This is a genomic window from Kitasatospora sp. NPDC096140, from assembly GCF_040303045.1.
Classification (GTDB): domain Bacteria; phylum Actinomycetota; class Actinomycetes; order Streptomycetales; family Streptomycetaceae; genus Kitasatospora.
The window spans coordinates 1-54,400 of the sequence record NZ_JBEOUW010000056.1; the positions used below are offsets into that span (position 1 = coordinate 1).

At 72.5% G+C, this 54,400-nt stretch carries 46 protein-coding genes, 2 tRNA genes and 1 pseudogene; 33 read left to right on the forward strand and 16 right to left on the reverse strand.

The genetic code is table 11. The features are described 5' to 3' along the window. Positions 1-100: pseudogene (locus ABT048_RS36705) on the forward strand (IS481 family transposase); the annotation flags it as partial. A 28-nt stretch (positions 101-128) separates the two neighbouring features. Here ABT048_RS36705 and ABT048_RS36710 read toward each other — a convergent pair. Continuing rightward, the gene (locus ABT048_RS36710; RefSeq protein WP_350525956.1) at positions 129-1,073 is read right to left on the reverse strand and encodes a phosphatase PAP2 family protein; all 945 of its coding nucleotides are present in this window, start codon (positions 1,071-1,073) and stop codon (positions 129-131) included. Between the two features lie 423 nt (positions 1,074-1,496). Here ABT048_RS36710 and ABT048_RS36715 point away from each other — a divergent pair, with 423 nt between their 5' ends. Then, positions 1,497-2,468 carry a sigma-70 family RNA polymerase sigma factor gene (locus ABT048_RS36715; protein ID WP_350525957.1) on the forward strand — a complete coding sequence of 324 codons (972 nt, stop codon included), beginning with the start codon at positions 1,497-1,499 and terminating at the stop codon, positions 2,466-2,468. 207 nt (positions 2,469-2,675) lie between these two features. Continuing rightward, a complete protein-coding gene (locus tag ABT048_RS36720) occupies positions 2,676-2,969 on the forward strand; it encodes a hypothetical protein (RefSeq protein ID WP_350525958.1) in 294 nt (97 codons plus the stop codon). Positions 2,970-2,994: 25 nt separating this feature from the next. On the opposite strand, the gene mscL is transcribed toward ABT048_RS36720, so the two are convergent. The 5 genes from mscL to ABT048_RS36745 all read right to left on the reverse strand — a co-directional run bounded on the left by mscL (position 2,995) and on the right by ABT048_RS36745 (position 7,596). Then, complete coding sequence (gene mscL, locus ABT048_RS36725) at positions 2,995-3,414, reverse strand: large conductance mechanosensitive channel protein MscL (protein WP_350525959.1); 420 nt, start codon at positions 3,412-3,414, stop codon at positions 2,995-2,997. 30 nt (positions 3,415-3,444) lie between these two features. Next, positions 3,445-3,717: a hypothetical protein gene (locus tag ABT048_RS36730; protein WP_350525960.1), complete on the reverse strand. Its 273-nt coding sequence runs from the start codon at positions 3,715-3,717 to the stop codon at positions 3,445-3,447. Between the two features lie 280 nt (positions 3,718-3,997). Next, a complete protein-coding gene (locus ABT048_RS36735) occupies positions 3,998-4,294 on the reverse strand; it encodes an FmdB family zinc ribbon protein (protein WP_350525961.1) in 297 nt (98 codons plus the stop codon). A 138-nt stretch (positions 4,295-4,432) separates the two neighbouring features. Next, the gene (locus tag ABT048_RS36740) at positions 4,433-5,794 is read right to left on the reverse strand and encodes an MFS transporter (protein WP_350525962.1); all 1,362 of its coding nucleotides are present in this window, start codon (positions 5,792-5,794) and stop codon (positions 4,433-4,435) included. A gap of 317 nt (positions 5,795-6,111) precedes the next feature. Beyond that, complete coding sequence (locus tag ABT048_RS36745) at positions 6,112-7,596, reverse strand: potassium/proton antiporter (RefSeq protein WP_350525963.1); 1,485 nt, start codon at positions 7,594-7,596, stop codon at positions 6,112-6,114. 241 nt (positions 7,597-7,837) lie between these two features. Here ABT048_RS36745 and ABT048_RS36750 point away from each other — a divergent pair, with 241 nt between their 5' ends. After that, a complete protein-coding gene (locus ABT048_RS36750) occupies positions 7,838-10,555 on the forward strand; it encodes a penicillin acylase family protein (protein WP_350525964.1) in 2,718 nt (905 codons plus the stop codon). A gap of 101 nt (positions 10,556-10,656) precedes the next feature. On the opposite strand, the gene ABT048_RS36755 is transcribed toward ABT048_RS36750, so the two are convergent. Beyond that, positions 10,657-11,232 carry a 5-formyltetrahydrofolate cyclo-ligase gene (locus tag ABT048_RS36755; protein WP_350525965.1) on the reverse strand — a complete coding sequence of 192 codons (576 nt, stop codon included), beginning with the start codon at positions 11,230-11,232 and terminating at the stop codon, positions 10,657-10,659. A 62-nt stretch (positions 11,233-11,294) separates the two neighbouring features. Between ABT048_RS36755 and ABT048_RS36760 the strand changes: the two genes are divergently transcribed. The 10 genes from ABT048_RS36760 to ABT048_RS36805 all read left to right on the forward strand — a co-directional run bounded on the left by ABT048_RS36760 (position 11,295) and on the right by ABT048_RS36805 (position 20,814). After that, a complete protein-coding gene (locus tag ABT048_RS36760) occupies positions 11,295-12,206 on the forward strand; it encodes a GGDEF domain-containing protein (RefSeq protein WP_350525966.1) in 912 nt (303 codons plus the stop codon). A 51-nt stretch (positions 12,207-12,257) separates the two neighbouring features. After that, on the forward strand, positions 12,258-13,178 hold the full coding sequence (galU, locus tag ABT048_RS36765; protein WP_350525967.1) for a UTP--glucose-1-phosphate uridylyltransferase GalU: 921 nt from the start codon (positions 12,258-12,260) through the stop codon (positions 13,176-13,178). A gap of 22 nt (positions 13,179-13,200) precedes the next feature. Next, the gene (glp, locus tag ABT048_RS36770) at positions 13,201-14,538 is read left to right on the forward strand and encodes a molybdotransferase-like divisome protein Glp (RefSeq protein WP_350525968.1); all 1,338 of its coding nucleotides are present in this window, start codon (positions 13,201-13,203) and stop codon (positions 14,536-14,538) included. A gap of 127 nt (positions 14,539-14,665) precedes the next feature. Next, positions 14,666-15,106, forward strand: a complete 441-nt coding sequence (gene moaC, locus ABT048_RS36775) for a cyclic pyranopterin monophosphate synthase MoaC (RefSeq protein WP_350526000.1) — start codon at positions 14,666-14,668, stop codon at positions 15,104-15,106. Next, positions 15,103-15,636 carry a MogA/MoaB family molybdenum cofactor biosynthesis protein gene (locus ABT048_RS36780; protein WP_350525969.1) on the forward strand — a complete coding sequence of 178 codons (534 nt, stop codon included), beginning with the start codon at positions 15,103-15,105 and terminating at the stop codon, positions 15,634-15,636. Before moaC ends, ABT048_RS36780 begins: the two co-directional genes overlap by 4 nt. Continuing rightward, on the forward strand, positions 15,633-16,259 hold the full coding sequence (locus tag ABT048_RS36785) for a GNAT family N-acetyltransferase (RefSeq protein WP_350526001.1): 627 nt from the start codon (positions 15,633-15,635) through the stop codon (positions 16,257-16,259). The genes ABT048_RS36780 and ABT048_RS36785 overlap by 4 nt, the downstream gene beginning before the upstream one ends. 149 nt (positions 16,260-16,408) lie before the next feature. Further along, positions 16,409-17,413, forward strand: a complete 1,005-nt coding sequence (gene sepX, locus ABT048_RS36790; RefSeq protein ID WP_350525970.1) for a divisome protein SepX/GlpR — start codon at positions 16,409-16,411, stop codon at positions 17,411-17,413. An 81-nt stretch (positions 17,414-17,494) separates the two neighbouring features. Next, a tRNA-Ala gene (locus ABT048_RS36795) sits at positions 17,495-17,568 on the forward strand. Positions 17,569-17,811: 243 nt separating this feature from the next. Beyond that, positions 17,812-19,122: a glycosyltransferase 87 family protein gene (locus ABT048_RS36800; protein ID WP_350525971.1), complete on the forward strand. Its 1,311-nt coding sequence runs from the start codon at positions 17,812-17,814 to the stop codon at positions 19,120-19,122. Positions 19,123-19,194: 72 nt separating this feature from the next. After that, a complete protein-coding gene (locus ABT048_RS36805) occupies positions 19,195-20,814 on the forward strand; it encodes a DUF2079 domain-containing protein (protein ID WP_350525972.1) in 1,620 nt (539 codons plus the stop codon). 81 nt (positions 20,815-20,895) lie between these two features. Here the strand turns inward: ABT048_RS36805 and ABT048_RS36810 are convergent, their stop codons facing one another. Then, the gene (locus ABT048_RS36810) at positions 20,896-21,759 is read right to left on the reverse strand and encodes a peptidase (RefSeq protein ID WP_350525973.1); all 864 of its coding nucleotides are present in this window, start codon (positions 21,757-21,759) and stop codon (positions 20,896-20,898) included. Positions 21,760-21,761: 2 nt separating this feature from the next. Then, positions 21,762-23,093: a VWA domain-containing protein gene (locus tag ABT048_RS36815; protein WP_396552462.1), complete on the reverse strand. Its 1,332-nt coding sequence runs from the start codon at positions 23,091-23,093 to the stop codon at positions 21,762-21,764. A 472-nt stretch (positions 23,094-23,565) separates the two neighbouring features. Between ABT048_RS36815 and ABT048_RS36820 the strand changes: the two genes are divergently transcribed. Both ABT048_RS36820 and ABT048_RS36825 read left to right on the forward strand, forming a co-directional pair. Then, positions 23,566-25,056 carry an amino acid permease gene (locus ABT048_RS36820; RefSeq protein WP_350525975.1) on the forward strand — a complete coding sequence of 497 codons (1,491 nt, stop codon included), beginning with the start codon at positions 23,566-23,568 and terminating at the stop codon, positions 25,054-25,056. 128 nt (positions 25,057-25,184) lie between these two features. Then, positions 25,185-26,594: a glycosyltransferase 87 family protein gene (locus tag ABT048_RS36825; RefSeq protein ID WP_350525976.1), complete on the forward strand. Its 1,410-nt coding sequence runs from the start codon at positions 25,185-25,187 to the stop codon at positions 26,592-26,594. Between the two features lie 27 nt (positions 26,595-26,621). Here ABT048_RS36825 and ABT048_RS36830 read toward each other — a convergent pair whose 3' ends face one another. Together ABT048_RS36830 and ABT048_RS36835 are read right to left on the reverse strand one after the other, a co-directional pair. After that, a complete protein-coding gene (locus ABT048_RS36830) occupies positions 26,622-28,382 on the reverse strand; it encodes a penicillin-binding transpeptidase domain-containing protein (protein ID WP_350525977.1) in 1,761 nt (586 codons plus the stop codon). Positions 28,383-28,599: 217 nt separating this feature from the next. Further along, positions 28,600-30,402, reverse strand: coding sequence for a dolichyl-phosphate-mannose--protein mannosyltransferase (locus ABT048_RS36835; RefSeq protein ID WP_350525978.1), 1,803 nt, complete (start codon positions 30,400-30,402; stop codon positions 28,600-28,602). 96 nt (positions 30,403-30,498) lie between these two features. Between ABT048_RS36835 and rsmI the strand changes: the two genes are divergently transcribed. The 7 genes from rsmI to ABT048_RS36870 all read left to right on the forward strand — a co-directional run bounded on the left by rsmI (position 30,499) and on the right by ABT048_RS36870 (position 38,431). Further along, positions 30,499-31,368, forward strand: a complete 870-nt coding sequence (gene rsmI / locus ABT048_RS36840) for a 16S rRNA (cytidine(1402)-2'-O)-methyltransferase (RefSeq protein ID WP_350525979.1) — start codon at positions 30,499-30,501, stop codon at positions 31,366-31,368. A 235-nt stretch (positions 31,369-31,603) separates the two neighbouring features. Next, entirely contained in the window at positions 31,604-32,014 is a 411-nt protein-coding gene (locus ABT048_RS36845; RefSeq protein WP_350525980.1) for a hypothetical protein, read from the forward strand. Between the two features lie 84 nt (positions 32,015-32,098). After that, on the forward strand, positions 32,099-33,721 hold the full coding sequence (gene metG / locus ABT048_RS36850; RefSeq protein ID WP_350525981.1) for a methionine--tRNA ligase: 1,623 nt from the start codon (positions 32,099-32,101) through the stop codon (positions 33,719-33,721). Between the two features lies 1 nt (position 33,722). After that, a complete protein-coding gene (locus ABT048_RS36855) occupies positions 33,723-34,601 on the forward strand; it encodes a TatD family hydrolase (protein WP_350525982.1) in 879 nt (292 codons plus the stop codon). Between the two features lie 63 nt (positions 34,602-34,664). Beyond that, the gene (gene rsmA / locus ABT048_RS36860; RefSeq protein WP_350525983.1) at positions 34,665-35,552 is read left to right on the forward strand and encodes a 16S rRNA (adenine(1518)-N(6)/adenine(1519)-N(6))-dimethyltransferase RsmA; all 888 of its coding nucleotides are present in this window, start codon (positions 34,665-34,667) and stop codon (positions 35,550-35,552) included. Next, positions 35,549-36,469: a 4-(cytidine 5'-diphospho)-2-C-methyl-D-erythritol kinase gene (locus ABT048_RS36865; RefSeq protein ID WP_350525984.1), complete on the forward strand. Its 921-nt coding sequence runs from the start codon at positions 35,549-35,551 to the stop codon at positions 36,467-36,469. Before rsmA ends, ABT048_RS36865 begins: the two co-directional genes overlap by 4 nt. Before the next feature lie 147 nt (positions 36,470-36,616). Beyond that, entirely contained in the window at positions 36,617-38,431 is a 1,815-nt protein-coding gene (locus tag ABT048_RS36870; protein ID WP_350525985.1) for an ABC-F family ATP-binding cassette domain-containing protein, read from the forward strand. A gap of 32 nt (positions 38,432-38,463) precedes the next feature. Here the strand turns inward: ABT048_RS36870 and ABT048_RS36875 are convergent, their stop codons facing one another. Further along, positions 38,464-40,497: an FUSC family protein gene (locus ABT048_RS36875; RefSeq protein ID WP_350525986.1), complete on the reverse strand. Its 2,034-nt coding sequence runs from the start codon at positions 40,495-40,497 to the stop codon at positions 38,464-38,466. A 590-nt stretch (positions 40,498-41,087) separates the two neighbouring features. Between ABT048_RS36875 and ABT048_RS36880 the strand changes: the two genes are divergently transcribed. The 5 genes from ABT048_RS36880 (at position 41,088) to ABT048_RS36900 (ending at position 46,507) form a co-directional block, all read left to right on the forward strand. Then, positions 41,088-41,582, forward strand: coding sequence for a DUF2563 family protein (locus tag ABT048_RS36880; RefSeq protein ID WP_350525987.1), 495 nt, complete (start codon positions 41,088-41,090; stop codon positions 41,580-41,582). 42 nt (positions 41,583-41,624) lie between these two features. Beyond that, on the forward strand, positions 41,625-43,283 hold the full coding sequence (locus tag ABT048_RS36885; RefSeq protein WP_350525988.1) for a WXG100 family type VII secretion target: 1,659 nt from the start codon (positions 41,625-41,627) through the stop codon (positions 43,281-43,283). A 99-nt stretch (positions 43,284-43,382) separates the two neighbouring features. Continuing rightward, positions 43,383-44,759 (forward strand): S8 family serine peptidase, encoded by a 1,377-nt coding sequence (locus tag ABT048_RS36890; protein WP_350525989.1) that lies wholly within the window; start codon positions 43,383-43,385, stop codon positions 44,757-44,759. A gap of 90 nt (positions 44,760-44,849) precedes the next feature. Beyond that, entirely contained in the window at positions 44,850-45,032 is a 183-nt protein-coding gene (locus ABT048_RS36895) for a hypothetical protein (RefSeq protein WP_350525990.1), read from the forward strand. Positions 45,033-45,130: 98 nt separating this feature from the next. Next, entirely contained in the window at positions 45,131-46,507 is a 1,377-nt protein-coding gene (locus tag ABT048_RS36900) for a S8 family serine peptidase (RefSeq protein WP_350525991.1), read from the forward strand. Positions 46,508-46,553: 46 nt separating this feature from the next. Here the strand turns inward: ABT048_RS36900 and ABT048_RS36905 are convergent, their stop codons facing one another. The 3 genes from ABT048_RS36905 to ABT048_RS36915 all read right to left on the reverse strand — a co-directional run bounded on the left by ABT048_RS36905 (position 46,554) and on the right by ABT048_RS36915 (position 49,143). Continuing rightward, positions 46,554-46,961, reverse strand: a complete 408-nt coding sequence (locus ABT048_RS36905) for a hypothetical protein (RefSeq protein ID WP_350525992.1) — start codon at positions 46,959-46,961, stop codon at positions 46,554-46,556. A gap of 86 nt (positions 46,962-47,047) precedes the next feature. Next, the gene (locus ABT048_RS36910; protein WP_350525993.1) at positions 47,048-48,685 is read right to left on the reverse strand and encodes an alpha/beta hydrolase; all 1,638 of its coding nucleotides are present in this window, start codon (positions 48,683-48,685) and stop codon (positions 47,048-47,050) included. Between the two features lie 5 nt (positions 48,686-48,690). Then, positions 48,691-49,143: a hypothetical protein gene (locus ABT048_RS36915; protein WP_350525994.1), complete on the reverse strand. Its 453-nt coding sequence runs from the start codon at positions 49,141-49,143 to the stop codon at positions 48,691-48,693. A 177-nt stretch (positions 49,144-49,320) separates the two neighbouring features. Between ABT048_RS36915 and ABT048_RS36920 the strand changes: the two genes are divergently transcribed. Beyond that, positions 49,321-50,718 (forward strand): MFS transporter, encoded by a 1,398-nt coding sequence (locus ABT048_RS36920; RefSeq protein WP_350525995.1) that lies wholly within the window; start codon positions 49,321-49,323, stop codon positions 50,716-50,718. Positions 50,719-50,781: 63 nt separating this feature from the next. On the opposite strand, the gene ABT048_RS36925 is transcribed toward ABT048_RS36920, so the two are convergent. After that, positions 50,782-51,378 carry a flavodoxin family protein gene (locus ABT048_RS36925; RefSeq protein WP_350525996.1) on the reverse strand — a complete coding sequence of 199 codons (597 nt, stop codon included), beginning with the start codon at positions 51,376-51,378 and terminating at the stop codon, positions 50,782-50,784. A gap of 225 nt (positions 51,379-51,603) precedes the next feature. Between ABT048_RS36925 and ABT048_RS36930 the strand changes: the two genes are divergently transcribed. The 4 genes from ABT048_RS36930 to galE all read left to right on the forward strand — a co-directional run bounded on the left by ABT048_RS36930 (position 51,604) and on the right by galE (position 54,237). Beyond that, on the forward strand, positions 51,604-52,056 hold the full coding sequence (locus ABT048_RS36930) for a winged helix-turn-helix transcriptional regulator (protein ID WP_350525997.1): 453 nt from the start codon (positions 51,604-51,606) through the stop codon (positions 52,054-52,056). 176 nt (positions 52,057-52,232) lie between these two features. Then, positions 52,233-52,305: transfer RNA gene (locus tag ABT048_RS36935), tRNA-Thr, on the forward strand. 162 nt (positions 52,306-52,467) lie between these two features. After that, positions 52,468-53,136: a LuxR C-terminal-related transcriptional regulator gene (locus tag ABT048_RS36940; protein ID WP_350525998.1), complete on the forward strand. Its 669-nt coding sequence runs from the start codon at positions 52,468-52,470 to the stop codon at positions 53,134-53,136. Between the two features lie 138 nt (positions 53,137-53,274). Then, a complete protein-coding gene (gene galE, locus ABT048_RS36945; protein WP_350525999.1) occupies positions 53,275-54,237 on the forward strand; it encodes a UDP-glucose 4-epimerase GalE in 963 nt (320 codons plus the stop codon). Positions 54,238-54,400 lie beyond the last annotated feature (163 nt).

The following is a 54,400-nucleotide window of genomic DNA, read 5'->3' on the forward strand; positions in this document are numbered from 1 at the left end:
CGACTGGCTCCACACCTACAATCACCACCGCGGACACACCGCACTCGCAGGCAAGCCACCCGCCAGCCGCGTTCCCAACCTCACGGGCCAGAACAGCTAGCCGACGGGTCCGAGCCGGTGACGCGGACTCAACTGACGGTCTCGTCGGGGCGGTCGGCCGCGTCCTTCCGGGCCGCACCGCCCCGGCCGCGTCCGCTCGGCGTGCCTTCGCCAGGTACGCCGTTGCCCGGTGCGCCGTCGGCCGGCGGGTCCGGCTCGGGCGTGCCCTCGGCCTGCGGGGCGTCGTCCGGGTGGTCCTCGTCCAGTGGGTCGACGGTCCGGGCCGGTCGGCCGGACGACACGATGACCCGCTGAACCCTGGGCCTGGTGCGCCAGTTGACCCGCCGTACGTCGCGGGCCAGCGCGCCGGGCCGCCAGAGCTCGATCACGGTGGTCACGGCACCCAGCACGATCCCGGCGGCCAGCCAGCCGCCCAGCACGTCGCTGGGCCAGTGCACACCGAGCGCGATCCGGGTCCAGCCGATGGTCAGCACGGTCGCCGCCGCCACCGCGGAGGCGGCGGTCCGGCCCCGGCGGCGGACCCGGTACCAGAGCAGACTGACCAGGACGGCGCAGGTGATCGTCGAGGCCATGGCGTGGCCGGAGGGGAAGGCCGGGCCGCCGGCGTGCGAGACCGGGTCGGAGAAGCCGGGCCGCGCGCGGTCGAAGGCCAGCTTCAGGGCCCACTGGGCGCCCCAGCCGACCAGTGTCTGGGCGGCCACCCAGCCGGCCAGCACCCGCGCGCCGATCAACCAGAGCCAGGCGGCGGCGATTCCGAGGAGTGTACGCATCGTGACGGTGCCGCCGATGTCCGAGAGCGTCTGCACCGAGGCGGTCCAGATCCGGTGTTCCCGGGCGTAGATGTGCAGTTCGTCGGTCCACTCCTGGTCGAAGCGTTCCAGCGGGCGCCAGTGGCCCGTCACCAGGGCCGCCAGGAGACTGAACAGTGCGGCACAGACCAACATGACCGCGGCGTCCCGCAGGAGACTGCGATTACGCGCAGTGGCGGAGGTCGTGCTGTTGGTCAGGTGCATGGCTGACACCTTCCCAGTGTCCTGTGCCGATCGGGAGCTGGAGCGATAGCGATTCGGCATCGTTTGTGCGGAGGTCCTGCGTGCGCCGGGGCGTGGGCGCGGGCGTGCGGGCGGGGGTGCGCGGGAACGCCGGCGGCCGTTCGCGGGTTCAACCAGTAGGCGACCGGCGCGTGAGGGTCGGGTGAAGAAATCGCTCCGTGAACGGTCGCCGGAATGCACGGGTCGTGCCCGAGTGGTCACCGAGCGTCCAAAGCTGGAGTGAAAACCGGCAGGATACTGCATCACCGGGAAGAATCGGAGTGACTTGGGAATGTTGTCCGGAATCTGTTCGTTGGATCGTTACGTGTGAGCCCCGTGGGGCCCGCACTTCTTGCCCTCGGGGCAGGCAGGCAGACCTCGGCAACACCAGCAAAGGGAGCAAGCATGGCCACCCGTGCCGTCGTTCGCGACAGGGCCGACCGGACTCGCGCGGCCCGCCCGACCAACCTTGAGGCCGACCGTGACCTGGTCGGCATGTACCTCGACGAGATCGCCAGGACGCCCCTGCTCGATGCCGCCGAGGAGGTCGAGCTCTCGCTGCGGATCGAGGCCGGGGTGTACGCCCAGCATCTGCTGGACGAGGACGAACTCCCCGACGGCATCACGCGCGAGGAGCTGGAGACGATAGCCGCCGACGCGGAGCGCGCCAAGGACGTCTTCATCCGTTCCAACCTCCGGCTCGTGGTCGCGGTCGCCCGCAGGTACCCGCGCAGCGGCCTCCCCCTGCTCGACCTCATCCAGGAGGGCAACGCGGGCCTGGTGCGCGCCGTCGAGAAGTTCGACTACGCCAAGGGCTTCAAGTTCTCCACGTACGCGACGTGGTGGATCCGGCAGGCGATCACCCGGTCCATCGCCGACCAGTCCCGCACCATCCGGCTGCCCGTGCACCTGGTGGAGGAGCTGGGGCGGATCCGCCGGGTGCAGCGCGAGAAGTCCAAGGAACTGGGGCGCGAGGCCGAGCCGGCCGAGATCGCGGCCGAGTTGGACACCACCGAGGCCCGGATCAAGGACGTGCTGGACTGGGCGCGTGACCCGGTCAGCCTGAACATGTCGGTGGACGACGAGGGCGAGACCCAGTTCGGCGACCTCGTCGAGGACACCGGGGCGACGTCCCCCGAGGACGCCGTGATGGTGATGCTCCGCCGTGAGGAACTGGACGACCTGATCGGGCGGTTGGACGACCGCACGGCCTCGATCATCCGCTCCCGCTACGGGATGGAGGACGGCCGCGAGCGCACCCTCACCGAGGTGGGCAAGCAGCACGGCCTCACCCGTGAGCGGATCCGGCAGATCGAGAAGCACGCGCTGGCCGAGCTGAAGAAGATCGCGGACCACGCGGGCTTCGAAGCGGCCTGACCGGCCCGAGCCCGGCCGGTCGCCCGCGCCCGGCCGTCGGGCCCGCCCTGACCAGCCCGTCCGCCGGCCTGCCGGACGGATCTGCCGCCGCCCGCCCGGGCCCCGGTACGGAGCGCTCCGCACCGGGGCCCGAGTCGTGCCACGGGGCTCTTAGGCTGGAGGGACAGGACGGGCGGCCAGGACGACGCGAACGACGGAGTGGACAGGGTGAGCGAGCAGGGGCAGGAACAGCCGGCGGAGCAGGGCACGGGCGAGGTCCGGGACCAGAGCCGGAACCAGGGCCAGGGCCAGGACCAGAGCGGGAACCAGGACCCGACCCGGGACGGCGAGCCGCAGCAGAAGCCCGCGGCCAAGGCCCGGCTGGTCTTCCGGGACCCGCTGGACCAGCAGTCCCGGGACGACACCGACACCGGCTGGGGCGAGCGCTCCGGGGCGGGGGAGAGCGGTGGGCGGGGGCTGGACTGGTACCTGAGCCAGCGCCCGCCGCACCACGGGGGCTGAGGGGCGGACGGGGAAGGTCTGCGCGTCAGCGCAGGGGCGCGACCAGCGCGTCGCGGATCTCGGTCAGTAGTTGGACCTCCTTGGCTTCGGCCTCCGCCGCGACCTCCCCGGGGGTCTTGCGGCGGGCCGCCATCCGGTTCATGGGCACGATCAGGACGAAGTAGACGACGGCCGCGGTGATCAGGAACTGCAGGGCGGCGCTGAGCACCGATCCCCACAGGATCTGGACCCCGGAGGTGACCTCACCGGTCGGGCTCACCACACAGGGCCCCTTGAGGCAGGAACTGTAGGAGCCCAGGTCCTTCGTTCCGAAGACGCCGATGATCGGGTTGATCACGCCCTTCACGAAGGCGTTGATGATGTTGGTGAAAGCCGCGCCGATGACCACGGCGACGGCGAGTTCGACGACATTTCCGCGCAGCAGGAATTCCTTGAAGCCCTTCATGCCGCCTCGAACGACGAAGTCGTTGCCGGGTTACGGGTGATCTTCCGCAGTCCCGGATTGACAACCCGTCCGGCCCAGCGCGCCCCCGCCGGACGGCGGCAGGCCGGCCCGCGCGGGCCCGAGCGCGAGCGCGGCGGCCACCGCGAGCAGCACCAGCGCGGGCACTCCGGCCCGTCGCCGGACCGCGCTGCGCAGACGGTGCCACCCGCCGCACCCGCGCCGGATCGGCGGGAAGCTGGGCACCTCCTGCCGGGGTGGAACGGCGGGGGCGGGCAGCGGGACGGAGAAGCCCACGGTCGTCATCGACGCACCTCCGGAGGGTCCGGCAGCCGACCCCCGGTGGGCCGGCTGACCACCCACACGATGCGCGCTCGGGCCGGGCCCGGAAAGCCGTTTCCCCAGCCTGTGGACAAACCCGCCCCTGTGGACGACTTCGTGCACCCACACCGGTCGGCCGGGTCCTCCGGAGTTGACGAAAGCGGGCCGAACATATGCGGAAAGGCCCGCCGCCCCCGCGTGGAAGCGGGGTCGACGGGCCTTTCCGAGGACTGCTGTGCGCCGGGATTCCCTCCGGGCGCCCGGGTCAGCTCGCGGCCGGAGCCGGGCTGGAGGGGGCCGAGGAGCCCGTGCCCGACGCGGGGGCCGAGGAGGTCGTCGTCGACGAGGTCGAGGACGACCCGGAACCGACCGAGCTGCTGGAGGAGGAGCGGCTGTCGGTCCGGTAGAAGCCGGACCCCTTGAACACGACACCCACGGCCGAGAAGACCTTGCGAAGCCGTCCCTGGCAGTCGGGGCACGTGGTCAGTGCCTCGTCGGTGAACTTCTGCACCGCCTCCAGGCCGTTGCCGCACTCGGTGCACTGGTACTGGTACGTGGGCACTTGTCTTCCTCCTGGCACTCTCGCCTGATGAGTGCTAACGATGGTCAATGATGCGGCATTCCGCGGGATCAGTCCAGCGACTCCGGTGTGAGATCGGCCCCGCCCCGGCCCGGGATCGGCCGCGAACCACCGCCCCGCTCAGCCCTTGGCCGCGCCCACCAGCTGCGCAGCACCGGCGGACTCCACGGAGCCCGCCGCGGAGCCGGCGACGATCCGGTTCGAAGTCCGCGGCGCCACCAGCAGGTGCCGCAGCGAGAACAGCGCGAGCAGCCCCAGGCCGGCGCCGACCAGCGGCACCAGGAACCCGGTGGACGGCCCGTGCCCGTCGATCAGCCGGCCCGCCACCATCGAGCCGACCGCGAGCCCCAGCCCGATGGCGCCGGTCAGCCAGGTGAAGGCCTCCGTCTTGGCGCCGTCCGCGACCAGCGTCTCGACCAGGGTGTAGCCGCTGATCAGGGTCGGCGCGATGGCCAGGCCGCAGACCAGCCCGGCGACGGTGAGCGCGACCAGGTTCGGCATCGCCCACAGCGTGGAGCAGCCCAGCACCAGCAGCGCGTAGCTGATCAGCATCCGCTTGTGGACGGGCCGCCGCCAGGCGATCACGCCGTAGAGCACGCCGGCCAGCATCGAGCCGCCCGCGAAGATCCCGTACACGGTGCCGCCCGCGTCGTGCTGCCCGACCGAGTCGGCGAAGGCGTTCACCGAGACCTGCATGCCGCCGAACACCGCGCCGACCCCGAGGATGGAGCCGGCGAGCAGCCGCACGCCGGGGGAGGCGATCGCCGAGACGCGCTCGGCGCCGGGCTGCGGCACGATCCGGGCCGGGGCGGTGCGCCGCTGGGCGGCGAAGGCCAGGCCGCCGACGACGGTCAGCGCGGCCTCGGCGACCAGGGCGGTCGCCGGGCTCGCCATGGCGGCGATGCCGGAGGCCAGGATCGGGCCGATCACGAAGGTGAACTCGTCGGTCACCGACTCGAAGGCGAACGCGGTGCTGACCCGGGCCGCCGAGGCGTCGGACGGGCCGTCGGCGGTGAACCGGGCGACCCAGCGGGCCCGGACCATCGCACCGATCTGCGGGACGCTCGCACCGGCCGGGACGGCGGCCAGGAACAGGCTCCAGGCCGGCGCGTGGCCGAGCGCCAGCGCGATCAGTACGCCGACCGAGGCGCCGTGCACCAGGACGGTCGGGACGAGCACCGAGGCCTGGCCGTACCGGTCGGCCAGCCGCCCGGTCTGCGGCCCGACCAGGGCCTGGGCGACGGCGGCGACGGCGGTGACCGTACCGGCGGTGCCGTACGAGCCGTGGGTCTTGGAGACGAGCAGCAGGATGCCCATGCTGAGCATCGCGTACGGCAGTCGCGCGACGAGGGCCGGGGCCAGGAAGGTCCAGGCTCCGGGGGTGCGCAGCAGCTCGCCGTACCCGACGCGGGCGGGGGCCTGGGCTGCGCTGGTGTCCGCGGTGCTGTCCGCGGAGGTATCGACCGTTCGGCGGGCCGTCACGGTCGGTCCTTCCTGCTGCCTGGTAGCGCGGCAGGGCATGGTGTGGCCCCGACGGCGCCGAGAGTCGTCCTCTCGCGCGTCGACCGGGGTAGATACCGGGTCGGCCCGGTGTGGTTGCCGGGGGCCGGACCGCGGCCGCCGAGCGGTCGCGCCAACTCTGCGTCAGGCAGATGCTGGGGGTGGTCTAGCGGTGGTTATACGGCGTGGTCGAACCAGCATACAGTTACGCGCGTAGATCCCGCCAGCCCACCCCGCCCCGAGCACCCCGGAGGGCTCGGAGCGCCCCAAGCACCCCAGGCGCCCAGAGCGCCCCGGGCTCACCGCCCGTTGAGCCACCCCGCGAGCTTGCCGCCCCGGTCGACGGCCCGCAGTCGCCGCTCCGCGGCCTCGCTGACGTCGTCCGTGGTGACCACCAGCAGCTCGTCCCCGCCGCGCAGCACCGTCGCCTTGTCCGGCACGAAGGAGTTGCCCTCGCGCACGACCAGGGTGACCGCCGCGCCCTTGGGCAGCCGCAGCTCGCCGATCTCCACGCCGGACATCCGGGAGGTGGGGGAGAGCGCGACCGACAGCAGGTGCCCGTGCAGCTTCTCCAGCGGGGCGGACTCGATGCCGAGGTCCTGGCCCATCGCGCCCTCGCCGATCCGCAGCCGCTTGGCCACCCACGGCAGGGTCGGCCCCTGGAGCAGGGTGAAGACGACGACGAGGATGAAGACGATGTTGAACACGTCCTCGGCCTGGTGCGCGCCCGACACCACCGGGATGGTGGCCAGCACGATGGGCACCGCCCCGCGCAGCCCGGCCCAGCTCAGCAGCGCCTGCTCGCGGGCCGGCACCTTGAAGGGGGTCAGCGAGACCACCACCGACAGCGGCCGGGCCAGGAAGACCAGCACGCCGCCTATGACGAGCGCGGGCACCACCGCGGACCCCATGGTCGCGGGCGTGCAGAGCAGGCCGAGCAGGACGAACATGCCGATCTGCCCGATCCACGCCAACCCGTCGGCGAAACCGCGGACGGCCGGGCCGTGCGGCAGCTTGGAGTTCCCGAGGATCACCGCGCAGATGTAGACGGCGAGGAAGCCGGAGCCGTGCAGCAGCGCGCCGCCCGCGTAGGCGAGCACGGTGAGCGCCATCACGGCGATCGGGTAGAGGCCCGAGGAGGGCAGCGCGACGTGCTTGATGCCGAAGGCGCCGAGCTTGCCGACGGCGAGGCCGATCGCCGCGCCGATCGCGAGTTCGGCGAGGATCGTGCCGATCAGGACGTACCAGGGGTCCAGCTCGCCGGTGGTGGCGAAGGCCACGACCAGGATGACCACGGGCGCGTCGTTGAAGCCGGACTCGGCCTCCAGCAGACCGGTGAGCCGGTGCGGCAGCGGGACCATCCGCAGGACCGAGAAGACGGCCGCCGCGTCGGTCGAGGAGACTATGGCGCCGAGCAGCAGCGAGGTCCGCCAGTCCAGGCCGACCAGCCAGTGCGCGCCGGCCGCGGTGGCGAACACGCTGATCCCGACGCCGACGGTGGCCAGCACGGTGGCCGCCGGCATCACCGGCTTGATCTCCCGCCAGCTGGTCTTGAGACCGCCCTCGGCCAGGATCACCACGAGTGCCGCGTAACCGATCACCTGGGTGAGCTCGGCGTTGTTGAAGGTGAAGCCGACTCCGTTCTGGCCCAGCGCCACGCCGATCCCCAGATAGATCAGCAGGCTGGGCAGCCCTGATCGGGTGGAGATCCGCACGGCGACCACCGCGAAGAGCAGGATCACGGAGGCTTCGAGGAGGAGCTGGTTCAGGTGGGAGACGTTCACGCAGTGGCACCTCGGGCAGGCAGGGGCGGACGGGGTGTCAGGGTGGTGCTGAGGGGTCGACCCGTTAAGAAGGCGTCAATGCTCCCCTTGCGGATCGTTACGCAGTCTAACATTTTGCCATATCTTTAGCTTGGTCCCCCGTTCACAGTGCTCGGCAGACTCGGCCTAATGTGGTTCCCTGTCACGGCCGCTGGCCCTGGACACGCCCGCCCGCCCCGAAGTCAGGACCGCAAGGACCCAGATGCCCCGCTCGAAGAAGTTCCGGCGCGCCCGTCTGTTCGTGATCGTGCTGGTCGTGCTGCTGGTGGCCGGCGTCGGCTACGGCGGCTACCGCGGGGTCTCCGCGGTCCGCGCGTCCTTCCCGGAGGTGGACGGCAGCGTCAAGGTCGCGGGCCTGACCGCGCCGGTCGACGTCAAGCGGGACGCCAACGGCATCCCGCAGCTGTACGCCGACACTCCCGAGGACCTGTTCCGCGCCCAGGGCTACGTCCAGGCGCAGGACCGCTTCTGGGAGATGGACGTCCGACGCCACATCACCGCCGGCCGGCTCTCCGAGATGTTCGGTGACGGCCAGGTCGACACCGACGCCTTCATCCGCACCATGGGCTGGCGGCAGGTGGCGCAGAAGGAGTTCGACACCAAGCTGTCGCCGGAGACCAAGAAGTACCTGCAGTCCTACTCGGACGGCGTGAACGCCTGGCTCGCCGAGCACCCCGGCGGTGCGAAGGCCTCGCTGGAGTACACCCTGCTCGGCGTCGTCAACAGCGGCTACGAGCCCGAGCAGTGGACCCCGGTCGACTCGGTGGCCTGGCTCAAGGCGATGGCCTGGAACCTCTCCGGGAACCTCCAGGAGGAGGTCGACCGCTCGCTGCTGGCCCAGGACTTCACCCCGGACAAGATCGCCGAGCTGTACCCGGACTACCCGTACACCCGCAACGGCACCATCGTGAAGACCGGCACCGTGGCCGGCGACGCCTACCGCCCGGCCGACGGCTCCGCCCAGCCGGGCACCGGCAACGGCACCGCCACCGCCCAGGGCGAGGCCACCACCAAGGCGATGCTGCAGAGCCTCACCGACCGGATCGACGGGATGCCGCAGCTGCTCGGCCGCCCCGGCCAGGGCATCGGCTCCAACTCCTGGGTGGTCGCCGGCTCCCACACCACCACCGGCAAGCCGCTGCTGGCCAACGACCCGCACCTCGGCCCCGGCCTGCCCTCGGTCTGGTACCAGATGGGCCTGCACTGCCGGACGGCCTCCCCGGCCTGCCAGTTCGACGTCTCCGGCTTCACCTTCGCGGGCATGCCCGGCGTGATAATCGGCCACAACAAGGACGTCGCCTGGGGCTTCACCAACCTCGGCGCCGACGTCACCGACCTCTTCCTGGAGAAGGTCACCGGCCCGGACACCTACCAGGTCGACGGCAAGGACGTGAAGTTCGACCTCCGCAAGGAGACCATCAAGGTCGCCGGCGGCGAGGACCGCACCATCACGGTCCGCACCACCCAGACCGGCGCCCCGCTGATCTCCGACCAGAGCAACGAGCAGCAGAACGTCGGCAAGTACGCCCCCAACGGCACCTCCGCGCCCGACCGCGGCACCGGCGGCTACGGCGTCGCCCTGCAGTGGACGGCGCTCAGCCCCGGCAAGACCATGGACGCCGTCTTCGAGCTGGACAAGGCGAAGAACTGGGACGACTTCCGGGCCGCCGCCAAGGACTTCACCGTCCCCGCGCAGAACCTGATCTACGCCGACGCCAAGAACATCGGCTACCAGGCTCCGGGCACGATCCCGGTCCGCGGCAAGGGCGACGGCACCTACCCCGCGCTGGGCTGGGACTCCGCGTACCAGTGGAAGGACCCGATCCCGTTCAACGCGCTGCCGTGGAGCCTCAACCCCTCCTCCGGCTACATCGTCACCGCCAACCAGGCCGTGGTGGACCCGAGCTACAAGTACAGCCTCACCAAGGACTGGGAGTACGGCACCCGCGCCAAGGAGATCACCGACCAGATCGAGGGCCTGCTCAAGAACAACGGCAAGATCTCGCCGGACGACATGCAGACCCTGCAGCTGGACAACACCAACGTGATGGCCAAGACGCTGGTCCCGCTGCTGCTCAAGCAGCAGATCGACGACCCGTACGTCCGCGAGGCGCAGGACCTGCTGAAGGACTGGAACTACCACCAGGACGCCGACTCGGCCGCCGCCGCCTACTACAACGGCGTCTGGCGCCAGCTGCTCACCCTCGCCTTCGGCCAGAAGTTCCCGGCCGACCTCCGGGCCAAGGACAACTGCCTGCTGGTCCGCCAGCAGGACGACCCCACCAAGCCGGACAGCACCACCAGGATCGTCACCGAGTGCGGCACCCGTGACCCGGCCAAGGCCCAGCCGGACGGCGGCGACCGCTGGACCGAGGTGGTGCGCGACCAGCTGGAGAAGCCCGACAGCTCGTGGTGGACGTACATCGACTCCCAGCACAACGTCCAGAAGGGCCTGGACAACCTGCTCAAGGAAGCGATGAAGAACGCCCGCCAGGAGCTGACCTCGCTGCTCAGCAAGGACGTCTCCACCTGGAGCTGGGGCCGGCTGCACAAGCTGGAGCTCAAGGAGCAGACCCTGGGCACCGACGACTCCTCGATCGCCTCCGGCGTGCTCCACAAGCTGCTCAACCGCGGCCCGTACCGCCTCTCCGGCGGCTCGGCGGCGGTCGACGCGGCCGGCTGGAACGCGGCGGCCGGCTACCAGGTGGACTGGATCCCGTCGATGCGGATGGTGGTCGACCTGAACGACCTCGACGCCTCGCGCTGGATCAACGTCGGCGGCGCCTCCGGCCACGCCTTCCACGAGAACTACAACGACCAGACCGACCTCTGGCTCAAGGGCAAGCTGCTCACCTGGGCCTCCAGCCCGGACGCGGTCGAGAAGGCCACCAAGCACAAGCTGGTGCTCACCACCGGCTGACGCCCGGACGGACACCCGGCGGCCCCGCTCCCACCCCGGAGCGGGGCCGCCGCCGTTTCCCGGGCCCGCAGCCGCTCCCGGCGGGCGAGCCCGTTCCGCCGTCAGCCCAGCCGCCGCACCCCCGACGGCGTGACCGCCAGGTCCACCGGCCGGTCGTGCGGCTCGGCGGGCACCCGCTCCAGCAGCTCGTGCTCGTACAGCAGCACCGCCAGGACCGGCCGTACGCCCGCCCGCCCCAGCCGGGCCAGCACCCGGTCGTAGCTGCCGCCGCCCCGGCCCAGCCGCAGCCCGCCGCGGTCCACCGCCAGTCCCGGCAGCAGCACCACCGAGGCCCGGGTGACCGCCTCCGGCCCGAGCCGGGGACCGACCGGCTCCAGCAGTCCGCGCCCGGCCGGGGCCAGCTCCCCGGGCCCCGCGTACTCGGCCCAGTCCAGGTCGTTGTCGGCCAGCAGCACGGGAAGCAGCACCCGCACCCCGCGCGCCCGCAGCTCGTCCAGCAGCGGCCTGGTGCCCGGCTCGGCGCCGACCGAGACGTACGCGGCCACCGTGGCGCCCGGCCCGGCCAGCTCCCCGGCGTGCCCGGCCAGCGCGAGCGCCGTCGCGGTGCGCTCCTCGGCGGAGAGCCCGCGGCGCCGCGTCAGCAGCCGTGTCCTCAGGTCGCTCTTCTCGTTGTGCACCGGATCCTCCACGTCTCCAGACCGCCGACGCGCAGAGCCTGCCACGCGAAAGGGCGCCCCGATTGTCCACCCCGCTGCTGGTCCAGGCCCTGGCCGCGCTCAGCGTCCCCGCACTGGCCGGCGCCACCGCCCTCGGAGTGCGGGTCCGGCGGGTCCGGGCCGGGGCCGCGGCCGGGACGGAGCGGCTGCGGGAGCGGATCGCCGAGCTGGAGGCCCACTGCGCCGAACTGGAGCGCACCGCGTCCTGCGACCCGCTCACCGGCGTGTGGAACTACCGCCACCTGCAGCTCACCCTGGACCGGGAGATCGAACGGTCCCGGCGCGCCGAGCACACCGACCCGGGCGACGGCCCCCGCCCGCTCGCCGTGCTGATGCTGGCGATCACCGGCTTCGACGCGGTCGTCGCCGAGCACGGCCGCGGCCGGGCCGGCGCGATACTGCGCGACCTCGCCCAGCGCCTCGCGATGGAGATCCGCCGGGCCGACACCCTCGGCCGGTACGGCGGCGAGGAGTTCCTGGTGGTGCTGCCCGACACCGGGGCCGAGGGCGCCGTGCAGGTCGCCGAGCGGCTGGTCTGGTCGGTCCGCCGCCACCTGCTGCTCGACTGGTCCTCCGGGACGCGCGAGTCCCGCCCGGTGCGCGGCAACGGCCTCACCGCCGCCGCGGGCATCGCCGTGCTGCCCGAGGACGGGGCCCACGCCGCCGTCCTGCTGCGCGCGGCCGACACGGCGCTGGCCGAGGCCCGGGCGGCCGGCGGCGACTGCTGGCGGATCTCGCCGCGCCACGGCGACCTGCCCGCCACCGGGCTTCCCCGGCCGGTCGATTCCGGGCCGGAGCACGGTCCGACTGCCGAACGTGACCGTTCGGGAAAGCCGGGTAGTCTGTCGGCCTGTGCCGGAGGGGACCCCCTCGCCCAGCCGGTCCCATCCCATACGCCAGCCTCTGTGGCCGTGCCCCGCGACGTGCTGTCCTAGCCGTCCGACCGCGCTCGGCCGGGCGAAAACGTGCCTGAGTAAGGTAAACGCATGACGACGACCAACTCCCGAGTTCCGGTAACCAAGGCCGTGGTACCCGCGGCCGGACTGGGCACCCGCTTCCTCCCGGCGACCAAGGCCACCCCGAAGGAGATGCTGCCGGTCGTCGACAAGCCGGCGATCCAGTACGTCGTCGAGGAGGCCTCCGCCGCAGGCCTGTCCGACATACTGATGGTCACCGGCCGCAACAAGCGCGCGCTGGAGGACCACTTCGACCGTGCCTACGAGCTGGAGGAGCTCCTCGCGCGCAAGGGCGACCAGCAGCGCCTGGCCCGGGTGCGGGAGTCCGTCGAGCTGGCCAACATGCACTACGTCCGCCAGGGGGACCCGAAGGGCCTCGGCCACGCCGTCTCGGTCGCCGAGCAGCACGTCGCCGGCCAGCCCTTCGCCGTCCTGCTCGGTGACGACCTGATCGACCCGCGCGACCCGCTGCTCTCCCGGATGATCGAGGTCCAGCAGGAGCTCGGCGGCTCGGTCGTCGCCCTCATGGAGGTCGACCCCTCCCAGATCCACCTCTACGGCTGCGCCGCCGTCAAGGCCAACGGCTTCGGCGAGGACGTCTTCCAGGTGACCGACCTGGTCGAGAAGCCCGAGCCGGGCGAGGCCCCCTCGAACTACGCCGTCATCGGCCGCTACGTCCTCGACCCGCTGGTCTTCGACGTGCTGCGCGAGACCCCGCCCGGCCGCGGCGGCGAGATCCAGCTCACCGACGCCCTGCGCGAGCTCACCACCCGCGAGCCCGCCGACGGCGGCCAGGTGCACGGCGTGCTCTTCAAGGGCCGCCGCTACGACACCGGCGACCGCGCCGACTACCTGCGCGCTATCGTCCGTCTGGCCGCCGAGCGCGAGGACCTGGGCCCGGAGTTCCGCTCCTGGCTGCGGGAGTTCGTCGGCTCCGAGATGCAGGACTGACACGACAGAGAGCGAGCCGCCGATGACCGGGTCCACCGAGCACAGCACCACGCCCGCAGCCTGCTGCGACGCCGGAACGGACCCGGCACCGGCGGCCCCCCGCCTCTGGACGGTGGACGAGCACCTCGCCGACGTGCTCGCCGCCGTCGGCCCGCTGCCCGCGATCGAGCTCCGGCTGCTCGACGCCCAGGGCTGCCGGCTCGACGAGGACGTGGTCGCCGCCGGCGACCTGCCGCCCTTCGACAACAGCTCGATGGACGGCTACGCCGTCCGCACCGCCGACACCGAGGGCGCGACCGACGCCTACCCCTCGGTGCTCTCGGTGGTCGGCGACATCGCCGCGGGCGCGGACGAGCTGCCCAGGGTCGGCCCCGGCCAGGCCGCCCGGATCATGACCGGCGCCCCCGTGCCGCCCGGTGCCCGCGCCGTCGCCCCGGTCGAGTGGACCGACGGCGGCACCGGCACCGGCGTGGCCGCCGCCGCGATGACCGCGCCCGTCCCGGACGAGGAGGTCCGCGTCCTGCGCCCGGTCGCCGAGGGCGCGCACATCCGCCGCCGCGGCAGCGACGTCGCCGCGGGATCGAAGGTCCTGGAGGCCGGCACCCGGCTCGGCCCCACCCAGCTCGGCCTGCTCGCCGCGATCGGCCGGGCCACCGTGAAGGTCCGCCCGCGCCCGCGGGTCGTGGTGCTGTCCACCGGCAGCGAGCTGGTCCAGCCCGGCGAGCCGGTCGGCCCCGGGCAGATCGCCGACTCCAACAGCTTCACCCTCACCGCCGCCGCCCAGGAGGCCGGCGCCATCGCTTTCCGGGTCGGCGCCGTCCCGGACGACGCCGACCGGCTGCGCGCCGTCCTGGAGGACCAGCTCGGCCGGGCCGACCTGATCGTCACCAGCGGCGGGGTCAGCGTCGGCGCGTACGACGTGGTCAAGGAGGTCTTCGAGACCTACGGCGGCGTCGACTTCCGGAAGCTGCGGATGCAGCCCGGCAAGCCGCAGGGCTTCGGCCGGATCGGCGACGCGCCCGGGGTGCCGCTGCTCGCCCTGCCCGGCAACCCGGTGAGCGCCTACATCTCCTTCGAGCTGTTCGTCCGCCCGGTCATCCGCACCATGCTCGGCGCCGCCGACGTGCACCGTCCGGTGGTCCGCGCGCTCTGCCCGGCCGCGCTGCGCTCCCCGGCCGGCCGTCGGCAGTTCCTGCGCGGCCGCTACTCGGCGGCGGACGGCACGGTCGAGCCGGTCGGCGGCGCCGAGTCGCACCTGGTCGGCGCGCTGGCCCGGGCCGACTGCCTGATCACCGTCCCCGAGGACGTCACCGACCTGCCCGCCGGCAGCGAGGTCGACGTGGTGCTGCTGGACTCCTGAGCGCCCGGGGAGTCACGGAGTTGTACGGTAGCGCGGTACTTCGACCTGCGCGCCCCTGGAGCCACCCGTGACGACACCTCCCCCCGGCGACCGCCTCACCCACGTCGACGACCAGGGCGCGGCCCGCATGGTCGACGTCTCCGAGAAGGCCACCACCGCGCGCACCGCCGTCGCGGCCGGACGGGTGAGGGTCTCCCCGAAGGTGGTCGAGCTGCTGCGCGGCGAGGGCGTGCCCAAGGGCGACGCCCTCGCGGTGGCCCGGATCGCCGGGATCATGGGCGCCAAGAAGACCCCGGACCTCGTCCCGCTCTGCCACCCGATCGCCGTCTCCGGCGTCAAGGTCGACCTCGCCGTCGCGGACGACGCGGTGGAGATCACCGCCACCGTGAAGACCGCCGACCGCACCGGCGTCGAGATGGAGGCGCTGACCGCCGTCGCGGTGGCCGGGCTGACCGTCATCGACATGGTCAAGGCCGTGGACAAGGGCGCCACCATCGAGTCCGTCCGGGTGCTGAGCAAGACCGGCGGCAAGAGCGGCGACTGGTTCGCGCCGGAGGTGGACGCATGACCGCGTCGGCCGGGAGGGCGCTGGCCGTGACCGTCTCCAACCGGGCCTCGGCCGGTGTCTACGCGGACAAGGGCGGCCCGCTGCTGGTGGCCGGCCTGACCGCGATGGGCTTCACCGCCGACGGCCCCCGGGTCGTCCCGGACGGGGAGCCGGTGGAGGCCGTGCTGCGCGAGGCCGTCGCGGCCGGCTACGACGTCGTGCTGACCACCGGCGGCACCGGCATCTCGCCGATGGACCTCACCCCGGAGATGACCGCCCGGGTGATCGACCGGCAGATCCCCGGCATCGCCGAGGCCATCCGTGCGTACGGCCGGGAGAAGGTGCCCACCTCGGCGCTCTCCCGGGGGCTCGCCGGGCTCGCCGGACGTACCCTGATCGTCAACCTGCCGGGCTCGACCGGCGGCGTCAAGGACGGTCTGGCCGTCCTGGAGCCGCTGCTCGCCCACGCCGTCGACCAGCTCGGCGGTGGGGACCACCCCCGGCCCGACGCCCCGGCCCCCGGGGCTCCAGAATCCAGGAGAGGGCACTGAACGCCGGCTGGCCGGTAGAACTCCACGAGGGGGAGGTCGCGCTGCGCCCGATCCGGGCCCGCGACCAGCGCGACTGGCAGGAGGTGAGCCGCCGCAACCGGGACTGGCTGCGGCGGTGGGAGGCCACCGTGCCGCCCGGCCCGGCCGGCCAGACCGCCGGGCCCCGCCCGACCTACCGGCAGATGGTCCGCTTCCTGCGCGGCGAGGCCTCGGCGGGCCGGATGCTGCCCTTCGTGGTGCTCTACAAGGGCGAGCTGGTCGGTCAGTTGACCGTCGGCGGGATCACCTGGGGCTCGATGTGCTCGGCGAACATCGGCTACTGGGTCGACGAGGCGGTGGCCGGCCGGGGCATCATCCCGGCCGCCGTGGCGCTTTCGGTGAACTACTGCTTCCGCACCCTCGGACTGCACCGGATCGAGGTCTGCATCCGTCCGGAGAACGCCCCGAGCCGGCGCGTGGTGGAAAAGCTCGGCTTCCGCTCGGAGGGAATCCGCCCGCGCTATCTCCACATCGACGGCGATTGGCGCGACCACCTGGTCTACGCGCTGACCGACGAGGAGGTTCCGGAGGGGATGCTGGAGCGCTGGCGCGCGCTCAGTTCCGGACACCGGCCAGGTAATTGAATATATGTTCGAATGAAATATCGATATGGCATCGGCCCGGTGGCGGACCGTCACAAATACCGGCAAAATAGTCGGAGAATCAGCTTGATCACACGACACGCCGGGCCAAATTGCTGCCAGGCCTTCCCGGCGCCCGTACGGTGTGAATCGTGAGCAGTAGCGGCCTTATCTACGCCGTCATCGTAGGGGCCTGGGCCGCCTATCTGGTGCCGATGTGGCTCCGCAGGCAGGACGAACTCAACGAGGCGCGCCCGACGGAACGCTTCAGCACCGCCATCCGCCTGCTGGCCGGGCGTTCGGCGCTGGAGCGGCGGGCAGCCCGGGCCCTGGGCGACGAACCGCGTGACGACGAGCACAGCAACGACGGCCCTCCCGGACGGGACGAGGCCGCCTCCGGCGACCCCGCGGCGCGGGAACCCGAACCACCGGCGGAGCGGGCGGCCGAACGGCCGGCCCCGGCGCCGCAGGTCGGGGTCGAGCGCCGGGCGCGGCTGCTGGCCCGCCGGCGCCGGATGGTCACCGGTCTCTTCCTCTGCTTCGCGCTCGGCGCGGTGGTCGCGGCGGTGGCCGGACTGGCCTTCCTCTGGGTCCCGGCCGTTCCCGCGGCCCTCCTCACCCTGTACATCGGCCACCTGCGCAAGCTGGAGCGCCAGCGGTACGAGGTGAAGCTCGACCGCGTCCGGGCCGCCCAGGCGGCCGAACGGCTGCGCAAGCGCGAGCAGCAGCGCGTCCCGGCCCCGACGGCCGACGCTGCCCCGGCCGAGGCGCCGGCGGGGGCGGAGCCGGCCCCGGCCACGCCCGCCGAGGAGCGCGCCGCGCGCCGACCGCACCTGCGGCTGGCCGCCGACCCGGAGGAGGCCACCGTCTCGGTGCCCTCCGCCTCCGCGGTGGCCGAGGCGACCGAGCACGAGGAGTGGGTCGACGGCATGCGCGAGCGCGGCGCGGCCGGCCCGGACTCCTGGGAGCCGGTGCCCGTCCCGCTGCCGACCTACGTCACCGCGCCGGTCGCTCCCCGGGTCTCCCGGGGCCTCGACCTGTCGGCCCCCGGCACCTGGACGGCGGGCCGCCCCGCCGAGTCCCGCAGCACCCCGCTCTTCGACCAGTACGCGGAGCCGCAGGTCACCGAGTCCCGCCCCCGCGCGGCCAACGAATGACCCCGGCCACCCCCCGGTCGGCGCCGCCACCGGGGGGTGGTCACGGACCACCTCCGAAAGGTGCTAGAGTTTCTTCTCGTTGGGGCTGTGGCGCAGTCCGGTAGCGCACCTCGTTCGCATCGAGGGGGTCAGGGGTTCGAATCCCCTCAGCTCCACCCAACGGATCGGCTCCGGCCGGTCCACCGAATCCCGCCGGGAGGCAACTCCCGGCGGGATTTCGCGTTTTGTGGCGCGGGGGTCGTCACGGGTCGGTCCGACGGCCCGTTGTGGTCGAGATCACAACACCTTCCGGGGGCGGTTTCTGACGCGGTTTGGGCCTCAGAGGGGTCGGTTATGGTGGGTTGGCCCAGACGCTGACGACGGAACGATCTGGTCTATCTCAACGGGGTGCCATCGCGGTGCGCGAGTTCGGTCTGACACGGTGGGCGCGGCAGTCCGGCCCGGACGAATCCGGCGGCACCCCGGAAACCGGAAGATCGAATTCCTGGACCCTCGCGGCGGCCTGCGCGGCCGCCGTGTCACTGGCGGTGTTCGCCTGCTTCCGGCACGCCCACGGGGCCACCATGGTCGACATGCTGGTCTACCGGGCCGAGGGCCAGGCCGTCGTCCGCGGCCAGGACCTGTACGCGATGCGGCTGCCCGGCTGGGACCTGCCGGCCACCTACCCGCCGTTCGCCGCGATGCTCTTCGTGCCGAGCACCTGGTTCGACGTGAGCACCCTGCGCGTGCTGGTGATGCTCCTCAACTACGGGCTGCTCGCCCTGGCGGTGCACCTGTCGCTCAAGCTGGCCGGATGGGCCAGGCACAACCGGCCCGCCGTGGTGATCCTGGCGACCGGCCTGGGCATCTGGCTGGAGCCGGTGTTCACCACCTTCCAGTACGGCCAGGTCAACCTCGGCATCCTCTGCCTGGTGCTGTGGGACCTGACCCGCTCGGACCGCAACCGGTTCAAGGGCGTGGGCATCGGCCTGGCCACCGCCATCAAGATCACCCCGGGCCTGTTCGCGGTCTACCTCTTCCTGACCGGCCGGGTCCGGGCCGCACTGGTCTCGGCCGGCACGTTCGTGGCGGCGGGCCTGATCGGCTGGATCCTGCTGCCCGACGCCTCGTACGGGTTCTGGACCACGTACCTCTGGGACCCGAGCCGCGTCGGCGTGACCGTCCTGGTGGACAACCAGTCGCTGCGCGGAGCCGTCTGCCGGCTGCTCGACGTCAACGACCCGGGCCTGGTCGGCCTGGCCGCCTCCGCGCTGGTCGGCGCCTTCGGACTCGGGGTGGCCGTGCTGGCCGGGCGCTCGGCGCGGGTGCTGCGCCGGGCCGACGCCTGGGGCGGGGTCTGCACCGCGTTCACCGCCCTGCTGGTCTCGCCGATCAGCTGGACCCACCACTGGGTCTGGTGCGTCCCGCTGATCGCCCTGCTGGTGGTCGAGGCCCGGACCAGGGCACGGCAGGTCCTGCTCGGCGTGACCCTCCTCGTGTTCCTCTCCCACGTCATGTGGACGGTGCCGCACCGCTGGGGCCGCGGGGTCGCCTGGTACTGGCAGCTGCCCGGCGCGATCTACCCGCCGATCGGGATCGCCGTCCTGGTCGTCCTCGGGGTGCGGCTGTACCGCGCCCGGCGACAGGCCGTCGATGCCACCGGCGGCGGTGCCTGGGCGCTGCTGGCCGCCAAGCTCGACCGCGATCCCGCGCTGACGAACCGGACCTGACGGACCGGACCCGACCCACCGGGCCCGCCCCACCGGACCCGACGGACCCAGACCGGACGGATCAGACCTGACGTGACCACCCAGACCGCACCCCCGTCGCCGCCCGCCGCCGCGCCCACCGCCCGGAACGCGGCCGCGGCCCTGCTGCACGGCCCGGCCCGGCGCACCGCGCTGCTCACCGCGCTCTGCTTCGCGGTGATGTGCGCCGTCGGACTGCAGGGCTGGACCTCGGTGTCGCTCGGCGGCTTCGACCTCGGCATATTCGACCAGGGCGTGCGCGGCTACGCCCACTTCGGGCTGCCCGTCTCCACGCTGAAGAGCTACCACCACGAGTTCCCGCCCGGCTTCTCGCTGCTGGGCGACCACTTCTCGCCGGTCCTGGCGCTGCTCGCCCCGCTGTACTGGATCTGGGACGACCCGCGCTCGCTGATCATCGGGCAGTCGCTGCTGTTCGCGGCCGGGGTGCCGCTGATCCGGCGGATCGCCGCGCACGGCTTCGCCGCCGCCCCTCCGCGCACCGCCCGGCGGGCCGCCGACCTGGCCGGCCTGGTCCACGCCCTCGGCTGGCCGCTGCTGGTCGCCGCCCGGGTCGGCTTCCACGAGGTCGCCTTCGCGGTGCCGCTGACCCTGCTGATGCTGGAGCGCGGCCTGGCCCGCCGGTACGGCACGGTGGTGCTCGCCGCCGTCCTGCTGTGCTGCACCAAGGAGGACCTCGGCCTGATGGTCGGGGCGTACGGGCTGGTGCTGCTGCTGCGCACCCGCCGCACCGGGGACCGGGCGGGCCGCTTCACCGGCCTCGGGCTGCTGCTGGGCGGCCCGGTCGCCTCGGCGGTCGCCATCACGTGGCTGATCCCGGCGATGGGCGGGGAGCCGGGCTACTACTGGAACTACGCGGCGCTCGGCACGGACGGCGGGGACGCCCTGCGCCACCTGCTGCACAACCCGTTCCTGCTGGTGCAGACGGCCTTCGACCAGCCGCTCAAGCCGCTGCTGCTGCTCTGGCTGTTCGGGACGACGCTCCTGCTGCCGCTGCGCTCGGCCACCGTGCTGTGCGCGGTGCCGCTGCTGGCCGAGCGGATCCTGTCCAGCAACCCCAACCACTGGTCGATCGCCCGGCACTACGACTCGATGCTCTGGCCGATCCTGCTCACGGCCGCCGTCGAGGTGCTGGGCCGGCTGAGCAGCACCGAGCGGCCCGAGCGGAGCGTCCGGCGGGCGCGACGGCTGGGCCTCGGCGCGGCCGGCATCGCCCTGGTGGCCGCCGTGCCGATCGGGCTGGTGCAGCTGGCGGTGCCGTCCTCCTGGGAGGCCAAGCCGAGCGAGGCCGCGCTGGTGCGGGCGGCGGCGCTGATCCCGGACGGCGCCTCGGTGGAGGCCGACAACCAGATCGCGCCGCGGCTGACCGCCCGTACCGACGTGGTGCTGGTGGACGGCACGCCGCGCGGGCGCGAGTACGTGCTCACCCGGTCGAACAAGCGCTCCTTCCCGTTCGCCACGGACACCGAGCAGGCCGCGCGGATCCGGCTGCTGCTGGACCACGGGTACCGGCAGCTCTGGGCCGAGGACGGCGTGGTGCTGCTGCACCGGGAGAGCGGCGAGCCCGTGCCCGGCGAGCACGTGCCGGGGCCGGACAGCAAGCCGGTCCAGGACGTCGTCCCGTCCGACGTGGGGCACGACCTCTTCCGCGGCTGACGCCCGCCCCGGGGCCGGACGCGGCCGAGGGCCGGTCGGAGGAGTCCTCCGGCCGGCCCTCGGGCTGTGCTGGGGCGCGGGTCAGGGGCGGTCGGAGTAGGAACCGCTCTGGTACGAGCCCTGGGGCGGCACGGTGCCGTGGTGACCCGGCCGCCGGCCGTGCGGGTGCCGGGTCAGGTTGTAGCCGAGGACGCCCGCCAGCGCGGCCAGGAAGCCGCCGCCGATCGTCCAGTACCAGCGGCTGTTCCAGCCGGAGAACCAGCCGGTGTACCAGTGCTCCTCCTCCGCCACCGGGGCGGCCGCCTTGGCGGTGCTCGCACCGCCGCCGACCGGCGGGACCAGCGGGGCCTTCAGCTCCCCGCCCTCCGGCTGGGCGTTGTCGGAGCCGCCCTTGGCGGCGACGTGCAGCCGGACGGAGGTGGCCAGGCCGAGGTCCGGCTGCGGGACGTCGGTCACCGACAGCCGCACGTAGTAGGTGCCGGGAAGCGGGTCGCCGGACCACGGCTCGGCCCAGGTGCGGACCTCGCGCAGGGTGCAGTCGAGCGCCACCGAGGTGGCGTTCTGGTCGCCGGTGGCGTTCTGGGTGCCGGCGGTGCAGGCCTGGCGGCGGCGCAGCCCGTCGAAGACCTCGACGGACCAGGTCTGCGGGCCGTGCCGGTCGGTCGCCGGGGCCAGGTTGACGGTCAGCTTGACCGTCGGGGTCTGCCCCTCGGAGGCGCCGAACGCCCAGTACAGGTAGTCGCCGGTGGAGGCGGCGACCTCGGCGTCCTGGCCGGGGGAGAGGTTGACCGCCGTCAGGAAGGAGGTGCCGGCCTTGGTGGCCGGGGCCGGGGTGCCGCTCGCGCTGGCCGAGGGGGACGGCGCGGCCGAGGCTGCCGGGGCGCCCAGGGCGAGGGCGGGCAGCAGGGCGAGGGCGGCGAGGGCGCCGCGAATCGTCGTACGCATGGTCAGTTCTCCCGCCAGACGGCGATCCGCCAACGTGCGATCCAGCCGAACAGCAGGCCGAAGACCAGGCCGGCCAGGGTGAGGGTGAGCAGCAGGATCCAGCCGCGGCCGAGGCCCATCGCGGCGCCCTCGGGGGCGGGCGAGGAGGAGGTCAGGTCCACGGTCAGCTCCAGCGGCATGCCGGGGTCGGCCTGCACGCCGGCCTGCGGGGCCAGCGAGTTGCTGACGACCAGGCAGACGGTGGTGGTCGGCTTCTCCTTCGAGGAGCCCGAGGAGGAGGTCGGGCTCGCCGTGACGTAGCCCTTGGAGTCGTCGGTGGACCAGCGCAGGCCGGTGGAGATCACGTCGGTGCGGCTGCTGCCGGCGTCGGTGCCGCGGACCAGCTCCTGGCCGGTCGCGCTGGTGGCCTGCAGCAGGACGCCGTAGTCCCGGGCCGTCGGGCGGTCGAGTGCGACGCTGACGGAGGCGCGCAGCTCCTGGCCGGCCTTGACCGGGACCTTGTAGACGCGGTGCTCGGAGAACTTCTCGCGGTCGGTGTAGACGCCCGGGGCGAGCACCGGGGCGCTCTCGCACTTGTCGGTGCCGGCGGTCTTGACCGGGGTCACCGTGTAGGTGTCGTTGGAGCGGTCGACGAGCTGCTTCACCTTGTCGGTGAGCTGCTCCTGGGTGCGGACGTCGGTGTAGGTGCCGCCGGTCGCGTTGGCGATGCAGAGCAGCTGCTGGCGGGTCTTGTCGTCGTGGGCCAGACCGAGGGTGTCGACGACCAGGTGGATGCCCTGGGAGGCGAGTTCGCGGGCGACGTCACAGGGGTCGGGCGGGGTGCAGGTGTCCTCGCCGTCGGTGATCAGCACCACCCGGCGGGTGGTCTCGCCCTTGCCGAGGTCCTGGGCGGCGCCGCGCAGGGCCAGGCCGATCGGGGTCCAGCCGGTGGGCCGCAGGGTGGCGACCGCGGTCTTGGCCTCGACCTTGTTGGTCTTCCCGACCGGGAAGAGCTGCTTGGTGTCCTGGCAGCCGAGGTTCTTGTCGTTGCCGGGGTAGGTCGCGCCCAGCGTGCGGATGCCGAACTCGGTCTCCGCGGGCAGCGCGTCGATCACCTCGTTCAGCGACTGCTGGGCCACCGAGATGCGGCTCTTGCCCTGGATGTCGGTGGCGGTCATGGAGCCGCTGACGTCCAGGACGAGGTCGACCCGGGGGGCCTCCTTGGGGGCTGGGGCGGCGCCGGCTGATGGTTCGTCGGCGTGGGCGGGCAGGCCGAGGAGCAGCGAGGCGCCCGTTATCGCCAGGGCGGCCAGCAGGCTGCCGAGCCTGGTCTGTGGTCGTCGTCCGGTAGTCACCCGGCCGATCCTAGGGATCATCAGTTCGCCGTGGCGAAACGAGTCCGGACCGTGCGTCGGACCGCTCCGGCGTGAACTCCGGCACGGGGGCGGCGAATCGGCGCCCGCCCGGGCTTCGTGTGCGCGCGGTCGACCGGGCCGTCGGGGCAGGGCCGTGCGGGAGGGCCGCGGCCGCGCAGCGCCCGCCTCGGCGGTCCGGGCGGTGCTCGGCGGATGAATCCCGGCCCCCGGAACGGCTCTGAGCTGCTGCTTTAGCTGCTCACCGGCAGATGCGCCGTTTGCGAAGTGTCCGGTTTGTACATCGATATGTGCCGATTTGGACAATGCGCGTACCCGGACTGTTCGTTTGCGACACTGGTGCTTTCGCCGGGTACTGTCCCATCTTTGTTCGGTTGGTCCGCAATGACTCCCATCGGTGGTGTCGGGTGGCCAGCCGCCACCACACCCTCCCCCGTCTAGAAGGACCGCAGTTTTGGCCAGCAACACCCTTGGTGCGCGTCTGCTGCGACGCAAGCCCGTCTCGACACTGATCGCGGAGAGCGAGGGGCGCGACGCCCTTCCGGCCGGCGCGCCCGAGGAGGGCGGACGCTCCGGCATCCACCTGCGCCGCTCGATCGGCCTCTGGCAGCTCTCCTCGATCGGCATCGGCGCCACCATCGGCACCGGCATCTTCTTCGTGCTGAACACCGCGGTGCCCTCGGCCGGCCCGGCCGTGATCCTGTCCTTCGTGATCGCCGCGGTCACCGCCGGACTCACCGCGCTCTGCTACGCCGAGATGGCCTCCGCGATCCCGGTCTCCGGCTCCTCGTACTCCTACGCCTACGCCACCCTCGGCGAGGGCGTGGCCTTCGGCGTCGGCATCTGCCTGCTGATGGAGTACGGCGTCTCCGCCTCCGCGATCGCCGTCAGCTGGGCCGAGTACCTGAACAAGTTCCTCGACCTGGCCTTCGGGTTCAAGATCCCCGAGCAGCTCGCCGGCGCGCCGGACAGCACCCACTGGTTCAACCTGCCGGCGCTGCTGCTGGTCGCGATGGTCTGCGTCCTGCTGATCCGCGGCGTCAGCGAGTCGGTGAAGGTCAACGCGGCCATGGTCGCGATCAAGATCGTCATCCTGATGCTGTTCATCGGCGTGGCCCTGACCGGCTTCCACTCCGGCAACCTGACCCCGTTCATGCCGCTCGGCATCGGCGGCGTGCAGGTCGCCGCGTCCAGCATCTTCTTCTCCTTCATCGGCCTGGACGCCGTGTCCACCGCCGGTGAGGAGGTCAAGAACCCGCGCCGCACCCTGCCGCTGGCGATCATCATCTCGCTGGTCGTGGTGACCCTGCTCTACATCCTGGTCGCGCTGGCCGGCATCGGCGCCCAGCCCTGGAACAAGTTCGACGGCCAGGAGGCGGGCCTCGCCCAGATCCTCCAGGACATCACCGGCCAGAGCTGGCCCGCGATGGTCTTCGCGATCGGCGCGATCCTCTCGATCTTCAGCATCACCCTCGTGGTGATCTACGGCCAGACCCGCATCCTGTACTCGATGGGCCGCGACGGCATGCTGCCCAAGCGCTTCGCCCAGCTCTCCCCGCGCACCGGCACCCCGGTCTGGAACACCATCGTGGTCGGCCTCGGCGTGGGCGCGCTGGCCGCGTTCATCCCGCTGAACGTCCTGGCCGACATCACCAGCCTCGGGACGCTCATCGCCTTCTCGGTCGTCTCGATCGGCGTGATCGTGCTGCGCCGCACCCAGCCCGACCTGCCGCGCGGCTTCAAGGTGCCCGGCTACCCGGTCGTCCCGCTGGTCAGCGTCGCCTTCTGCATCTACCTGATCACCGGCCTGCACGCCGACACCTTCCGGGCCGGCGCGATCGCTCTCGCCGTCGCCGTGGTCGTGTACTTCGGCTACAGCATCAAGCACTCGCGCCTGGAGCAGGCCGAGGAACCGGCCGTCGCGGCCGACCAGACCGCCGGCTGACCCGCAGGCGAATCCGACGTGAAGGGCCGCCGACCGACTGGACACCCGGCGGCCCTTTTCGTGCCATCACCCGCCCAGTGCCCCACGCCATGGCGACAGGGCCGGGCCCACACCCATAACCTTCCACCATGGTGAGCACCCGCACGCCCGGCTACTCCCGCCCAGGCGGCCGCTTCACCGGCCGCCGCAGAACGCCGGCGCAGACCTTCGTGACCGAGACGTCGTCCAGACCCGGACGGCCGCCGAGAGGCTTCTCGGTCCGCCCCTTCCCCCGCCAGCGTGGCGAAAGCACCTTTCCGCCCACGCCCGAACGACTGAATCCCGCCGGACTCGCCTCGCTGCGGTCCGTCCAACTCCTCGGCTGCCTGATCGCCGCCGGCTGGGCCGCCGCCTTCCCGCTGGTCTCCGACCTGGCCAACCAGCGGCTGTGGGGCCTGATCGCGGCCCCCGCCTACGCCCTGGCCGGGCTGCTCTGCCTGACCCTGCCGCGGCGCTTCGCGGCCCACGCGGCCGCCGCGGTCGCCCTCGTCGGCGCCGTCCTCGTACCGCTCGGACTGCTCGCCCTGCACGGCCGCCACCAGTCCGAGGTCATGGTGGTCGAACGCTCGGCCCACCTGCTGCTCACCACCGGCGACGCCTACCTGCCCCACCCGGTGGTGGTCACCGACTACAACCCGTACCTGCCCGCGATGGCCCTGTTCGGGCTGCCGCGCCAAGTGCTCGGCGACTCCACCGCCTTCGCCAGGGTCGCCGGGGACGCCCGGATCTGGTTCGCGCTCACCTTCTTCGCCTGCCTGCTGGCCGCCTGGCGCCTGCTGCGGCCCTCCAGGGACCGCGCGCCGCTGCTGCCGCTGGCCGTCCTCACCGCCTCGCCGCTGATAGCGCTCGCCCTGGTGGTCGGCGGGGTGGACCTGCCGCTGATCGGCGTCTGCTGCCTGGCCATGGCGCTCGCCGAGCGGGACCGCACCGTCGGCGCCGGGCTGGTGCTCGCCCTCGCCTGCACCCTGAAGTGGACGGCCTGGCCCGCGCTGCCGGTCGCCGTCCTGCTGCTCTGGCGGCTGTACGGCCGCCGGCCCGCCGCCCGGACCGCACTGATCGGGGTCGGGGTGAGCACGGCGGTGATCCTGCCGTCCGTCCTGACCCAGGCGGACGCGCTGCGCGAACAGGTGGTGCGCTTCCCGCTCGGGATGACCGCGATCCGCACCCCGGCGGGCAGTCCGCTGCCCGGCAAGGTGCTGGCCGGCTTCGGGCCGACCGGGCACACCATCTCGCTGGCCCTGATGACCGTGGCCCTGGTCGGGGTGGCGATCTGGCTGCTGGCCCGGCCGCCGGTCTCCGCGATCGCCGCGGCCGACCTGCTGGCCGCCGGGCTGGCGATCGCCTTCATGCTCGCCCCGGCCGGGCGGTTCGGGTACCTCGCGCTGCCGGTGGTGCTGATGATCTGGCCCCGGCTGGCGGCCCGGCGCTGGAGCAGCCGGCGCCCCGCCCCGCCCGGCCGGGTGCCGGAGACGCCGGAGCCCGCCCTGCCGCGGAGCTGAGGCGGGGCGGGCTCGGGACGGAGGCCGCTAGCGGCCGGCGGCGGCCTTCAGGAGGGAGGCCACCGCCGGGCCGGCCGCGTCGACGCCGTGGCCGCCGCCCTGGACCTCGGCGGCCACCGCGATGTTGCCGCGGAAGGCGGTGAACCAGCTGTTGGTGGTGGACGCGCCCTGGACCTCGGCGGAGCCGGTCTTGGCGCCCGCGTTGTCGGTGATCCCGGCCATCACCTGGCTGGCCGTACCGCCGACCGCGGTGGCGTTCATCATCGCGCGCAGCTTGCCGGCGACGTCCGGCGAGATCTGGCGGGCCGCCGCCTGCTGCGGCAGACCGGCCACCAGGATCGGCTGCTTGAACGCCCCGCTCTGGACGGTGGCGGTGATCGAGGCGATGGCCAGCGGGTTCATCTGGACCTTGCCCTGGCCGATGTAGTTCATGGCCTGCTCGTCCTTGCTGCCCGGCGTCGGCGGAACCTTGCCGTCGGCGTTCGGCAGGCCGGTCTTCCACTCCAGGCCGATGCCGAACACGTCCTTGGCCGTGGCGGACAGCGTCTCCGGCTTGAGGCTGGTCAGACCCTGGTTGATGAAGGCGGTGTTGCAGGACACCATGAAGTCCTGCTGGAGCGTGTTGTTCGGGAACGCACCCGGGAAGTCGTTGGGGATCGGGACCGAGTTGCTGCTCTTCTCGGGGCAGGCCACCACGCTGTCCGGGTTGATCCCGGCCTCCAGCAGCGCCGCCGAGGTGACGATCTTCATCGTCGAACCCGGCGCGAGCAGCCCGGTGAAGGCCCGGTTCTGACCGTTGGCGGGCGAGTTGGCGAAGGCCAGCACCTGGCCGGTGCTCGGCTCGATGGCCACGATGGAGCCGGGCTTGCTGCCGAGGTCGGTCATCGCCTTCTCGGCGGCGGCCTGGACGGTGCTGTCGATGGTCACCTTGAACGGCTTGCCGGGCTTCGGCTCGACGATGGTGAAGAGCTTGTCCGCGGCGGCCTTGCCGGCCGGATCGTTGATCACCACGGCCTTGCCGGAGTCCTGGTCCCGGGTCGGGTCCGGCGGGAGCAGCTTCTGGGCGTTGTCCTGCACGGTGGCCATCAGTGCCGGGGTGAGCGAGGCCGCCTGCAGCGGCTTGCCGTTGCGGTCCACCACGGTGGACGGCGGGGCGAAGACCTGCTGGACGGCGATCGTCTCGTTGCCGGACAGGTGGGGGTGGATCACCGTCGGCGCCCAGTGCACGGCCGGGGTGTTGTCGCTCATCTTCACGACGCCCAGGAAGCCCTGGTAGTCCCAGGCCCGGTTGGTGCCCTCGAACTCGGCGCGGGCCTTGAAGCTCATCAGCGTGCCGGTGGGCCCGGGGGCGGCGGTGGCGGACGGCGAGTCGGTGGCGCCCGGGGTGCTGCCGGCCGACGGCGTCGCGGAGGCCCCGGCGGCGGGCTTGGCCGGGGCCGGGCTGCCGGTGGCCGCGGTGAAGACCTGCTGGGTGGTCGGACCGGTCGGGGTGAGGGTCAGCGCGCTCGGCTTCACCTGGTCACGGAAGGCGGTCAGCGCGGTGGTGGCCGCGGCCGGGTCGTCGGTCAGCGAGGCCGCCTTGGCGATGTCGCCGGACGCCCAGGCCGCCAGGAAGTCCTTCGCGCCGGCCGCCGCCTGATCGGCCGAGGGCGGTTCGGCGACCACCGTGCGGGGCTTGGCGCCGCCGGAGTCCGAGCCGCCCATCAGGCTGTACGCGGCGTAACCGCCGCCCGCGAGGACGACGATGGACACGCCGGTGATGATGCCGATCTTCGCGCCACTGCGCATGGTGCAGTTCCCCCAGGGGTCTCGCGGCCGGGCGCAACCGGCCGGAGCCGGAAACGCGTTACGCCCCCACCCTAGGCAGGCGGAATCGGTGCGCCGACGAAACGCCCGGGACTTGTGACGGATCTGGTACGTGTCGTGCACCGCATACGGACGATTCGGGGGGACGCGGTGTCGGCCGGAGCGCGCGGCCGGCCGTCCGGGGGGGCAAGCCCGGTGCTCAGATCCAGCTGTTGAACCACATCCGGCGGCGCCAGTCGTCCAGCGGGATGGTCTGGCCGGTGAAGAGCGGGTAGAAGAACAGGAAGTTCCAGACGATCAGCAGCACCAGCAGGCCGGCCGTCGCGGAGCCGATGATCCGGCGGTCCCGGGAGGCGCCGGGCGGGCCGATCAGGGCGCCGACCAGCATCGTCACCGCGAGCACCAGGAACGGGACGAAGACCACCGCGTAGAAGAGGAAGATCGTCCGCTGCTGGTAGGCGAACCACGGCAGGTAGCCCGCGGCCAGGCCGCACAGCAGCGCGCCGGCCCGCCAGTCCCGCCGGAACGCCCAGCGCCACAGGCAGTAGACCAGGGCCACCAGGGCCGTCCACCACAGCAGCGGGGTGCCGATGCCCAGCACCTCGCGGGCGCAGTCGGCGACGGTGCAGCCGGCCTGTCCCTGCTTGGCGGACTCGTAGTAGAAGGAGACCGGCCGGCCCAGCACCAGCCAGGACCAGGGGTTGGACTGGTAGGTGTGCGGGTCGCTCAGGTGGGTGTGGAACTCGTAGACCGTCGAGTGGTAGTGCCACAGGGCGCGCAGGCCCTCGGGTATCCACGGGAAGTCCGTGGAGCGACCGACCGCCCAGTCCCGGCCCCAGCCGCCCTTCCCCGGGGCGTTGCTGCTGGCGAACCAGCCCCACCAGGACGCGACGTAGACCGACAGCGAGACCACGACGACCGAGAAGAAGGCCGGCACCACGTCCCGGGCGAGCACCGCCCGGAACGGGTGCGGGGCGCCGGCCAGGCGGCGGGCGCCGACGTCCCAGAGCACGCTCATCAGGCCGAAGGCCGCCATCACGTACAGGCCGCTCCACTTGGTGGCGCAGGTCAGGCCGATGCAGACGCCGGCCGCGATCCGGTACGGGCGCCAGCCCAGGTTCACCCGCTGGGCGAGCCCGGCGTTCTCGACCCCGCCCAGCTTCCCGGCCAGCACGCCCCTGGTCCGGTCGCGGTCCAGCAGCAGGAAGCCGAAGGCGGCGACGATCCAGAACATCACCACCAGGTCGAGCAGGGCGGCCCGGCTGAGGACCAGGTGCAGGCCGTCCACCGAGAGCAGCAGGCCGGCCACGCAGCCCAGCAGGGTCGAGCGGAACATCCGGCGGGCGATCCGGGCCAGCATCAGCACCGACAGGGTGCCGAGCAGGGCCACCGCGAAGCGCCAGCCGAAGGGGTTCATGCCGAACAGCTGCTCGCCGAAGCCGATGATCCACTTGCCCACCGGCGGGTGCACCACGTACGAGGCCGTCTCCCGGTACGGGACGGCCGCGCCCGGCGTCATGATCGTCGTGTTGGCGTCCTCGGGCCAGCTGATCTCGTAGCCGCCCTGCCAGAGCGCGTACGCGTCCTTGGCGTAGTACGTCTCGTCGAAGATGATCGCGTTCGGCCGGCCCAGGTCGGTGAACCGCAGGAGCCCGGCGAACACCGCCACCGCGATCGGGCCCAGCCAGCCGGACCAGCGGCACAGGAAGTACCAGAGGCCCTGCGGCAGCGAGATGCCGAGCCGCAGCAGCAGCGGCGACTGCGGCACGTCGCGCGGGGTCACACCGGGGCCGTCCGGCATCGGCGGCACCAGGCGCTCGGCCAGTGGCACCGTCGGGCGGGCGCGGTAGCCGTGGCCGGCCAGCCGCTCGCGCCAGGTCGGCGCCGCGGGGGCGGCGACGGACTCCGCCGGGCGCGGGGACGGCAGGCCGACGCCGCCCCACGCGGAGTGGTCCGTACCGGTGGACGTCTGGGCCGCCGTGTCGCCGTTCATCCGCCACATCGTAGGCGCGCTCTTCGCACGGGCGTCCGCTCCCTCGGAAGCTGCCCGAATCATCACCAAAAGCCCCGCGCGGCGGCAGCTGGAAGGATGGGGGACGTGACAGGAGTTTTGGTTCTCGCAGGCACCCCCATCGGCGACGTCTCGGACGCCCCGCCCCGACTGGTCCACGAACTGGCCACGGCGGACGTCATCGCGGCCGAGGACACCCGCCGGCTGCGCCGGCTCACCCAGGCGCTCGGGGTGACCCCGGCCGGCCGGGTCGTCTCCTACTTCGAGGGCAACGAGGTCGGTCGCACCCCCGAACTCGTCGAAGCACTGACAGGCGGTGCCCGGGTGCTGCTGGTCACCGACGCCGGCATGCCCTCGGTCTCCGACCCCGGCTACCGGCTGGTCGCCGCGGCCGTCGAGGCGGACGTCAAGGTCACCGCGGTGCCCGGACCGTCCGCGGTGCTCACCGCGCTCGCGCTGTCCGGCCTCCCGGTCGACCGCTTCACCTTCGAGGGTTTCCTCCCGCGCAAGACCGGCGACCGGGCCCGGCAGCTCGCCTCGATCGCCGCCGAGCCGCGCACCATGGTCTTCTTCGAGGCGCCGCACCGCATCGCCGAGGCGCTGGCCGCGATGGCCGAGGCGTTCGGACCGGAACGCCCGGCCGCCGTCTGCCGCGAGCTCACCAAGACCTACGAGGAGGTCAAGCGCGGGCCGATCGGCGAGCTGGCGGCCTGGGCGGCCGACGGCGTCAAGGGCGAGATCACCGTCGTCGTCGCCGGCGCCCCGCCGGCCGCGCCGCAGGAGCTGACCCCGGCCGAGCTGGCCCGGCTGGTGGCCGTGCGCGAGGAGGCGGGGGAGCGGCGCAAGGAGGCCATCGCGGCAGTCGCGGTCGAGCTCTCGCTGCCCAAGCGCGAGGTGTTCGACGCCGTCGTGGCGGCCAAGAAGGAGGGCCTGGACCCGGGCCTGAAAAAGGGGTGAAATCCGGGGGTTGCGTTGCGCACGGGTAGTCGTACCTTGGAGGGAAGGCCCCGGTAAACGCCCGTGGAGCTGAAGTTTCGGTCGCGGTTTTCGGTCCCGGGGAGGCCCTTCGTATAGGGCTCCCCAACCCGCATCCAAGTCTTCACAAGTGGGGCGTCGGCCGAGGTGGTCCGGGCATTTCCTGGAAAGGAAAGACCCAGCCGGGCGAGCGCCCGGCGGGCGCTGGGAGACGGCTATGAGCGAGACGATCGGTAGCCCCCTGAGCACCGCGGGCCTGGCCGGCCGCGGGCACACTCCCGTCGAGACCGTACGGGAGGCCTACTCCTTCGCGTGCCTGCGCTGCGGGTACGGATGGGAGCAGGCGTACGACATCGAGCACCACGCGGCCAAGGACGGGCACGTCGTGTTCGAGTACCACGCCAACGGTGTCCGGGTGCCGTCCCCTCTCCTCAAGCCGACCTGCCCCGGGTGCGGTGGCCACACCGTCCGGATCATGCGCGAGGGCCGGGTGGCCTCCGCCGACCAGCTCTGGCACCACTCCCCCGGCTACCCGGCGCACGCCGAGCCGGCCGGGCCGCCCCCGGCGACCGAGCCCGCCAAGCCGCGCGGACGCTGGGCCCGGTTCTGGGCACGGCTCCTGGGCTGACGCCGCAGGGCAGGGACGGACCGCCCCCGACCGGGACGGAACTCGGTCGAGGGCGGTCCGCCCGCCCGACTAAGCTTTCCGACCATGGCGGCCACTGCAGACCACAGCACCACCGGGACGAGCGCCCCGGCGTACTACGTTTCCACCCCGATCTACTACGTCAACGATCGCCCGCACCTGGGCCACGCGTACACCACCGTGGCGGGCGACGTCCTCACCCGCTGGCACCGCCAGCGCGGCGAGAAGGTGTGGTACCTGACCGGCACCGACGAGCACGGTCAGAAGATCATGCGGACCGCCGAGGCGAACGGCGTCAGCCCGCAGGAGTGGTGCGACAAGCTGGTCGAGGAGGCCTGGAAGCCGCTCTGGGAGCACCTGGAGATCGCCAACGACGACTTCATCCGCACCACCCAGCAGCGCCACACCGACCGCGTGCAGGAGTTCGTCCAGGACCTGTACGACAAGGGCGAGATCTACAAGGGCGGCTACTCCGGCCCGTACTGCGTCGGCTGCGAGGAGTACAAGCTCCCCAACGAGCTGCTCGACGGCGCCACCGCGGACGAGAAGCTCTGCCCGATCCACAAGAAGCCGGTGGAGTGGCTGGAGGAGGAGAACTACTTCTTCCGGCTGTCGGCCTACGGCGAGAAGCTGCTGGAGTTCTACGCCGCGAACCCCGGCTTCATCGCCCCCGAGTCCGCCCGCAACGAGGTGCTGCGGTTCGTCGAGCAGGGCCTGCAGGACCTCTCGATCTCCCGCTCCACCTTCAACTGGGGCGTGCCGCTGCCCTGGGACGAGAAGCACGTCCTCTACGTGTGGGTCGACGCGCTGCAGAACTACATCACCGCGGCCGGCTACGGCAGCGACCCGGAGCGCTTCGCCGAGCTGTGGCCGGCCTCCGTCCACCTGGTCGGCAAGGACATCCTCCGCTTCCACGCCGTCATCTGGCCCGCCATGCTGATGGCGGCCGGCCTGCCGCTGCCCAAGCGCGTCGTGGCCAACGGCTGGCTGATGGTCGGCGGCGAGAAGATGTCCAAGTCCAACCTGACCGGCATCGCGCCCACCGACCTGACCTCGCACTTCGGCGTGGACGCGTACCGCTACTACTTCCTGCGGGCGATCCCGTTCGGCACGGACGGCTCGTTCTCCTGGGAGGACTTCACCGCCCGCTACACCTCCGAGCTCGCCAACGACTTCGGCAACCTGGCCTCCCGGGTCGCCGCGATGGTCGGCAAGTACTTCGACGGGGCGCTGCCCGCCGCCACCGCGCCCGGTGACGCCGAGCAGGCCGTCGCGGACGGGCTGGCCAAGGCCGTCGAGACGGCCGACCGGAAGATCGGCGAGGAGCTGGACTTCGCCGGCGGCCTGGCGGCGATCTTCGAGTTCGTCAAGCAGGTCAACGGCTACATCACCGAGCAGGAGCCCTGGAAGGTCGCCAAGGACGACTCGGAGGAGGGCCGGGCGCGCCTCGCGACCATCCTCTACACCGCCGCGGAGTCGCTGCGCGCCACCGCCGTCCTGCTCAACCCGGTGATGCCGTCCACCGCCGAGAAGCTGTGGGCCTCGCTCGGCGCCGACGCCGCCGGGCTGGGCGCGCTGTCCGCGCAGACCATCGCCACCGTGGCCGACTGGGGCCGGCTGCCCGCCGGCGCCACCGTCACCAAGGGCGAGATCCTCTTCCCGCGCCTCGAAGAGAAGCCGGCCGCCTGACATGGCCGCCAAGGACGACGACCGGTCGACCCCGCCGCCGCTACCGGAACCCCTGGCCGTGGCGGTGGCCGACTCGCACACCCACCTCGACATGCAGTCCGGCACCCCGGCCGAAGGCCTGGCCCGCGCCGCCTCCGTCGGGGTCACCACCGTGGTCCAGGTGGGCTGCGACGTGCCCGGTTCGCGCTGGGCCGCCGAGCTGGCGGCCCAGTACGAGCAGGTGCACGCGGCCGTCGCCCTGCACCCGAACGAGGCGCCGCGGATCTTCCTCGGCGACGCGGACGGATGGTCCGGCCAGCAGCGCAAGGCCGGCGGCGCCGCCGCCCTGGACGAGGCGCTCGCCGAGATCGACCGGCTCGCCGCCCTGCCGCAGGTGCTGGCGGTCGGCGAGACCGGGCTCGACTACTTCCGCACCGGGCCGGAGGGCGTGGAGATCCAGAAGGAGTCGTTCCGCCGCCACATCGAGATGGCCAAGCGGCACGGCAAGGCCCTGGTCATCCACGACCGGGACGCCCACGAGGACGTCATCGCCGTCCTGCTGGCCGAAGGCGCCCCGGAGCGGACCGTCTTCCACTGCTACTCCGGCGACGCCGAGATGGCCAAGACCTGCGCCGAGCACGGCTGGTACCTGTCCTTCGCGGGGCCGGTCACCTTCAAGGCCAACCAGCCGCTGCGGGACGCACTGCTCGCCACCCCGCTCGACCGGATCCTGGTCGAGACCGACGCCCCCTTCCTCACCCCGCACCCCTACCGCGGCCGGCCCAACGCCCCGTACCTGATACCGGTCACGGTGCGCTCGATGGCCGCCACCCTGGGGCTGCACGAGGACGAGCTGTCGGCGGCCGTCGCGGAGAACACGGCGCGGGCCTTCGGGTACTGACACGCGGCACGGGGCCCCGGGTGCCCGGAACCCGGGCCCCGCCCGCGCCCGTATCCTTGGCGCGTGAGCACCACCGACCCCACCCCTGACAGCCACCTGCTGGGCGCCGCCGACATCCGGGAGCTGGCGGCCGCGTTCGGCGTGAAGCCGACCAAGCAGCGCGGACAGAACTTCGTCATCGACGGCAACACCGTGCGGCGCATCGTCCGGGCCGCCGAAGTGACCGAGCAGGACGCGGTGGTGGAGGTCGGGCCGGGGCTCGGCTCGCTGACGCTCGCGCTGCTCGACGTGGCGCGGCACGTGACCGCGGTCGAGATCGATCCCGTGCTGGCGCAGCACCTGCCGGACACCGTCGCGGCCCGGATGCCCGCCAAGGCGGACGCCTTCGACCTGGTGTTCAGCGACGCCATGGAGGTCACCGAGCTGCCCGGGCCCGCGCCCACCGCGCTCGTCGCCAACCTCCCGTACAACGTGGCCGTGCCCGTCCTGCTGCACATGCTCGCCACCTTCCCGAGCATCGAGCGGACCCTGGTGATGGTGCAGAGCGAGGTCGCCGACCGGCTCGCCGCCAAGCCGGGCAACAAGGTGTACGGCGTCCCGTCGGTCAAGGCCAACTGGTACGCCGACGTGAAGCGGGCCGGCGCCATCGGGCGGAACGTCTTCTGGCCCGCCCCCAACGTCGACTCCGGGCTGGTCTCGCTGATCCGCCGCGAGCCGCCCAAGACCAGCGCCAGCCGCGCGGAGGTCTTCGCCGTCGTCGACGCCGCGTTCGCCCAGCGCCGCAAGACCCTGCGCGCCGCCCTGGCCGGCTGGGCCGGCTCCGCCGCCGGGGCCGAGCAGGCGCTCGCCGCCGCCGGGATCGACCACAAGCTGCGCGGCGAGATGCTGACCGTGGAGCAGTTCGCCGCCATCGCCGAGCACAAGCCCCAGAAGGACAAGGACAGCGAGTGATCACCGTACGGGTGCCGGCCAAGGTCAACGTCCAGCTGGGGGTCGGCGGCCTGCGCGCCGACGGCTTCCACGACCTGACCAACGCCTTCTTCGCCGTCGCCCTCGGCGACGAGGTCACCGCCACCCCGGGTGAGGGCGTCACCCTGACCTGCTCCGGGCCGGACGCCGCCGTCGTCCCGCTCGACGACAGCAACCTCGCCGCCCGCGCCGCCCGGCTGCTCGCCGCCCACCACGGCATCGCCGACCCGGGCGTGCACCTGCACATCGCCAAGGCCATCCCGGTGGCCGGCGGCATGGCCGGCGGCAGCGCCGACGGTGCGGCCGCGCTGGTCGCCTGCGACGCGCTGTGGCAGCTGGACACCCCCTTCGAGACGCTGCTGGAACTGGCCGCGGAGCTGGGGTCGGACGTGCCGTTCGCCCTGCTCGGAGGGGTCGCGCTGGGCCGCGGCCGGGGCGAGATCCTGGAACCGCTCGCCGTCGAGGGCACCTACCACTGGGTCTTCGCCGTCGCCGACGGCGGCCTGTCCACCCCCGCCGTCTTCCGCGAGTGCGACCGGCTCCGCGAAGAGGCCGGCACCGGCTCCAACGACACCGACGTCCCCACCCCCGCCGCCGACCCGGCCCTGCTCGCCGCACTCGCCGGAGGCGACGCCGTCGCCCTGGCCGGCGTGCTCGCCAACGACCTCCAGCCCGCCGCGCTCTCGCTGCGCCCCTCGCTCGCGGACACCCTGCGGGCCGGCACCGAAGCGGGCGCCCTCGGGGCACTGGTCTCCGGCTCCGGACCGACCTGCGCCTTCCTCGCCAAGGACGCCGACGCGGCCGCCGCCGTCGCCGCGGCGCTGCGGGCCTCCGGCACCTGCCGGACGGCGCACGCGACCCACGGGCCGGTGCCGGGGGCCGCGCTGCTCGCGGAGTAACGGGGCGGGCGGCGCGGCGAGGCGTCGGCGCTGCAGCAGCGCGGTGAGGCCGTCGCTGCGGGCCCATTAGGCTGGGGAGATCGGGGTGTCCCCGATTCAGGGGCGGCGGGCCGCCCCGCGACCGCCGAACCCAGGAGCGCAGCACACGTGGCCGTCAACCTCGCCACCATCGAGTCCGTCACGAAGGTCTACGGCACCCGCACCCTGCTGGACGCGGTCAGCCTGGGCGTCAGCGACGGCGACCGGATCGGCGTCGTCGGCCGCAACGGCGACGGCAAGACCACCCTGATCCGGATGCTCGCCAAGCTGGAGGAGCCCGACAGCGGTCGGATCACCCACTCCGGCGGGCTGCAGATGGCCGTCCTCACCCAGCACGACTCGCTCGACCCCGAGGCCACCATCCGCCACGAGGTGATCGCCGACCGGGCCGACCACGAGTGGCTCGGCGACGCCCGGATCCGCGACATCATCGAAGGCCTCTTCGGCGGCCTCGACCTGCCCGGCTTCGCCGACGGCCTGGACACCGTCATCGGCCCGCTCTCCGGTGGCGAGCGCCGCCGGATCGCCCTCGCCAAGCTGCTGCTCGGCTCGCCCGACCTGATCGTCCTCGACGAGCCCACCAACCACCTCGACGTCGAGGGCATCAACTGGCTCGCCGAGCACCTGCAGAAGCGCCGCTCCGCGCTGGTCTGCGTCACCCACGACCGCTGGTTCCTCGACCAGGTCTGCACCCGGATGTGGGACGTCCAGCACGGCGAGGTCCACGAGTACGAGGGCGGCTACTCCGACTACGTCTTCGCCCGCGCCGAGCGCTCCCGGATCGAGGCCGTCGAGGAGCAGAAGCGCCAGAACCTGGCCCGCAAGGAACTCGCCTGGCTGCGCCGCGGCGCCCCCGCCCGCACCTCCAAGCCGCGCTACCGCATCGAGGCGGCCAACGCGCTGATCGCCGACGTGCCGGACCCGCGCGACAAGTCCGAGCTGATGAAGTTCGCCAACGCGCGACTCGGCAAGACCGTCTTCGACCTGGAGGGCGTGACCGTCAAGGCCGGCCCGAAGCTGCTCCTGGAGAACCTCACCTGGCAGCTCGGCCCCGGCGACCGGATCGGCCTGCTCGGCGTCAACGGCGCCGGCAAGACCTCGCTGCTGCGCGCCCTGCGCGACGCGTACGCGAGCGAGGGCGACGTGCAGCCCGCGTCCGGCGTCATCAAGGTCGGCAAGACCGTGCGGCTGGCCTACCTGTCGCAGGAGGTCGCCGAGCTGGACCCGGCGATCCGGGTGCTGCAGGCCGTCGAGCAGGTCCGCTCGCGGGTCGACCTCGGCAAGGGCCGGGAGATGAGCGCCGGCCAGCTGTGCGAGCAGTTCGGCTTCGGCAAGGACAAGCAGTGGACGCCCCTCGGCGACCTGTCCGGTGGCGAGCGCCGCCGCCTCCAGCTGCTGCGGCTGCTGATGGACGAGCCCAACGTGCTGTTCCTCGACGAGCCGACCAACGACCTGGACATCGAGACGCTCAACCAGCTGGAGGACCTCCTCGACGGCTGGCCCGGCTCGATGGTCGTCATCAGCCACGACCGCTTCTTCATCGAGCGGACGACGGACGTCGTCCACGCCCTGCTCGGCGACAAGAAGATGCGGATGCTGCCGAACGGCGTGGACGAGTACCTGGAGCGGCGGGCCCGGATGGCCGCCCAGGCCGCCCCCGCCCCCGCCGCCGCTGCCCCGGTGGCCGAGACCGCTGCTTCCGGGCTGTCCGGCGGGGACCTGCGGGCGGCCAAGAAGGAGATGCAGAAGCTGGAACGGCAGATCGCCAAGCTGGACGAGAAGGAGTCCAAGCTGCACGCCCAACTCGCCGAGCACGCCGCCGACTTCTCCAAGGTCGCGGAGCTGGACGCGCAGCTGCGCGCGGTCCGGGACGAGAAGGAGGAGCTGGAGATGAGCTGGCTGGAGCTGGCCGAGCAGGTCTGAGTCGTTCCGAGTCGTGTGATCCGGCGGTCGCGCTAGCCCCCGGCCAGCAGCGTTTCGAGCTCGTCCGCCGCACGGCCCAGCGCGCTGAGCGTGGGGTCGTGCGGCGTGTCGTGCGGCGTGTCGTGCGGCGTGTCGTGCGGCGTGCTCGGACCGGCTGCGTGTCCCGGTGCGGTCGTACGGTCGGTCGGTGTGGTCGGTGTGGTCGGCGGACGGTGCGCGCGGGCGGCGGCGGTCAGCTCGTCCAGCGCCCGGCGCACCCGGTCGACCTCGGCCGGGTCCGGCACCCGGCCGCCGTACCGGACCTGCGCCGCGAACGCCGCCACCGCGCCGCCCAGCCGCTCCAGCGCCGCCGTCGCCGGAAGCCACCGCTCCGCCAGCCGGCCGGTCGGCGGCGGTTCGACCAGCCCCTGCTGCACCTCCTGGCGGGCATCCGCCAGCGCCCGGTAGGCCGTGCGCCGCAGCCACACCTCGGCCCGCTCGGCGCGTCCGGCGGTGACCGCGTCGAGGTAGGCCCGCAGCGCCGTCGTCGCCGTCACCAACCGGGGCTCGATCCGGTGACGCGGCCGCTCGGGCCACAGCAGGTACCCGAAGAGCAGGACGACCGCACTGGCCAGGACCGAGTCCAGGACCCGCGGCCGGAACTCCGCCGCGCCGCTCTGACCGCCGAGTTGGATCAGGACCAGCGCCATCGGCGTCATCACCACGGTGTTCAGCCCGTAGTGCGCCGCCGTGACGTACGGCAACAGGGCCACGCAGAGCGCGGCGACCACCGCCAGCGCCCACTCCTCGGTGGTCAGCACGAGCAGCGCCGCGGTGACGGCCACCCCGAGCACCGTGCCGACCGACCGGCTCACCGCCCGCAGGAACACCGACCCCAGGTCCGGCTTCAGCACGAAGGCGATCGTCATCGGCACCCAGTAGCTCTTGCCGAGCGGGTAGTTGGCGGTGACCGCCGACCCGACCGCGATGCACAGCGCCACCCGCAGCCCGTACCGCACCGACGGCCCGGACAGCAGGCGCACCCGCAGCCGCCAGGGATCGGGCGCAGGCGCGGGCGCCGTACCGAGCTGCGCGTCACGGCCCGCCACCGTGTCGGCGGCGGCCCGCAGGGCCACGTCCAGGGCCTGCCGGGCCGGCGTGTCCGGCCGCCACCCGGGGACCGCGACCTCGCCGCCGCCGCGCCGCACCGCCGCCGCGAGACGGTTCGGCACCTCCGCGACCTCCGGCGGCACCGGGCGCCGGGCCCACAACAGGCCCGTCGCCGCCTCGGTGGCGGCGAGGGCGGCCTCGTACATGCGGCTCGTCGGGTCCGTCGGGTCCGTCGGGTCCGTCGGGTCCGTCGGGCCGTTCGGGCCGGTAAGGCCGGTCGGGACGGTCGGGCCCTTGGTGTGCCTCCTGGCCCTTCCGGGCAGGAGGTCCTGGAACTGGTTCAGACGGGCCGTCAGCACCCGGCGCGAAGCCGCCGCCCGCGGCGTGCCCAGGTCGGCCAGCGTCCGGCCGAGCGCGTCGTACGCGGCGGCGAGCGCCCGGTTGCGCGGATCCGCCGCGGGCCGACCCGGCGCCCCCGCCGGCAACCCGAGCAGCACCACGAACCCGGCCCCGGCCAGCATCATCGGCGCCGCCGCCCACCACGGCCCCGGCAACGGCATCCCGCTCCCCAGCGCGGCGGACACCAACAGCAGCATCCCGGCCGCCGACCCCCGCGGACCCGTCGCGCTCAGGGCGCCGGAAGCGAAAGCCGTCAACGTCAGTGCGACGCCCAGGGTGAGACCGTCGGCGTCGGCGCGCTGGAGAGCGGTGCCGAGCAGCATGCCCAGCGCGGAGGCGAGGACGGCCGCCCCGATCCGGGCCGCCCGCAGCCGCGACGGCTCGACACGGTCGTTCATCGTCGCGTGCATCGCCCCGAGCCCGGCGAACACCCCCAGATCCAGCCGATGCACCAGCAGACCCACCGCCAACGGCACCGCCATGCCCGCCGCCGCCCGAACCATCAGCGTCAGCGGCAACGGCGGCCGCGCGGGCCGCGCGGCGCGGGCCCACCAGGACACGGCGTTCGGGGAGCTCATGCGGACACGTCCGTTCTGCGGCCTGGAGTCGCTGCTGTGCGACATTGCGCGGCAGATGGGGCGTACCGGACCAGTCTACCCAGCAGCCCGGAAGGCGGGTTGTACGTGTCAAGTTCGTACCGATCGCGTACGCGCGGGCCAAGGACCCTGCCGGTGCGACAGAGGTGATGGCTACGATGACGGAGGCGAAAACCGCCCACAGGGCGGGCGGTTCGCCGACCAGGACGGTACGGCGACTGCACGAACCAGAAGTTGACGGTGTGTTGCGTTGCGGCACGGAAGCCCCCGGGTGCCGGGGAGCGACCGGCCGTACGGGGGAGAGGTGAACTGCTGTGGCAGGCAATGGTGCATCAAGTTCGGGAACGCCGACTCCGTCGGCGAGCCCTTCGGCGAGTCCGTCCCCGAGCCCGTCGGGGACCCCTGCGCCGAGTTCCACGCCGAGCCCCTCGCCGAGCCCGGCTCCGAGCCCGACTCCGACGTCCTCGGCGAGTCCGTCGCCGAATCCTTCGCCCAGTCCTGCGCCGACTCCCGACCCGAGCACCCCGGGCACCGACCCGAACACCCCGGCGGGCCCGGACGACACGCCGTTCATGCTGAGCGACCCGTTCGGCCCCTTCGGCTTCGGCATCAACCGCGTCGTCAGCACCGTGCAGACGAACTTCAGTGCCAACGACCTGGTGTCGGCGTTCGGCAAGCAGGACGTCAAGGTGGAGCTGCAGACGCTCTCCAACTTCGCGGCGAAGGTCGAGGCACTGCTCGCCGCGATGGAGGGCTCGGCGGCCGCGCCGTACAAGCTCGAAGAGCAGAAGGTCGAGACCGCACACTTCGCCAGCGCGAAGTTCGACGAGGCGACGACCCTGACGACCGCGTACGGCAAGGTCCACGCTCAGCTCGTCAAGTTCCACAAGGACTTCGTGAAGCAGATCCAGACGATGCAGGAAGCCATCGCGACGACGCACGGCAGCTACACGACCAACGAGGACCACACGACTGCCGACCAGAAGGCGGTTGCATCGAATGCCGGCTACACCTCACCGTCGGCGGGGTCGAGCGGGTCGGGGTCACGGTCCAACGCGGGCCTCTGATAGCGGACGCGGGGCCACACACGGGGAGACGGGGAAGAGACCATGGCAGGCGAATCCAAGTACAACGACATGAAGCATCCCGCCCTCAGGGCGGTGGTCGACAAGACGATGCCCGATGTGGTGCTGAAGCGGGCTGCTCAGCTCCAGGACGCCGGTCGCGTGCTGGGGGAGCTCAGCACTGCCCTCCAGGCACACCTCGGCCAGGTCCACTGGGAGGGACCAGCAGCCGAGAACTTCAAGACCTGGGTCGGAAACCTCTACAAGTCCGCTGACATCATCGGGCAGCACTCGACGACCGCCGGCGGTGCGATGACCCAGGCCGGCGAGGCACTCAGCACGGCCAAGGTCGCGATGCCGCCGCTTCCGCAGACCGCGATCGACAAGGTCGCCCAGTACGAGAAGCAGAGCCCTCCGGTCGGCGTGGAAACCAAGCTTTCGGCGGTCGGTCAGACGATCGACCAGTACATGAAGGCGAGCGGGACCCCGGAGGGCAATGCCTGGGTGACTGCGGAGGAGTACAAGCAGGCCAAGGCGACCGTCGAGAAGGAGCGGCAGGAAGCCGTCCATCAGGTGGAGAACCTGGCCCAGGCGTACACCGCTGCAGCGGCGACCCTGAACGGGATCCCGGAGGATGTGACGCTTCCGGGGACGCCTGAGACCAACCAGAACGACTCCTCGTCGGTATCTGGTGGTGGGACCGGAGGCGGCGGCGCATACGGGAGTTCCGCCCGAAGCCCGCGCTCGTACGTCGGCGGCAGCGGCGGAGGCAGCTACAGCCCGTCCGGCGGGGGTAACTACGGCGGCGGTTCGGTGACGCCGTACCACCCCGGTTCGGGTTCCACCGGGCCGTCCGGTGGGGGCAACACCACCCCGACCCCTCCGTACAGCGGCGGCCAGTTGCCTTCCAACCCGCAGGACCCGGGTACCTCGACCCCGCCGTCCCACCCGTCGGACCCGGTCAACCGTCCGGGCACCGGGCTGGACAGCATTCCGACCGCGCCGCCGACCCAGACCGGTCCGGGCGGCGGCCCCGTGCCGACGGGCGGACCGACCACTGTTCCGACCTACCCGACCGGTCCCACCGGACCGGGCGGAGGGCCCAACACCCCCGGTGGGGGCCCCGTGCCCGGCTTCCCGGTCGTGCCCGGCGGCGGTTCGGTCCAGACCAAGGGCGGGGGCAGCGACTACCTGCCCGGCAAGGGTGGCAGCGTCAACCCCCGCACGCCCTTCGGCGGCCAGACGCCCGGGAAGAACGGCACCCCGGGCATTCCCTCCGGGACGGTCTTCGGCTCTCGTGAAGCGGGACCGGGTGGCGGCCGGGTCGGCGGGCAGAACGGCATGAACGGCATGGGCATGCACCCTGGCATGGGTGGCGGTCACGGTGCCGTCGGCGGGGGCGGAGGCTCGCGTGGCCGGGGCCTGGCCTCGACCACCGGTGGCACGGTCGGCGGCCGCAAGGGGCCGACCGCCGGTGGTGAGTTCACGCCCGGCGGTACCGGCCTGCGCAACCGCGCGGCTGCAGCGGGAGCCACCGAGGCCGGCGCCGCCCGATCCGGGCAGAACGGCATGATGGCCCCGGGGATGGCAGGTCACGGCAACCGGAAGGAACGTGACCGCCGCAACCGCGCGGACTACCTGCACGAGGACGAGGAGACCTGGACCAGCGGTACGCCGGACAGCAACCCGGACGTGGTTGAGTAGGACGACAGCGACTGCCCGGCCACTGGGCTTTCCCAGTGGCCGGGCAGAGTTGTTCGGGGGCACGCTTCCGGTCGGTGAAGAGAGTGGCGAGGAGCTGTGATGGGGCGGACGAACACGCGGATGCACTGGCGAGCGGTCGGTGCGGCGCTCCTGGCGGCGGGAATCGCCGTCGGCCCGGTCACAACGCCGGCGGTTGCCGACGACACAGTTCGCGCGCGGCAGTGGCACTTGGATGCCATGCATGCTCCGGAAATGTGGAAGGTTTCCACGGGGCAGGGGATCACTGTCGCAGTGGTCGATGGGGGGTTCAAGCTGGACCATCCGGATCTTGCTGGACAGTTCCTGCCGGGCAAGGATTTCAGTGGAAGTCCTGGTGGCGTGGGATCCTTCAGTGACGGGCACGGCACGGAGATGTCCAGCCTGATCGCGGGCACGGGTAAGGGTGTCGGGGGAACGGGCGCATACGGCCTGGCCCCGGGAGTGAAGATCCTTCCGATCAAGATCAATAATGGGTCTGTCGGCACCGTCGTATCTGGCGACTTCTTGGATCAGATCGGACAGGCTGTCAATTATGCGGTCGATCAGGGCGTAAAGGTCGTCAATATCTCCCAAGGCATGGCGGCGGTGACGGCCGCCACGAACGACGTGGAGAAACTGAACAAGATTCTCTCCACTGCGCGCTCCAAGGGTGTTTTGGTTGTGTCCAGCGTTGGAAATAAGGCGCAGTCCGGGAATCTCCTTTCGTACCCGGGTGGGCTGCCCAACGTCGTAGGCGTGGGAGCCATTGATCGCCAAGGGACTGTTACGGCTGAATCGGAAACCGGCCCCCATGTCGCTGTGGTCGCGCCCGGCGATGAAATCCTCGCAGCGTGCACATCGGAAACCGGATATTGCAAGAGCCATGGGACATCGGACGCGGCGGCGTTGGTATCCGCATCCGCGGCACTGATCTGGTCGGTTCACAAGGAGTGGACTGCGAATCAGGTATTGCGGGTGCTCATCAACACGGCGGGAAGGCCGAATGGCGGGGACAAGCGTACGGATGATGCGGGGTGGGGGGCGGTTCGGCCGCGTATTGCGTTGACGGATCCGGGGGATCCCGGGCCGGCGGGCGTGTCGCCGCTCCCGGCTGACGCGGCTTCGCCGTCGGGGGCTCCGTCGGCTTCTGCTTCGGCCTCCGCGTCGGCTCCCGCGCCGTCGGTGCCGGGCCCGACGGGTGGTGTGGCGGCTCCCGCGCCGTCGGTGAAGGCTGATGCGTCGTCGGGGTCGGGCAGTGCGTTGCCGATCGTGGGTGGTGTGGTGGCCGGGTTGGCGCTGGTGGCCGGTGTCGTGCTCTTCGTGGTGCGGCGGCGGAAGTCGGCCGTGCAGCCCGGGGCTCAGGTGCCGCCGGTGCCGCAGCAGCAGCCGATGGGTGCGGTGCCGCCGCCGTCGTACCAGCCGCCGGTGGCGCCGGAGGAAAACCCGTACGCGAAGTAGTTCAGGCCTGGACGGTGCGCCGGTCCGGTAGCCGGGGGTCAGTGTGGGGGCTGGGTGCCGTCGGGCCACACGCAGGGGGAGGTGAAGCCGATGACGAGCATCCCGTGCGTGCTGTCGAGGCCGTCGATGGTGCCGGTGAACCGGTTGGCGGCGTTCGTGGAGTGGATGGACCGGAAGGAATGTGACCGCCGCAGCCGTGCGGACTACCTCCACGAGGACGAGGAGACCTGGACCAGCGGTACGCCGGACAGCAACCCGGACGTGATTGAGTAGGACGGCAACGACTGCCCGGCCACTGGGCTTCCCAGTGGCCGGGCAGGCTTGTTCGGGGCACGGTTCCCGGTCGGTGGACAGAGTGACGAGGAGTTGTGATGGGGCGAAAGCAAGGTGGGTGGCGACTGCTTTCAGCGGCACTCCTGGCTGCGGGTGTTCTTGCTGGCCCGATTGCTGGGCCCGCAGTTGCCGATGATTCGATCCGCGCTGACCAGTGGCACCTGGACGCCATGCACGCCCCGGAGATGTGGAAGACCTCGAAGGGTGAGGGCATCACTGTCGCGGTGATTGACGGAGGCTTCAAGCTGGATCATCCGGACCTGGTCGGGCAGTTCCTCCCGGGGAAGGACTTCAGCGGCGGCTCTAGCAGCGTGGGCGTCGACCCCAGCGGGCATGGCACCGAAATGGCCAGCCTCATCGCAGGTACGGGTAAGAACCGCGCTGGGAAGGGCGCCTACGGCCTCGCGCCTGGCGCGAAGCTCCTTCCCCTGAAGATCAATAGCGGGTCGGAGGGAGCTGTTATTACGACCGACTTCCTTGATCAGATCGGCCAGGCCGTGAACTATGCGGTCGAGCAAGGTGCGAAGGTGATCAGCATCTCGCAAGGAAGGGATGCGGTTGCCGCCACGTCGGATGATCTTGCGAAGATCAATCGCATCCTTGCGAATGCGCGGGCTAAGGGGGTCCTCGTGGTCGCCAGTGTCGGAAATTCCGGGCAGCAGGGCAATGTTGTCGAATATCCGGGTGGTCTGCCGAATGTGGTCGGCGTGGGGGCTATCGACCGGAATGGCACCGTGACGGACGAGTCCGAGTCCGGGCCGCAGGTCGCTCTCATGGCCCCTGGCATGGATGTGATCGCTGCTTGCACGGCTTCCACCGGCTACTGCAAGAGCCATGGGACGTCTGACGCGACTGCTTTGGTTTCTGCTTCGGCAGCGCTGGTCTGGGCGGTTCACAAGGAGTGGACTGCGAATCAGGTTCTGCGAGTGCTCATCAACACAGCGGGAAGGCCGAATGGCGGGGACAAGCGTACGGATGATGCCGGGTGGGGTGCGGTTCGGCCGCGTATTGCGTTGACGGATCCGGGGGATCCCGGGCCGGCGGATGTGTCGCCGCTTCCGGCTGACGCGGCTTCGCCGTCGGGGGCTCCGTCGGCTTCTGTTTCGGCCTCCGCGTCGGCTCCCGCGCCGTCGGTGCCGAGCCCGACGGGTGGTGTGGCGGCTCCCGCGCCGTCGGTGCAGCCGAAGGCCGATGTGTCGTCGGGGTCGGGCAGTGCGTTGCCGATCGTGGGTGGTGTGGTGGCCGGGTTGGCCCTGGTGGCCGGTGTCGTGCTCTTCGTGGTGCGGCGGCGGAAGTCGGCCGTGCAGCCCGGGGCTCAGGTGCCGCCGGTGCCGCAGCAGCAGCCGATGGGTGCGGTGCCGCCGCCGTCGTACCAGCCGCCGGTGGCGCCGGAGGACAACCCGTACGCGAAGTAGTCCAGGTCCAGACGATGCGCCGGGGCGGATGGCGGACGGCGGGCGGTCAGTGCGGGGGCTGGGTGCCGTCGGGCCACACGCAGGGGGAGGTGAAGCCGATGACGAGCATCCCGTGCGTGCTGCCGATGCCGTCGATGGAGCCGGTGAAGCGGTTGGCGGCGTTCGTGAAGTGGATGGAGGTGCGGAGGGCTTCGGAGTCGTCGCGGTGGAAGCCCATGGATTCGATCCGGGCCCGGAGCCGTTCGACGTATTCGTCCTGGCGGTCCGCCGGGATGCCGGAGAGGCGTTTCTCGGTGACCTCCACGACTCGGCCGTCGTACTCCGAGGGGGCGTCGTTCTTGAAGCAGTTGGTGCCGTTCTCCCGCCCGCTCGCCGTGGTGACCGGTTGGGGCAGGTCGGCGATGGCCTGCCCTGCGTAGTCCGCGGTCTGCTGCTTCGCCTGGGCCCGCGTCATCGTGGGGGCGTCGGTTTCCCCGGTGCACGCCGGGACCGTCCAGAGCAGTCCGGCGGTCACTGTGGCCGCGATCGCCCGGTGTGGCCTCACCGGTCGTTCCCGTTGCCGGTGATCACGGCGCCGAAGGACCTGACGGATTCGGTGCCGGGCAGCCAGTAGTGGGAGTGGTCGGTGGTGCCGGCCGGGAGGTGTCGGGCGCCGAAGTCGGTGTCCATGGGGTCGCGTCCGAACAGGAGGCCGGTGCCGGCGGCGGTCTTGATCATCGTGTCCTGGCTTCCCCGGGCGACGTGGACGCGGGAGGGGTCGATGTTCAGGTCCTCGGCGTGGTCGACGCCGACGCCGGGGCTGCCGACGAGGACGACGTCGTCCACCGGCGGGGTGTGGTCGCGCATGGTGAAGCCGACGACGACGCTGCCGTAGCTGTGGCCCATGAGGGTGTTGTGCGAGGGGGTGCCCTCGTGGGTCGTGCGCAGGGCGTGCTGGAAGCGGGCCAGGTCCTCCTCGGCGTTCTCGGCGTACGCGTCGGTGGACGCCTCCGGGAAGATGTTCTGCGGGGCGTCGTAGCCGACCCAGGCGATGGCGGCGGTCGTCCTGGGGCTGCCGGGGTCGGTCCGGTCGGCGGCCCTGACCATCTCGTCGGCCTTGTCGACGTCTCCGATGGCGGTGGCGAGCCGGGAGGTGGTGCCGGGGACCAGGGTGACCACGTTGTCCGCCGTGTCGGGGTTGTTGACGGAGACGATCGCGCGTCCGTTGCCCTCGGTGTCGTAGCCGAGCAGGTAGGCCGGGGTGCCGTCGCGGGACTCCGCGCCGTCGCCGGTCAGGCGGTCCTCGATGGCCGCGATCGCCGTCAGCTTCTCCTGCAGGTCCTGCTGCCGGCGGTGCCATGCGACGTAGTCGGGGTTCGGGATGGGCTCGCCCTTGGCCCAGCCGAGGAACTGCTCCGGCTCGGGGCCGAGCCGGTCGAGCCGGGCCTGCAGGTCCTGCTTGCTCCGCGCGAGGTTGATCCGGTTGGCCTGGTCGCGGGCGACGGCGGGGATGCCGTCGAGGTTGCCGACCCGGTCGGGGTGGTTGAGGACGAAGCGTTGCTGCTGGGCTTCGGTGAGGCTGTCCCACCAGCGCTTCACGGCCTCCGGGTCGGTTCCGGCGGGGGGTACGGCCTCGCGGGCGGCGAACGCTTCCCGGTCCTTCCGCACGGTGGCGGCGTCCAGGCCGGTGCCGCTGTTCGCGTTGCGGGCGAGGTGGTTGAGCCGCTGTGCGATCTCCGAGTCGGCGTGGGCGGCCTCGTTGAGGGCGGCGGTGATGCGGCGGCCGAGTTCTTTGGCGGTCTCTTCGGCCCGGTCGCCGGGGTGGTTCGCGGAGGTGGGTTCGGCGTCCCAGGTGATCCGCCCGTCGGGGGCGACGGTGAACTTCTGCTTCTCGGCGTCGTCCAGGGCGTTGACCAGGTGCGCCTGGGCGGCGGCGAAGCCTTCGGCGGCCTCGGCGAGGGCCCGGCTGACGAAGGAGAGTTCCTGGGCGGCGAGCCGGAGTTCGGTGCCGATCGCCTGGATCTCGGCGGTGGCGTTCTCGGCGGCGGTCCCGGTCCACTGTGCCGCGCCGAGCCGGTCGGCGACCTCGTGCTGCCAGGACTCGGCGTGCCGTCCCAGCGCGGTGACGAGGGCGTCGTAGGCGGCTCCGGCCGTGGTGATGCCGTTGATGTCGGCGTTCCGGAGGGTGGCGATGTCCATCGGCCTCACCGGGCCTTGCCGGCGCCGTTGGTCCGGGCGGCTTCGGCGGCCGGGGACAGGTCCTTGGTGAGGACGGTTCCGAACGGGTCGGCGGCCGGGGTCCGGTGGTCGTGCGGGGTCCGGTGGTCGTACGGGGTGGTTGCCGCGCTGCCGGTCAGGGCCGTGGACAGGCTCTGTTCGTTCCGGCGGTAGTCGGCTGCGGCGGTCGAGAGCTTGGTGCCGCTGCCGGCCATGTCGGCGGCGAGCTTGTCCAGCAGGGTCTTCCAGCCGGCGGCGCAGTCGTGGATGGCGGGCCCGGTGAGCCAGCCCCGGAGGGCGGCGGCGGCCTGGTCGCCGGGGGCGGTGATCTTCGTCGTCTCGGACGGGATCCGGCCGCCGAGGTGCTGGGCGGTCTGCCCGCAGTTTTCCAGTACGGCCGGATTGACGGCGAGAGCGGCGCGTGAATAGGGGCCCGGCACGGTTTCCCCCCGTATGTCGAGATGGTCTCCGGACGGTCAGCATACGTGCGGTGGCGCCGGGTTCGGCGGGCTGCGGGGAGCGCGTGGGGTGCGGGCCGGGCGCGGGTCCGCGGGGGTGCGCCGTGGTCACCCGGGTGGGGGCTGGTGAGGGTGGGGCGGGGTGGTGAGGGTGGTGGTATGGATGCGGAGGATGCCTGGCAGGCAGTGCAGTTGGAGCAGTCGGGGCAGGCGGAGCGGTCGGAGCGGGCGGAACGGCCGGGACAGGCGGGCCAGTTGCACCGGGCCGCGGCCGCGGCGCTGATCGGGACGGCGATCGAGTTCTACGACTTCTTCATCTACGGGACGGCGGCCGCCTTGGTGTTCGGGCCGGTGTTCTTCCCCGGACTGGGCACGGTGGGGGCGCTGTTGGCGGCGTTCTCGGTGTACGCGGTGGCGTTCCTGGCCCGGCCGTTGGGGGCGGTGGTGTTCGGGCACTTCGGGGACCGGGTGGGGCGGAAGGCGACCTTGGTGGTGTCGCTGCTGCTGATGGGGTTGGCGACGGCGGCGGTGGGGGTGTTGCCGGGGTTCGCGGCGTGGGGGTGGTGGGCGCCCGCCGTGCTGGTGGCGCTGCGGGTGTGCCAGGGCGTCGGGCTGGGCGGGGAGTGGGGCGGGGCGGCGCTGCTGATCGCGGAGAACGCGCCGGCCGAACGGCGGGGGCGGTACGGCGGGTTCCTGCAGTTGGGGCCGACGTGCGGGTTCGTGCTGGCGAACGGGGTGTTCCTGGCGCTCCAACTCGGGCTGGACGAGGGGGCGTTCCGCGCGTGGGGCTGGCGGGTGCCGTTCCTGGCCTCGTTCGCGCTGGTCGCGGTGGGGCTGTTCGTGCGGCTGCGGATCGAGGAGTCGCCGCTGTTCCGCTCGGCCGGGCGCGGGGAGCGGGCGCCGTCGCTGGAGGTGCTGCGTGAGCACTGGCGCCCGGTGTTGGCGGGCGGCGGGGCGATCACGGTGGGGTACGCGCTGTTCTACCTGACCACGACGTACGCGCTGGCGTACGCGACCTCGGGGCTCGGGGTGGCGAGCACGCTGGTCCTGACGATGCTGTTGATCGGCGCGGTGGGGATGGCCGCGACGGTGTGGCTGAGTGCCGCGCGCAGCGACCGGTGGGGCCGGCGGCGGACGCTGTGGTGGGCGACGGTGCTCGCCGCGGGTTGGTCGCTGGTGCTGTTCCCGTTGCTGGAGACGGCGAGCCGGTCGCTGATGTTCGTCGCGCTGGCGGGCGCGATGGTGGTGCTGGGGTGCATGTTCGGGCCGGTGGCGGCGTTCCTGCCGGAGCTGTTCCCGACGCGGGTGCGCTACACGGGTGCCGCGCTGACGTACAACCTGGGCGGCGTGATCGGCGGGGCGACGACCCCGCTGGTGGCGACGCGGTTGACCGAGGCGTACGGGACGGCGCAGCCGGTGGGTTGGTACCTGGCGGGGTTGGGCGTGCTGGCCCTGGGCTGCCTGCGGCTGCTGCCGGAGACCACCGGCGCCGAGCTCGGGGCGGTGGACGGCGGACGCCGCCGGGCGCCCTTGCTGGGGGCGGATCCGGCGGCGTAGGCGCGCGTGAGGGGCGGTCGGGTCGGGCCGAGCGGGTCGGTCGGACCGGGTCGGCCGGAGAGGTCAGCCGGCCAGGGCGGCGCGGCCGGCCAGCACCACGGCGGTGTGCTGGGCGACGCGGGCGCCGAGGTGCTCGGCGGTCGCGATGTCGGCCTTGTGGACGGCCTCCGGGCCGGCGTCGGAGGGGGAGGAGGCGGCGGCGCCGCTGAAGAAGCCGAGGCGGTTGAGGTCGTTCTCGGAGGCGGTGGTGGCGTTCCAGCCCGGCTTGAGGCCGAGGTTGACCCAGTTCATGCCGTGCTGGGCGGCGAGGGTCTGGAAGAAGCCGAGGGTGCCGGCCTTGTCGCCGCTCTTGGAGGCGGAGTTGGTGAAGCCGGCCGCGACCTTGTCCTTCCAGGCGTCGGTGAACCAGCGCTTGCTGGAGGCCTCGGCGAAGACGTGGAAGGCGCCGGAGGCGGTGCCCATGTAGGTGGGGGAGCCGAAGACGATCGCGTCGGCGGCGTCCAGCTGGGCCCACTGCTCCTCGGTGATGGTGTCGACGGCGATCTGGACGACCTCGGCACCTGCGGCGGCGGCGCCGCGGGCGACGGCCTCGGCGATCACGGCGGTGTGGCCGTAGCCGGAGTGGTAGGCGAGGACGACGGTCGGGCGGATGGCGGTCATGTGGGCGCTCCAGGGGGACGGCGTGGACCGGCGGAAGCCGGTGCGACGACAGAAGGCGGCAGGCAGAAAGCGGAATGCGGACGGCGGAGGATAGGGCACGGCGCCGGGGCAGGACGCACTGACGCGGCCCGGCCCGACCCCGATCCGTTGGCGGTCTCCAATATAGACCAGGTCTCTATTGGTTACCAAGGGCGGATTGGAGACCGGAGGGCTACCCTGGAGGGCATGACGACGGAGGAAGCGACCCGGGCCCGGGCGGGGCAGCACGAGGAGCAGCAGGTGCCGGACGGGCCGGAAGGCGCGGCGGAGCAGGGGTTCGACCTCTTCGCCCGGCTCTGCCCCAGCCGCGAGGTGTTCGCCGAGCTGGCCGACAAGTGGTCGCTGCTGATCCTGATGAGCCTCGCCGCCTGCGGGCCGCAGCGCTTCTCCGAGCTCCAGCGCGGGGTCGGCGGGGTCAGCCGCAAGATGCTCACCCAGTCCCTGCGCAACCTGGAGCGCAGCGGCCTGGTGCTCCGCACGGTGTTCCCGGAGACGCCGCCGCGCGTGGTCTACGACCTCCTGCCGCTCGGGCGCGAGCTGGCCGAGCTGGTCACGCCGGTCGGGCAGTGGACCGAGCACCGCGCCGGGCAGATGATGGCGGCCCGCGAGGAGTTCGACGCCGCGCACACCGAGGGCTGACGCCGCGCACACCGAGGGCTGAGGCCGCGGAACACGCGCGCGGGCCACGCCGCCCGCCTCCGATCGAGGCCGCGGAGTGATCGGGAAGCCCGGGGCGGAGCCGATTTCCCTTCCGGGCCGACGGCCGTGTAATGTCTTCCTTGTTCGACCGGCCCGGGAAAACAAAAACCCGGCAAGCCCCTATAGCTCAGTCGGTAGAGCGTCTCCATGGTAAGGAGAAGGTCTGCGGTTCGATTCCGCATGGGGGCTCAACTGGAAGACCCCCGCCTCTGGCGGGGGTCTTTCGCGTTTCCGGCCGCAGTCGACGCGCGACGGCTGGCGGGTCGGGTACGGAATGCGCTGTGATGGTGCGTCATCGGCCGCCCGCCCGAAGGGCGCGGGCGCGAGCCGAACCCTGACCGGGAGGGCGTCATGGGCGTTCGACTCGTGGTGGTGGACGACCACCGGCTGTTGGCCGAGGCGCTGGCCACCGCGCTCCAGCTGCGCGGACACCGGGTGCTCGCGGTGGGCTCCCCGGCCGGTGTCGCCGCTGACCTGGTGGCCGGCCGGCGGCCCGAGGTGTGCCTGCTGGGGGTGGCCGCGCCGGGGGAGCCGGGCGCCTTCGACGGGCTGCGCCGGATCCGCCGGGAGCGCCCCGAGGTAGCGGTGATCGTACTCGGGCCGGTGGGCGAACTGCGCGGTGTGGCCGGGGCGTTCGCGGCCGGCGCGGCCGGGTACGTGCCCAGCGACGAGCGGATCGAGGTCGTCGAGCGGGCCATCGGGCGGGCCCGGGCGGGTGAGGCCGCGGTCACGGTGGACGTCCTGCGCGGCGCGTTCGACCAGCTGCTGCGCCCGGCGGCCGAACCGGACGACGAGGCCGTCCGGCTGCTGCGGCTGCTGACCCGGCGTGAGGTGCAGGTGCTGGCCCGGATCGCGGACGGCGAGGACACCGCCGCGATCGCCGCCGGGATGCGGATCGCCGCCAGCACCGCCCGGACGCACGTCCAGCGGGTGCTGATGAAGCTCGGCGCGCGGACCCGCCTGGAGGCGGCCGCGGTGGCGGCGCGCACCGGGCTGCTGGAGCGGATGTCCGGGGGCTGATGACTTGGTGAAAAGCCTGCGAGCAGCTGCCCGGGTGGTCCGGAGCACCCCGGTGGGTTGGGAGAATGGCCCCAGTCGTACGGATTCCGTCGATGGCCACGCCCACCGCGCGGACCATCGCCCGCTGGAGGTCGCAACATGAGTAAGTACCTGGTCACGGGTGGCGCCGGCTACGTCGGCAGCGTGGTGGCCGCCCACCTGCTGGAGGCGGGGCACCAGGTGACCGTCCTGGACGACCTCTCGACGGGCTTCCGCGAGGGCGTTCCGGCCGGTGCCGAGTTCGTCGAGGGCCGGATCCAGGAGGCCGGCGAGGTCCTGGACGGCTCCTTCGAGGGCGTGCTGCACTTCGCCGCCTCCTCGCAGGTCGGCGAGTCGGTCGTGGACCCGGAGAAGTACTGGCGCAACAACGTGGCCGGTTCGCTGGAGCTGATCAGCGCGATGCGCGCGGCGGGCGTGCGCAAGCTCGTGTTCTCCTCCACCGCGGCCACCTACGGCGAGCCGGAGGCCGTGCCGATCGCCGAGACCGCCCGCACCGCGCCGACCAACACCTACGGCGCCACCAAGCTCGCCGTGGACCACCTGATCACCAGCGAGGCCGTCGCCCACGGCCTGGCCGCCGTCTCGCTGCGCTACTTCAACGTGGCCGGCGCGTACGGTGCGTACGGCGAGCGCCACGACCCCGAGTCGCACCTGATCCCGCTGGTCTTCCAGGCCGCGCTCGGGCAGCGCCCGCACATCGCGGTGTACGGCGACGACTACCCGACCCCGGACGGCACCTGCATCCGCGACTACATCCACGTCGCGGACCTGGCCGACGCCCACCTGCTGGCCCTGGGCGCGGCCAAGCCGGGCGAGCACCTGATCTGCAACCTGGGCAACGGCAGCGGTTTCTCGGTGCGCGAGGTGATCGAGTCGGTCAAGCGCGTCACCGGCCGGGAGATCCCGGTGCAGGTCGAGGGCCGCCGGGCCGGCGACCCGGCGGTGCTGGTGGCCTCGGCCGCCCGCGCCCACGAGGCGCTGGGCTGGACCCCGCGCCGCCCGAACCTGGACGACATCGTCGCCGACGCCTGGAAGTTCACCCTGGAGAAGAACGGCCTCTAGGCCCTGTAGGCCCTCCAGGCCCTCCAGGCCCTCCAGGCCCTCCAGGCCCTCCAGGCCCTCCAGGCCCTCCAGGCCCTCCAGGCCCTCCAGGCCCTCCAGGCCTTGCAGGCGGGCCCGGCACGGCCGCCGGCCGGCGCGGCCGCCGCACCCGGAAGATAGGGAG

Excerpts from the sequence above, each read along its gene's own strand:
- ABT048_RS36835 (WP_350525978.1), bottom strand. The coding sequence starts at position 30,402 with ATGTGGCGGATGAACGGCGACACGGCGGCCCAGACGTCCACCGGTACG.
- ABT048_RS36890 (WP_350525989.1), top strand. The coding sequence starts at position 43,383 with ATGGGGCGGACGAACACGCGGATGCACTGGCGAGCGGTCGGTGCGGCG.
- moaC (WP_350526000.1), top strand. The coding sequence starts at position 14,666 with ATGGTCGACGTCTCCGAGAAGGCCACCACCGCGCGCACCGCCGTCGCG.
- metG (WP_350525981.1), top strand. The coding sequence starts at position 32,099 with ATGGCGGCCACTGCAGACCACAGCACCACCGGGACGAGCGCCCCGGCG.
- galE (WP_350525999.1), top strand. The coding sequence starts at position 53,275 with ATGAGTAAGTACCTGGTCACGGGTGGCGCCGGCTACGTCGGCAGCGTG.
- ABT048_RS36810 (WP_350525973.1), bottom strand. The coding sequence starts at position 21,759 with ATGCGTACGACGATTCGCGGCGCCCTCGCCGCCCTCGCCCTGCTGCCC.
- ABT048_RS36825 (WP_350525976.1), top strand. The coding sequence starts at position 25,185 with ATGGTGAGCACCCGCACGCCCGGCTACTCCCGCCCAGGCGGCCGCTTC.
- ABT048_RS36750 (WP_350525964.1), top strand. The coding sequence starts at position 7,838 with ATGCCCCGCTCGAAGAAGTTCCGGCGCGCCCGTCTGTTCGTGATCGTG.
- mscL (WP_350525959.1), bottom strand. The coding sequence starts at position 3,414 with ATGAAGGGCTTCAAGGAATTCCTGCTGCGCGGAAATGTCGTCGAACTC.
- galU (WP_350525967.1), top strand. The coding sequence starts at position 12,258 with ATGACGACGACCAACTCCCGAGTTCCGGTAACCAAGGCCGTGGTACCC.
- ABT048_RS36730 (WP_350525960.1), bottom strand. The coding sequence starts at position 3,717 with ATGACGACCGTGGGCTTCTCCGTCCCGCTGCCCGCCCCCGCCGTTCCA.
- ABT048_RS36910 (WP_350525993.1), bottom strand. The coding sequence starts at position 48,685 with ATGGACATCGCCACCCTCCGGAACGCCGACATCAACGGCATCACCACG.
- ABT048_RS36875 (WP_350525986.1), bottom strand. The coding sequence starts at position 40,497 with ATGAGCTCCCCGAACGCCGTGTCCTGGTGGGCCCGCGCCGCGCGGCCC.
- ABT048_RS36925 (WP_350525996.1), bottom strand. The coding sequence starts at position 51,378 with ATGACCGCCATCCGCCCGACCGTCGTCCTCGCCTACCACTCCGGCTAC.
- ABT048_RS36900 (WP_350525991.1), top strand. The coding sequence starts at position 45,131 with ATGGGGCGAAAGCAAGGTGGGTGGCGACTGCTTTCAGCGGCACTCCTG.
- ABT048_RS36710 (WP_350525956.1), bottom strand. The coding sequence starts at position 1,073 with ATGCACCTGACCAACAGCACGACCTCCGCCACTGCGCGTAATCGCAGT.
- ABT048_RS36880 (WP_350525987.1), top strand. The coding sequence starts at position 41,088 with ATGCTGAGCGACCCGTTCGGCCCCTTCGGCTTCGGCATCAACCGCGTC.
- glp (WP_350525968.1), top strand. The coding sequence starts at position 13,201 with ATGACCGGGTCCACCGAGCACAGCACCACGCCCGCAGCCTGCTGCGAC.
- ABT048_RS36830 (WP_350525977.1), bottom strand. The coding sequence starts at position 28,382 with ATGCGCAGTGGCGCGAAGATCGGCATCATCACCGGCGTGTCCATCGTC.
- ABT048_RS36940 (WP_350525998.1), top strand. The coding sequence starts at position 52,468 with ATGGGCGTTCGACTCGTGGTGGTGGACGACCACCGGCTGTTGGCCGAG.
- ABT048_RS36780 (WP_350525969.1), top strand. The coding sequence starts at position 15,103 with ATGACCGCGTCGGCCGGGAGGGCGCTGGCCGTGACCGTCTCCAACCGG.
- ABT048_RS36895 (WP_350525990.1), top strand. The coding sequence starts at position 44,850 with ATGACGAGCATCCCGTGCGTGCTGTCGAGGCCGTCGATGGTGCCGGTG.
- ABT048_RS36845 (WP_350525980.1), top strand. The coding sequence starts at position 31,604 with ATGAGCGAGACGATCGGTAGCCCCCTGAGCACCGCGGGCCTGGCCGGC.
- ABT048_RS36855 (WP_350525982.1), top strand. The coding sequence starts at position 33,723 with ATGGCCGCCAAGGACGACGACCGGTCGACCCCGCCGCCGCTACCGGAA.
- ABT048_RS36905 (WP_350525992.1), bottom strand. The coding sequence starts at position 46,961 with ATGACGCGGGCCCAGGCGAAGCAGCAGACCGCGGACTACGCAGGGCAG.
- ABT048_RS36930 (WP_350525997.1), top strand. The coding sequence starts at position 51,604 with ATGACGACGGAGGAAGCGACCCGGGCCCGGGCGGGGCAGCACGAGGAG.
- ABT048_RS36920 (WP_350525995.1), top strand. The coding sequence starts at position 49,321 with ATGGATGCGGAGGATGCCTGGCAGGCAGTGCAGTTGGAGCAGTCGGGG.
- ABT048_RS36885 (WP_350525988.1), top strand. The coding sequence starts at position 41,625 with ATGGCAGGCGAATCCAAGTACAACGACATGAAGCATCCCGCCCTCAGG.
- ABT048_RS36715 (WP_350525957.1), top strand. The coding sequence starts at position 1,497 with ATGGCCACCCGTGCCGTCGTTCGCGACAGGGCCGACCGGACTCGCGCG.